Raw genomic sequence first — 40522 nt, 5'->3', positions numbered from 1 at the left:
CCGGAAGAAGCCCTCGACTGCGCAGGCGGCCTCTACCTCAGCGGACTGGCTATCTGATCAACACCCCTCCACGAACTTCCGCAGAGCAGCACTAGGGAGCTTCCGAGTCCGTTGCCGTGGCGGCCGAAGCCTGGGCCTACGCCTGAGCCTGCGCCTGCGCCTGCGCCCGGGCCTCCTCGGCCGCCACCTGCGCGGCCCTGGCGGCCAGCGGGTTGATGTCGGCCCGGCGCGCCGACTGCATGGCCGTCAGCCGCTGGACCACCACGATCGCCGCGACGGCCGCGACCAGGCGCAGCACCGAGCCGGCGGCCTCCACCCGAATGGTCTCGCGCAAGTCCCCCAGGCTGGCGAGCACCGTCACGTCCACGTACTTCATCTTCGAGTTGGCGATCCGGTTGACCACCAGCGCGCCGATCCAGGTGGACCACCACAGGACCAGGACCTTCTCCGACACCGCGCGACGCCGTCCCTCCGCGTCCAGCGGAGCGCTCGCCCGCCAGCAGTCCACCATCAGCTGCCAGGGGAACCAGAGCAGGACGACCGGGGTGACCCAGGCCCCGATGGTCCAGCCGCGTCCGAGGCGGTGCCCGTTCGGCAGCAGCAGGTCGGCATTCTGGCGGATGCGGTAGAACCAGATGATGAACAGCACGGCGGTGACCATCATCAGCGGAATGACGGCTTTGTCCAGCCCGTTCGCCAGGGAGTCCAGGGCATCGAATTCGTCAAGGCCGATGTCGCCCGAGCCGTCCACCAACCGGCCCAACAGGACATCGCCCCAGACGTCGGCCACGACCGCCGCCGCCGCCAACACCGCGTTCAACCCCAGCAGGACGTAGACCGCCACGGCAAGGCCGTTCGCCGGTCGGAGCGCCGCCGCCCAGCCCGGGGCCGCCTCCGCGCAGCCGAAGCAGCGTCGGCTCTCGGTCCCCGCGGGACGCGCCCCACACGCCACACACACCATCAGATCGTCAACTCCTGGAATCGCCGCGTGCTCGGACTCGCACGCCGGTGCCGCCAGCGCCCCGACCGGGGCGGGCGCGCCGACTCTAGGGGATCACCGACGTCTGCTGCCAGCAGGATTTCGCAGCTCAGAGGCGGTATCGCCAGATAAACGACAGATCGCGCGGGAATCGAGCCCCGGGGAACCGACTCCGGCTCACCACCCCCACCCCGCGCGCCCGTCCCAATCGAGACGGGTGTGCGGTCGACGGGCCCCGGGCGCAGGACCGGTGAAGGGGTGCGAGCGTCCTGGGGAGGTCGAACGCGGCGTCAGGCCGAGGGGACGGGCAGCAACCGGTAGGCGTCCCCGTCCGTGAGCACGCGGCCGGCGGTGGGCGGCGCGAAGTGGGTGCCGAGCAGGAGGGTGTCGGTGTCGGCGAGGGAGCCGAGGAGCTTGCGGCGCGAGGCCTCGGACTGCCGCGGGTCGATGTCGACGCAGGCGCCGATGGCGGGGTGGGCGAGCTGGACCGGGTGGTGGATGCAGTCACCGGTGATCAGCGCCGCCTCGCCCCGGCTGGTCAGTTCGACGGCGACGTGGCCGGGGGTGTGACCGGGGGTGGGGATCAGGCGCAGGCCCGGGGCGATCTCGACACCCTCGGCCGGGACGTCGACGAGGTCCAGCAACCCGGCCCGCTCGACCGGGATCACGGAGTCGAGGAACATCTGCCGGCGCGCCTCCTCCAGGTCGTACCCGGCCCAGAACTCCCGCTCGGTGCGGGAGGTGAGGTAGCGGGCGTGGGGGAAGGTGGGGACCCAATCGCCGTTCACCTCCCGGGTGTTCCAGCCGACGTGGTCGGCGTGCAGGTGGGTGAGGATCACCAGGTCGACGGAGTCCGGGGGGAAGCCGGCGGCGGTGAGGCGCTCCAGGTAGTCGGTCCGCAGGTGGCGCCAGGCCGGGTTGGCCCGCTCCTTGCCGTTGCCTATGCCGGTGTCGACGAGGACGCGCAGCCCGCCCACGGTGAACGCGAAGCTGTGGCTGTCGAGGTGCAGGACGCCTTCGTGGTCGGCGAAGTGGGGGTGCAGCCAGTCGTGGCCGGTCACCACCTCGGGGGTGGCCTCGGGCAGCAGCCAGGGCCCGGTCGCGGGTGGCAGGAGGGTCTCGTCGATGCGGTGGACGGTGACGCCGCCCACCGTCCAGGCGGGGGCGGGGGCGTCGGACGTGGCGCTGGACATGGGGGCTCCTCCCGTAAACGCAATCTGTTTGCGTTAAGCCATCGTAGGACCTACAGTCCGACTAACGCAAACGGTTAGCTTTTGCTGCGGGCGCCATCTCGCGCCAGCCCCGATCAGGAGAGAACGCCCATGTCCTCCGCCGAACGCCCCTCAGGCGAACCACCCACCACCGACCTCACGCCGCCCGAGGCCGCCCGCTGGGCCGCCCGGGCCGGGCTCCCCCTGCCCGCCGACCGCCACGACGCGGTCGCGGCCACCGCCAACCAGCTGCTCTCCGTCGTCGCTGTCCTGCGGGAGCTGGACTTCGGGGACACCCCGCCCGCGAGCGCCTACCGCGCGGAAAGCGCCCACGACACGGAAGAGGAGGAGCACGATGCGGCCGTATGAGCTCTCCCTCACCGCCGCCGCGGAGGAGATCCGGGCCCGGCGACTGTCCCCCGTCGAACTGGTGGACTCGGTCCTCGACCGCATCGAGCAGGTGGAACCGCACCTCGGCGCCTACGTCGCGGTCACCGCGGAGCGGGCGCGCCGGGCGGCCCGCGAGGCCGAGCAGGAAGCGGCGCGCGGCCTGCACCGGGGGCCGCTGCACGGCGCGCCGATGGGGCTCAAGGACCTGATCGACGTCGCCGGGCTCGCCACCACGGCCAGTTCCCGGGTCCGCGCCGACCACCGCGCGCAGACCGACAGCACGGTCGCCGCCCGCCTGGCCGCGGCCGGCGCGATCCTGGTCGGCAAGACGCACACCCACGAGTTCGCGTACGGCCTGACCACCCCGCAGACCGGCAACGCCTGGGACCGCGAGCGGGTCGCCGGCGGCTCCAGCGGCGGATCCGCCGTCGCCGTCGCCGCGGGCGCCGCGACCTTCGCGCTGGGCACCGACACCGGCGGCTCGATCCGGGTGCCCGCCGCGCTCAACGGGGTCGTCGGCCTCAAGCCGACCTACGGCCTCGTCCCCCGCCACGGCGTCACGTCCCTGTCCTGGTCGCTGGACCACGTCGGCCCGATCGCCCGGACCGTCGAGGACACGGCCCTCGTCCTGGACGCCCTCGCCGGACACGACCCGCGCGACCCCGCCTCGCTGGCCGCCCCCGCCGTGGACCACCGGCCGGGCGCGGGCACGGACCTGGCGGGGCTGCGCGTCGGCGTGCCGCGCAGCTACTACTTCGACCACGTCGACGCGGAGGTGGAGGCCGCCGTCCGGCGCGCCATCGGGCACCTGGAGGCACTCGGCGCACGACTCGTCGACGTCGACATCCCGATGACCCGCTACCTCCAGGCGACCTTGTGGGGGCTGGTGGCACCGGAGGCCGCCGCCTACCACGAGCACTCCCTGCGGGCGGTGCCCGAGCTGTACCAGGCGGACGTCCGCGTCCTGCTGGAGGCCGGCGAGCTGATGACCGCCGGGGACTACCTGCGCGCCCAGCGCTCCCGGACGCTCATGCGGCGGGAGTGGGCCCGGATGCTGGAGGAGGTCGACGTGATCGCCGCCCCGACCGTCCCGGTCACCGCGGTACGGGCCGACCAGGAGACCGTCACCTGGCCCGACGGCACGGTCGAGGGCGTCCCCGACGCCTATGTGCGCCTGTCCGCCCCCGCCAACATCACCGGGGTGCCCGCCCTGTCCGTCCCGGTCGGCCGGGACGCGGCGGGCCTGCCGATCGGCATGCAGCTGCTCGGCCGGCCGCTCGGGGAGCGCACGCTGCTGCGGGTCGGCCACGCCTACGAGCGGACGCAGCCCGCGCGGGCGCTCGCGCCGGCGGTCTGAGAACAGCAGGCGGGCCGGGCCGGACGGCGCCGGCCCGGCCCGGCTCCGAGGCGAGCGCCCCGGCACCCCGGCACCCGTAAACGCAAGGATTGTGCTTTAAGGTGTTTATCATGAGTCGCAAACAGATGGTGCGCCCCGGCGGGCGCAGCGCCCGGGTCCAGGCATCGGTGCACACCGCTGTGCGTGAACTCCTCGCCGAGGTGGGCCGCGACGCGCTGACGGTGCCGCTGGTCGCGCAGCGCGCGGGCGTCACCCCGTCGACGGTCTACCGCCGCTGGGGCGACCTCCAGGAGCTGCTGTCCGACGTCGCCGTGGAGCGCCTGCGGCCCGACGCGGCACCGGAGGACCTCGGCGACCTGCGGTCCGACCTGACGGCCTGGGCCGAGCAGTTCCTCGACGAGATGGCCTCCCCCTCGGGCCGCGCCTACATCCGCGACGCCCTGCTCGGCGACCCGGACGGCGGCAACGCCGGCCAGTGCTCGGACTACGCGGCCGAACAGGTCGACGCCGTGCTGAGCCGGGCGGGCGGCCGCGGGGAGGACACCCCCGCCGTCGAGACGGTCATGGACGGCGTCGTCGCCCCCCTGATGTACCGCATCCTCTTCCGCCCGGCCGGCCTCGATCCCGCGTACGCACGCCGGCTCGTGGCCGAACTCCTCGACCCGTACGGGGCCGGTCCGTCGAGCGGATGATCGTTCGCCGGGCGGATGATCGTTCGCCGGGCGAGGACGGGCAGCTCAAGTCATGAACGGGCAGCTCAAGTTATAAGCTGCTGCGGGACGTTCACGAGCCCGGCCGGTGGTCGGGACCTCGCCTGGGAGGAAGCGTCGTGGGGAAGAAGATCCCGGTCCGGACCGGATGCCAGAACTGCTCGCGGTGCACCGGCTCGATCGGCGGCAACGCGGCCCGCAAGACGGTGCGGGGTACCGGGGTGGCACTCGGTGCGGTGGTCACCGTCGGCCTGAGCCTCCTCTTCATCCGGAGGTGCCGCGCCTGCGACCACCCCATGGGCAGCCACCACCACCACTGATCGCGCCGCCGGACCTCCGCCGCCCGGCTCCGACCCGGCACCCGGGCCGGAGCCGGGCGGGCGTCAGGCGTCCAGGTGCTTGAGGAAGTCGAGCAGCGCCTCGTTGACCTCCGCCGGGCGCTCCTGCTGCGTCCAGTGCCCGGTGTCCGGCAGCCGGACGTGGCGGTGCAGCTTGGGCACCCGGCTCAGCAGGTGGGCCAGCACCGCCGGCGGGACGAGCGCGTTCACCATGTCCTGTTCGCCGGCCACGTACAGCGCCGGCACGTCGATCGTCACGCCGTCGAAGGCGGCCATCAGTTCGGCGTTGCGGTCGATGTTCCGGTACCAGTTGAGCCCGCCGGTGAAGGCGTGCTCGCCGTGCAGGGCGTAGTCGGCCGCGAGGGCGTCGATGTCCGCCTCGGTGAGCCAGGCCGGCAGCTGCGCCGGCTCCGGGATGGTGTCCAGCAGGGCCTTGCCCTCGGGGACGACCCACGGCTGCGGCTTCCCCTCGCGGAGCAGGCCACCGCCCAGGATGCGGCGGAAGCTGGACTTCACGTCGGCCGCCAGTTCGGCGTCGGCGCGGCCCGGCTCCTGGAAGTAGATCTGGTAGAAGCCCTCGCCGAAGTTCTCCCGGGACTCCCGCAGCGGCCGCGGCCCGCTGGGCAGCGGCGGCACGCTCAGCCCGGCGACCCCGCGTACCAGGTCCGGCCGCAGCGCGGCGGTGGCCCAGGCGACCGGCGCGCCCCAGTCGTGCCCGACCACGACGGCCCGCTCCTCGCCGAGCGCGCCGATCAGCGCCGTGACGTCGCCGACCAGGTGCAGCAGGGAGTACGCGTCCACCCGCTCGGGCTGCTCGCTGCGGGCGTAGCCGCGCTGGTCGGGGGCGACGACCCGGTAGCCGGCCGCGGCGAGCGGGGCGAACTGGTGGCGCCAGGAGTGCCAGCTCTCGGGGAAGCCGTGCAGCAGCAGGACCAGCGGGCCCTCGCCCTGTTCCGCGACGTGCAGACGGACGCCGTTCACCTCGACGTGGCTGTGCTTGATCGCGTCGTTCAAGTCCCGCTCCCGGTCCGGTGGAAGGGCCGGCACATCCGCTTCGCCCCGGTCCTGCCCGGCACAACACCGCCGGGAGCGCGGGGTATTCCCGCCGGCCCCGGGGAAACGACCGAGGCCGCCCCGGAACTCCGGTGCGGCCTCGGCGCGGTGATGGAAGGTCAGTTCACCGTGTAGCTGTACGGGATCGCCGCGAGCACCGAACCGGTGGTGCCCAGGGTGTTGTTGGCGGTCGCCACCGAGCTGGGGGCGGACACCAGGTACAGCACGCCGTGGACGGTGCTGCCCTTCGGACCGGTCGGAGTGACGGTCACCTGGAGCGAGCCCTTGCCGCCCGACGGGACGGTCACCGGGTTGGCGGCCGGGGCCGAGGCGTTGACCGCCAGGGCGTACGGGTCACCGGTGCTGGAGGTCAGCGCCGGGTCGAACGCCTGGGTGTGCGCGGTCGCGGTGATGGTGGCGGTGCCGGCCGGGGCGCCGGCGGTGCCGAACGGGCCGACCTGCTGCAGGAAGGTGCCCCACACGCCGGGGAGGACCGGCTGCGACGCGCTGCCGTTGTCGGTCACGACCGAGATGGTCGAACCGTCCTGGGCCTTCTTCAGGTCGCCGAAGAGGTCCGGCGAGCCGGTGGTGCCGGACAGCTCCAGGTGGGCCGGCGTCGAGGAGGCCGCCACCGCCTTCAGCTGGTCGGTGCCCGGCGGGACGAGGAAGGACGGCACCGCGGAGGTGAGGCTCAGCGGCAGGGTGACCGTCGCGGAGGCGCCCTGCGGCACCAGCGGGAGGTCGGTGCGGCGGTCCAGGCGGCCGTCGGCCGAGATCTTCTGGGTGGCGACGGTGTTGTTGGTGTAGTTCACCTGGACGGTCACCGGCTTGCCGGCCGCCAGCTTGGCGTGCGGGTCGTTCGGCAGGCCGGCGGCGGTGGCGACGTTCTGGTTGAACGCGACGGTGCCGGTGAAGTCCTGGGCGAGCTCCTGGCCGCTGACCGGGCCGAGCACGTTCAGGACGAACCGCCAGCGGCCGGCGGCCGGGTTGACGGTGGTGGCCGAGACGCCGGCGGTGGTGCCGGTCAGGTTGCCCTGCGCGTCGAGCAGGCCGTTGCCCTCGATGTCGATCGGGGTGCCGTTCGGGCTGATCAGCGCGCCCTGCATGAGCAGCTTCGGGTCCTTGGCGACGGTGACGCCGACCCGCAGGTCCTTCTGGCCCTTCGGGACGTCGAAGGCGTACGCGAAGCTCTGCGTCGGCGAGGCGTTGCGGCCGTTGCCACCGGTGATGGTGCCGGTGAAGGTGCCCTTGCCCTGGTTGACCGGGACGAGGCTGCGCAGCACGACCGGAACGCTGGTGGCGGTGCCGTTGGAGCTGGCGACGGTGATCGCCTGGCTGGAGTCGCCACTGGTGCCCGGGGTGGTGAGCTGGACCTTGAGGGTCTTGGTCTCACCCGGCTTCAGGTCCGCGACGCTCGGGCTGACGGCGCCGGCCGGCACCGCGCGCTGGGTGGCGGTGCCCAGCTGGACCGCGCCGTTGTAGCCGGCCTTGCCCGCCGGGGTGTACAGGACGGCGGTCCACTCGCCGGCCACCGGGTGCGGGACGTCCACCAGGCCGAAGTCGGCCGGGGTGGCGCCGCCCTGCGGACGGGTGTTGGTCTCGAAGCGGCCCGACGGGTCGAGCAGCGTCATGCGGACCACGGAGCCGTTGGTGACCGGGCTGGCCGCACCCTGCCAGGCGATCGACGCCGCGAGGCGGTCGGCGCCGGCCGGGACGGTGAACTTGACCTGCTTCTGCACCCAGGTGGCGCCGTTGGTGGCGTACTTGAAGGTGTCGGTGGAGGCCGTGTCCAGCTGGACGGTCTGCTGGTTGCTCGACTGCGGCACGAAGGTGCGGGTCGCGCCGCTGACCGTCTGCGGGGCGGAGCTGGTGTTGGTGACGGTCACGTCGGCGGTGTGGGTCGAGCCGGGGTTGCCGGCGATGTCGACCTGACCGGTGGTGACGACGACGGTCTTGCTGTCCGACGCGCCGGAGCCGGCGTGGTAGCCGCGGGCGGCCTCGACGGCGGCGCGGACGTTCAGCAGGCCGGCGCCCTGCTCCTCGGCCGGGACGCCGAGGTCCTGGGCGGTGCCGGTGATGAACTTCTTCACCAGCGCCGGGGCGGGCGACTGGCCGTTGTGGGTGTCGCGGTAGGCCTGGATGACCAGGGCCGCGGCGCCGGTGACGAACGGCGCGGCCTGGCTGGTGCCGCCGAACGACTGGATCGGCGAACCCTGGCCGCTGAAGCCGGTGCAGTCGGTGTACTTGCTGGTGTCGGGCGAGCAGAGCGCCCAGTCCGACTCGCCCGGCGCGACCAGGTCGACCGTGCGGCCGGCCTGGGTGAAGCCGCCCGAGGAGAGCGCGGAGATGCGGTTGTTGCTCCAGGTCTTGTTGGAGAACTGGGCGGCCGCGTAGCCGGTCTGCTGGTAGTTCTGGTTGTCCGTGGAGGCGCCGACCGCGATCACGTTCGGGTCGGTGGCCGGGGTGCCGATGGTGCCGCTGATGCCCGCGTCGCCGGTGGAGACGGAGACGGTGACACCGGCCTTGACGGCCTGGTCGTTGAAGAGCGAGATGGTGTCGTGCGCGCCGCTGTCCGGGGTGACGTTGCCGCCGAAGGACTCGTTCAGCACGTCGACCTTGGCGACCGAGACCGCGTAGTCGATGGACTGCAGGATCGACGAGTTCGACATGATCTCGCCGCCGGCCCGCAGGGCGACCAGCGAGGCGTCCGGGGCGAGGCCGCGGATGCGGATGTTGCAGCCGGCCGGCAGACCGCGCGAGGCGTTCACGAACTTCGAGACGTCGTAGACCTGGCGGCCCTGGGCGATGACCGCCGAGGCGTCGCCGAAGGCCTCCGCGCCACCGGTCGGCGCGTTCACGCCGTCGCCCGCGAAGTCCTGGTAGTCGACGACCGCGTGCGAGCCGTCGGCCCGGATGAAGTCCGGGTTGTTCGGGTCGAGGCCGTCCGCGATGTAGGCGACCTTGACGCCCTTGCCGGTGGCCAGGTCGGCCGCGCCGGGCTTGCCGTCGGCGCCGACGGCGTGCGTCGAGTAGAGGCCCTCCGGCTCCAGCAGCGGCTGGGACGGGTCGGACGGGCAGATCGTGTTGGTCGCGTTCTGCTCGGTGCCCTGGCCGTTGCTGCCCGAAACGGCCTGCGGGGCGGCGGCCTTGGCCGACTTGGCGCCGGCCTTGGTGTCCGCGGCGTCCTTCGCGGCCGCGGCCTTGCCGGCGGCCGGCGGCGTGACGGTGACCTGCTCGTCCGCGACGACCGAGGCGACGGCCGGGTCGGCCAGCAGCGCGGCACGCAGCGCCGGGCTCACCGTGGCCGAGAACGCGTTCCCGACCACGAAGCTCTTGATGTCGGTGCCGCCGTTGGCCTTGACCTTGTCCAGCAGCGGCGCCTGGGCGTTCGCGGCCTTCTGCTGACGGGCGCCGAGGTGGCCGCTGTCGGCCGGGGCGTCCGCTATCTGGTCCTTGAGAATCACGATCACCGGCACCGGGGTCCCGTCCGCGGACGCCACGGGGGCGCTCTGCGGGTCCGGGAGCGGAGCTGCGTTGGCACTGGACCCGAAGGTCAGGACCATGGACGCGGCGGTGACCGTGACGGCAGCCGCTAGCTGGGATTTCCGCCAGCCGATCAATGGACATCCTTTCGTCTGATGAGACGTCAGGTTGCGCGGCCCGGCGTACGCGGATCCAGGTCGGACGCGTGGTTGCTCCGGACCGCGCGTCCCGACAGCGGTCGCATTCCAGCGCATCCGACACGACCACGACAAGGGGGGAAATCCCCATTAGAAAGTAAAAAAGACCATCAGAAAGTAAAATTCACGGCAGAAATCGGGCCATGTCCGCCCCTTTTCGCTGACCAGACCCGGTCGGAACTGTCCGATCCCGGTCGGAAAAAATCGGTGGCGAACTCTGGACAGTGGCGGACCACCGCCACCTGGGACACACCGTCAGCACCGCCACACACCCTTCCCCTGGGACCCACTCTGAAACCGGACATGACAGAACGGGCGCACGGGTGCACCGGCGCTCCGGTGGCCGGAATCCCCCGGCCACCGGAGCGATCAGCACCCGATCAGCCAGCGGCCAACCGCTCCTGGGCGTCCGCCAGATCCTCGGCGGTGGGCGCGTCGTCCTGGGTCAGCCGGTGGCGCCAGTACCCGGTGAAGTCGATCGACGGCTTCGGCACGCCGCGCTCCGCCACCAGGTGGCGGCGCAGCGCCCGCACCGCGCCCGCCTCCCCCGCGAGCCAGGCGAACGGCGTGCCGGCCGGCAGCTCGGCGGACCGCACGGCCCCGGCCAGCACGACCCCGGGGGCCGCCCCGCCCCGGGCCAGCCAGTGCACGGCCAGCTCGGCGCGGCTCTCCAGTGGCTGCCGCTCGGCCTCGTCCGCGACCTCGACGAACGCGAGGGCCCGCACCCCGGCGGGCAGCGCCTCGACCAGCGTCGCGATCGCCGGCAGTGCCGACTCGTCCCCCGCCAGCAGCACCCAGTCGGCAGCGGCGGCGGCCTCGGCGAGCGGGACCGGCGGGGCGTACAGCGCCGAGGGGCCGACCATCCCGAGCCGCTGCCCGGGCTCCGCGCGCTCCGCCCAGGCGGCGGCCGGGCCGGTGTCGCCGTGCAGCACGAAGTCGATCTCGACCAGGCGGGTGCCGGGCCGGCGGCGCCGGAGGGTGAAGCTGCGCAGCAGCGGGCGCCGGGCCTCGGGGATCGCCAGGTACGCCTGGTACCAGCTCATCGGGTCGTCGCTCTGCGCGGGCAGTTCGGGCACCGCCTGGCCGGGGAGGGGGAAGCACAGCTTCACCTGCTGGTCGGGCGCCGCGCCCACGGAGTCCGCCAGGGCCTCGGCCTCGAAGGTGACCCGGGCGGTGCGCGGCGTGATCCGGCGGACCTCGACGACCTCGACGAAGGTGACGGGCAGTGTCATCGAAAAACCCCTTCGGTTGATAGCCTTACGGCATAAAGAGTTGTCGCGGCCGAGGATACTTTACGCCATAAGGAGTTGCTGCATGGTCGTCTACGCCGGACAGGGCGACGCCCACCGGTCCCTGTCCCTGCTCTGGGGCACACCACCGCAACCGCACACCGGGCGCAGCGGCCCCAAACCGGGCCTCAGCGTCGACGCGATCGTCTCCGCCGGCATCGCGGTCGCCGACGCGGACGGCATGGCGGCGCTATCGATGCGCGCCGTCGGCGAACGACTCGGCCGCACCGCCATGGCCCTCTACACCTACGTCCCGGGCAAGGCCGAACTCCTCGACCTGATGCACGACCGGGCACTCGGCGAACTACGGCTGGACGTCGCAGACTTGGACGGCTGGCGACCCGCCGTCACCGCCTGGGCCGAGGAACTGTACGCCTGCTACCTGCGCCACCCCTGGATCCTCCAGGTCTCGCAGGCCCGCCCGGTGCTCGGACCGGCCGAACTCGCCGCCATGGAAGGCCTGTTGCGCTCCCTGCAACCGGCCGCCCTCGCACCCGCGCGGCTGCACGGCGTCGTCGCGGCGCTCTGGCAGTTCGTCCGCGGCACGGCCGCCGTGGCCGCCGAATCGCGCGGCGCCGCCGCCGCGACCGGCATCGCCGACGAGGACTGGTGGACCACCCGATCCGCCCGACTCGCCGAACTGGCACCGGACTTCACCGACCGCTTCCCCCTGCTGACCGCCCTCCAGGGCGCCGGCGACGGCACGCCGCAGGACCGCGACCGGGCGGCCTTCCGCACCGGGCTCGCCGTCCTGCTCGACGGCGTGGCGGCCTCGGGGGCGGGGGCTGATCAGGGCTCCGAACAGGGCTCCGATCGGGACGCGGATCAGGCCTTGGGCTGAACCGCTGATCAGCCTCGGCGGGCCGCCGGGATCGCCAGCAGGATGCCGAGCACCAGCAGAGTGGCGTACCCGGCGGTCTCATGGCCGTCCGGAACCAGGAAACGGACGAAGCCGAACAGCCGGAAGCCCCCCAGCCAGCCCGCCGCCAGGCCGGACCCGCCGCCGAGGATCAGCACGAAACCGAGATAGCCGAGCAGCGTCTTCATACCCCGAGCCTAGGCAGCTCCCGGCGCCCGGGAATCCGACTTTCGGCGCGACCCGGGGATGACCAAAGTCGTCCCGTCGCCTTCCCCCGGCCGTCCCGGCGCCGTGCCGCCCGGGGTCCGGACCGCCGTACCGCCCGGGATCCGTGCCACCCGGGATCCGGACGGAGCAGCAGGCGCGGCGGCCCGGCGGCGCCCCGGGTACGTTCGCCGTGTGCAGCAGATGCCACAGCATGTCAGCAGAGTGGCGGCGGCCGCCGCGGTGTCCACCCTGATGCTCGCCGCCGGCGCCCCGACCGCCCCCGGGCAGGACGCCGCCGGTGCGATCGGCGGCGAACGGCTCGGCCAGTCCACCGTCCAGGTCGCTCCGCTGGCCGGGGCGCCCGCGCTGCCGCCCACGTTGACCGGGCGGTCCTGGCTCATCGCCGACGCCGGCACCGGCGAGGTCCTCGCGGCCCACAACGCCCACCTCCAGCTCCCCCCGGCCAGCACCCTGAAGATGCTCTTCGCGGACACCGTGCTGCCCAAGTTCGACCGCACGACGGAGCACAAGGTCACCACGGCCGAACTGGCCAACGTCGGCGCCGGCAGCAGCCTCGTCGGCGTCAAGGAGGACCTGCCCTACCGCGTCGAGGACCTCTGGCGGGGCGTCTTCCTCAGCTCCGGCAACGACGCCGTCCACGTCCTCGCGCACATGAACGGCGGCCTCCAGCAGACCGTCGCCGAGATGCAGGCCCGCGCCCAGGCCCTGCAAGCCCGCGACACCAAGGTGGTCTCCCCCGACGGCTACGACATGGACGGCCAGGTCTCCTCCGCCTACGACCTCACCCTGTTCGCCCGCGCCGGGCTGCGCAACGCCGACTTCCGCTCCTACTGCTCCACCCGCACCGCGCACTTCCCCGGCGGACTCGACAAGCTCACCGGGCAGCGCACCAGCTTCGACATCGCCAACACCGACCGGCTGCTCGGCAAGTACCAGGGCTTGATCGGCGTCAAGAACGGCTACACCACCAACGCGGGCGCCACCTTCACCGGCGCCGCCCAGCGCGGCGGCCGCACCCTGCTGGTGACGGTGATGCACCCCGACACCCAGACCCGGGTCTACGACGAGGCGGCCGAGCTGCTCGACTGGGGCTTCGCGGCGGCCGACAAGGTCCAGCCGGTCGGGCAACTGGTGGAGGACACCGCCGCCGCCCACCCGGCCACCATCACCGGCCGGGCCGGCGCCGCCTCGTCCGCCGCCCCCGCCGCCACCGCCGGCCAGGCGCACCCGCAGGCCGTCCGGGGCAACGACCCCGGCCTCGCCCCGGCCGCCTGGACGGCCATCGCACTCGGCGCCGTCCTCGCCCTGTGGGCCGCCGCGCGCACCGCCGCCCGCCGCCGCGCCGCACTCGCCGCCGACCCGGCCGCGCTCCCCGACCCGGGCGCCACCGCCCTCGGCGGGCACCGCCACCACGGGCTGGCCCGCCGGGCCCGGGCCCTGGTCAGGCACGCCCTGCCGCGCGCCCCGCGGGAATGATCAGGCACGCCCTAGACTTCCGGCCATGACCACGCCCGACCCCGTTCCCTCCGACCGGCTCGCCCGGATCGTCAGCCTCTCCTCCGGGAGCTACCTGCTCGTCACCACCTACAAGAAGGACGGCACCACCGTGCCGACCCCCGTGTGGGTGGTGCGCGACGGCGAGGCGCTCGGCGTCTGGACCGTCGCCGACTCCTGGAAGGTCAAGCGGATCCGCAACCGCGCGGACGTCCTGGTGGGCCCCTGCGACGTCAAGGGCCGGCCGACCGGCGAGCAGTACCCCGCCACCGCCGAGATCCTCGGCCCCGAACGCACCGCCGCCTACCGCACCCTGCTGCGCCAGAAGTACGGCCTGCTCGGTGTGCTCACCCTGCTCGGCAGCCGCCTGCGCCGCGGCGAGCGCGGCACCGTCGGCATCCGGATCACCCTCACCTGACGCACCACCCGGCTGACGGGGCCCCGGTGGGTTCGCCCGGCGGCCCCGCCGGCCCGGTCACTCGCCGGGCCGGCCCTGGGAAAGGCGTGACGAGGAAGGGCGTGGGAGAGGCCATGGAGGACAGGGACGCGAACGGGACCCGGGGCGGGCTGCCGCTGCTGGTGGTGGACGGGGCCAACGTGGTCGGGTCGGTGCCCGACGGGTGGTGGCGGGATCGGCGGGGCGCCGCCGAGCGGCTGCGGGACGCGCTGGTCGCCGTCGCCGGGCAGGGCCTGCCGGAGCGGCCCGGGCCGCTGGAGGTGGTGCTGGTCGTGGAGGGCGCGGCCCGGGGCGTGGACGGACTGCCCGAGGTGCGGGTGGTCGCGGCGGCCGGCAACGGTGACGACCGGATCGTCGAGCTGGTCCGGGCGGCCAGGGCCGAACAGCCGGACCGGGACTGCCTGGTCGTCACCGCCGACCGCGAACTGCGGGCCCGGGTCGGCGCGCTGGGCGCGGCGGTCACCGGGCCGCGCAGCGTGCGGCGTTAGAGCCGGTCCCATTCAGTCCCGTTCAGTCCCGTCGCGCGCGCGGCAGGACCGAACGGGACCCGCTCCGGGGCGCGGCGGGGTCAGTCCGCCTGGGTGGCGTACATGCCCCAGTGGATCGCCTGGTCGGAGGCGGTCACCGTGAACAGGAGGTCCCGGCCGGGCCGGGCGGGGATCTCCACCGAGCCGGTGCCGGTCGCGCCGACCGGGCACTGGACCGTGAAGTCGGCCGGCGCCAGGCCGGCGACGTGGACCTGGACCGAGCCGCCGCCCTGGCAGCCCACCGTCACGGTGAAGGGCTGCGAGGGGTTGACGGAGGCCGTCACCGCGCCGCCGTCGCCGATCCAGTCCGGGATCCAGATCAGGCCCGTCTCCCCCGGGTACGGCAGGATCTCCCCCGTCCCCATACCGCTCTGGACCGCAGCCGGGCCCGGCTGCGCCGAGGCCGTCCCGGCGACCGCCAGTACCCCCGCCAGCGCGGCCGCGCTTGCGGCCAGCGTCCGCTTCCCCGTACGTGTCATCGCTACTCCCCGCTGCGTTGACCATCCGTCCGGCCACACGAGCTCGCGCGGCCGGGCCGGGTGCCGGTCTTCGGCACACGAAGGGATCTTATGACGATCAGATTCGATCAGGGGGCGGATTCGCCCGGACCCCGGGCCATGACCCGGATCACGGGCTGGAACGGCCCCGGGGCCGAACGCGTAGGCGCCTCCCGGAACCGACCACGGGCACCGGCACCTAGTTGACGGGTAGTAGCCGGGACCCAGCGCATCGGGAGGCGCCGTCCCGGACGCTACCTGGTCACATCGGGTGCGTCATCCGAATTAATCCGGGCCCGGAGCCTGCCGTACGGGTCTCGCCGGGCCCGCGGTGCCAGGGCGCGCCCCACCGGTTCGGACCGTACGGGAACCAACCGCCCCCGCCGTCCGACTGCTGGGGGGTGAGTGCGAAGTCGCCGGGTGTCCGGCCCTTGAGTGTGCTGGCGGGGTTCGCCCTGCTGCTGGTGGTGGTGTTCGTGGTGGCGTATGCGGTGGGACGGCAGGCGGGCCCGGTGTCTCCCGGGCTGACGCCCGGGGGCGGCGCGTCGCCCGGGGCGCCCGGGATGGGCGGGCACGACATGGGCGGGATGCGATGAGCCCCGTCGCGGGGGCCGACGCCGGGGCCCTGGTGAGCACCGATCTGGCGGTCGGCGGGATGACCTGCGCGGCCTGCGTGGGCCGGGTGGAGAAGCGGCTGGCCCGGATCGACGGAGTGACGGCCGGGGTGAACCTGGCGACCGGTCGGGCCCGGGTGCTGCACCCGGCCGGGGTGCCGGTCGCAGAGCTGGTGGCGGCCGTCGAACGGGCGGGCTACACCGCCGAGTTGGCGCCCGCAGGGGCGGGCGTCGGACTGCCGGACGAGGAGCCGGCGGAGCGCCGGCGACTGCTGGTGACGACCCTGCTGGCCGTCCCGGTGGTGGTGCTGTCGATGGTGCCGTCACTGCAGTTCCCCGCCTGGCAGTGGGTCTGCTTCGCGCTGGCCGTCCCGGTGGTCACCTGGGGGTCGGCCGGGTTCCACCGCCGGGCCTGGCAGGGGCTGCGGCACGCGGCGGCCACCATGGACACCCTGGTCAGCCTGGGGGTGGTGGCGTCCTTCGGCTGGTCCGCGTACGCGCTGGTGTTCGGCGGCGCCGGGGAGGTCGGCATGCGGATGCCGTTCTCGCTGACCGCGGACGGCGGCGGCGCGGCGCACGTCTACCTGGAGGCGGCGGTCGGGGTGCCGCTGTTCGTGCTGGCCGGGCGGCTGCTGGAGGGCCGGGTGCGGCGGCGCAGCGGTTCCGCGCTGCGGGCGCTGGCCGAACTCGGCGCGAAGCAGGTGTGCGTCCGGGACGGCGGGACCGGCGAGGAGCGCCTGGTACCGATCGAACTACTGCTGCCCGGACAGGAGTTCGTGGTGCGGCCGGGCGAACGGGTGGCCACCGACGGGGTGGTGGTCGAGGGAGGTTCGGCGCTCGACCTGAGCCTGCTGACCGGGGAGAGCGTGCCGGTGGAGGTCGGCCCCGGGGACGCGGTGGCCGGCGCGACCGTCAACGTCGGCGGCGCGCTGGTGGTACGGGCGACGGCCGTCGGCGCCGACACCCAACTCGCCCGGATCACCGCACTGGTGGCGGACGCCCAGGCCGGCAAGGCCCGGGCGCAGCGCCTCGCCGACGCGGTGGCCGGGGTGTTCGTGCCGTGCGTGCTGGCGGGCGCGGTGTGCGTGCTGGGCTTCTGGCTCGGTGCGGGCGCAGCCCCCCAGGCGGCGGTGACGGCGGCGGTCGCGGTCCTGGTGGTCGCCTGCCCGTGCGCCCTGGGCCTGGCCACCCCGACGGCACTGCTGGCGGCGACCGGGCGGGGCGCGGAGCTGGGCGTGCTGGTGCGCGGCCCGGAGGTGCTGGAGAGCCTGCGCCGGGTCGACACCGTGGTGCTGGACAAGACCGGGACGCTGACCACCGGGCGGATGGAACTGGCGACGGTGACGGTCGCCCAGGGCCTCGACGCGGGGCTCGACTCGGAGCTCGACGAAGGGCCCGACTCGGGGCTCGACTCGGGACTCGACGAGAGTGCGGTGCTGCGGCTGGCCGGCGCGGTGGAACACCGCTCGGAGCACCCGATCGGGCGGGCCGTGGCGGCGGCCGCGCGGGAGCGCTGCGGTCCGCTGCCTGCGGTGGACGGCTTCGCGGCCGCCACCGGGGTCGGGGTGGTCGGGGTGGTCGAGGGCCGGAGCATACGGGTGGTCCGCCCGGACGGCACGGCGCAGCCGCTGCCCGCCGACCTCGCGGACGCGGTCACCGCCGCCTCGGACACCGGCCGCACGGCCGTGGTGGTCGAGCTGGACGGGCGGGCCGCGGCCGTGCTCACCGTCGGCGACACGCTGCGCTCGGGCAGCTGGCGGGCGCTCCACCGGCTGCGCGGGATGGGGCTGGAGACCGTCCTGCTGACCGGCGACGGCCCGGGCGCGGCCCGGGCGGTGGCGCGCGAGCTGGGCATCGAACGGGTGCACGCCGCGGCCTCGCCGGAGGGCAAGGCCGCGGTGGTGGCCGAGCTGCGGGGCGCCGGGCGGACGGTCGCGGTGGTCGGCGACGGCGTCAACGACGCGGTGGCACTGGCCTCGGCGGACCTCGGGGTGGCGCTGGCCTCGGGCAGCGACGCCGCGATCGGCGCGGCCGGACTGACCCTGGTGCGCGGCGACATCGAGGCGGTGGTGGACGCCGTCCGGCTGGCCCGACGGACCCTCGGCACGATCCGGGCCAACCTGCTGTGGGCCTTCGGCTACAACGTGGTGCTGATCCCGCTGGCGGCCGTCGGCCTGCTCAACCCGATGCTGGCGGCGGTGGCGATGTCGCTCAGCTCGCTGCTGGTGGTCGGCAACAGCCTGCGGCTGCGCACCTGGCAGCCCGGACGGGGCGCCTCGGCGGCCCGGAAGGGGGCGCGGCGATGAGCGGGGCGATGAGCGCGCTCGGACGGCTGCGGGTGGTCGGCCCGCCGGTGGGCGCGGCGGCACTGACGCTGGTGCTGCTGACCGGGTGGACGGCGGTCGGCGGGGCCGGGCGGCCCCGGCCGGTGGAGGCCGGCCCGGGCTGGCTGCTGCTGCCGACGGCAGGCGCGGCCCCGGCCACGGCGGCGTTCTTCACGATCCGCAACCCGGGCGACGTACCGGACGAACTGACGTCCGCCAGCTGGGAGTTCGGCAGCAGGATCACAATCAAGCGACACCTCCACCAGGGCGCCGCAGGCCGCTGGGAGCCGGTGACCGCCCTCCCGATCCCGGGCCGCGGCGAGCTGGCAATGGCCCCGGAGGACGCCGACCTGATGATCGCCGACCCCCCACCCCTACGAGCCGGCCAGTGGGTGGACTTCACCCTCGGCTTCCGCCACAGCCCGGACCTCCACCTCAAGGCCCAAGTCCTCCCCCCGGGCACCCGCCCCCGCCCAACCGAACCGCCGACACCCTGACACTCCCCGGCCCCCGTCGGGACGTGATCCGGTCCCAACGGATGGCCCGGACCGCTGTGCGGTCCGGGCCATCTGTCTGCGGAGGGTGCGAGGTTCGGACTCGTGGGGGGTTGCCTTGGCCCGCTTTCCGGGCGGGCGCTGCCGGGGCGTTGGTCAGGGGTGGGGGATGACGGCGACTGGGGACTGGGCGTGGTGAAGGGCGGCGTGGGCGACGCGGCCGAGGCGGGGGCCGAAGTCGAGGGAGCGGTGGCGGCGGCCGACGACCAGGAGGGCGGCGCCGGCGGAGGCTTCGACCAGGCCGCGGGCGGCGCCGAGCCGGACGTCCTCGATCACCGCGGTGTCCGGGTGCCGCTCGCGCTGGCCGGCCAGGGCGAGGGAGAGCAGTTTGGCCTCCAGCACCTCCAGTTGGGCGATCTCGGTGGGCGGCACGGCCCCGCCGGCGTAGCCGAAGACCGGCGGGAGGTCCCAGCCGTGCACGGCCCGCACCCGGGCGCCGCGCAGGGCGGCCTCCTGGAAGGCGAAGGCGAGCACCTCCTCCTCCGGGGCGTGCGCGTCGACGCCGACCAGCACCTCGGGCACGCCGTCGCCGGCGCCGTCGGGCGCGCCCGGCTCGCGCACCACGACCACCGGTACCGCGCTGCGGGCGGCCGCGGCCATGCCGACCGAGCCGAGCAGCAGCCCGGTGAAGCCGCCGAGGCCGCGCGAGCCGAGCACCAGGAGGGCGGCGTCCGCGGCCGCGGCGACCAGGCCGTCCACCGGCGCGTCCAGGACGGCGTCGGTGTGCACCGCCAGGTCGGGGTGGCGCTCGCGGATCGCGTCGGCGGCCGAGGCCAGGACCCGCTGCGCGGCGGCCGGCAGGTCGTCGGGCTCGGCGAAGGTGGCCACGCCGTCGGTCAGCCACGGCCAGACGTGCACCAGGCGCAGCGGGGTGCCCCGGAGCACCGCCTCGTCGGCGGCCCAGAGGGCGGCGGTGGTGCTCTCCGGCGAGCCGTCGACCCCGGCGAGGACGGATGGCGTCATGAGGGTTCCTCCACTGTGTCGGCGCTTGGCGGGGCGGCGCGGGGACGGTGTGCGCACTGACGGCCCGTCCGCTCCTCCCCCACCCTGGCGGTCCGCCAGGGCCTCGCGACAGAGGCCGCAGGCCCCTCCGCGACGGGACGAAAGGCCCGCCCGTGGGAGCGTACGGCGCACCCCGGCGTGCGGGGTGCCGACACCCGGGCACTACCGTGAATCCGGCAATCGCCCTGATCGGGCGGCACCTGGCGCCCTCCGGCGGCGGGTGGAGGACGGGCCAGGGCGAGTACGAGGAGGACAGCGGTGGGCGGAGCGGACGGCAGCGCGGCGGGTGGCGGCGCGCGGATGCCCCGGCTGCGCCTGGACGAGCTGCTGGAGGAGCTCCAGTGGCGGATCGACGCGGCGCGCGGCACCCAGAACCGGGTGCACAGCCTGTTGGAGGCGGTGCTCGCGGTCGGCCGGGAGCTGGACCTCGCCCAGGCGCTGCACCGGATCGTCGAGGCCGCCGCCGACCTGGTGGACGCCCGTTACGCCGCGCTCGGGGTGATCGGCCCGGACGGGCACTCGCTGTCGCAGTTCCTGACGGTGGGGATGTCCGAGGAGGAGATCGCCGAGATCGGCCCGCCGCCGTCCGGCCGGGGCATCCTCGGCGAGTTGATCCGCGACCCGCAGCCGCTGCGCTGCCCGGTGCTGTCCGAACACCCGGCCTCGGCGGGCTTCCCGCCGAACCATCCGCCGATGCACACCTTCCTCGGGGTGCCGGTGCGGGTGCACGGCGAGGTGTTCGGGAACCTGTACCTCACCGACAAGCGCGGCGGGCTGGACTTCGACACCGACGACGAGGCGGTGATCTCCACCCTGGCGGTCGCGGCCGGGGTGGCGATCGACAACGCCCGGTTGTACGAGGAGGCGCAGCTGCGCCAGCGCTGGCTGCGGGCCAGCGCGGAGATCAGCCGCAGCCTGCTGTCGGGCGCGCCCCGGCTGGAGGTGGTGGAGCTGATCGCCCGCCGGGCCGGGGAGATCGCCGGCGCCGAGCTGGCCGACGTCTCGGTGGCGCTGGACGGTCCGCGGGAGCGGGCGGAGGAGCTGACGGTGGAGGTCGCGCTGGGTGGGGCGCCGGCCGCGCGGCTGGGGGTGACGGTGCCGGTGGACGGCACGCTGTCGGGCGCCGCGTACGCCTCCGGTTCGCCGGTGACCAGCGACGACCTGGCCTGCGACGCCCGCTACCCGGCGGGCCCGGCGGGGCGCTTCGACGGGCTGGGCCCGGCGGTCGCGGTGCCGCTGGGCACCGGGGCGGGGTACGGGCGGGGCGTGCTGCTGCTGGCCCGCGCGGCCGGGCAGCCGGCCTTCGGGCCGGACGAGACCGGGCCGCTACTGGGCTTCGCGGACCAGGCGGCGCTGGCCCTGGAGCTGGCCGAGCGGCGGCGCGACGCCGAGCACCTGACGCTGCTGGAGGACCGTGACCGGATCGCCCGGGACCTGCACGACCTGGCGATCCAGCGGCTGTTCGCGACCGGGATGACGTTGCAGAGCGCGGGCCGGCTGATCGACAGCCCGGCCGCCGCCGACCGGGTCGCCCGCGCGGTGGCGGACCTGGACGAGACCATCAAGATCATCCGGTCGACGATCTTCGGGCTGCGCGCCCACAGCGAGCCCGACCGGGGCCTGCGCGCCCGCGCCACCCGCGTCGTCGCCGAGGCGCAGGGGACGCTCGGCTTCGCGCCCCGGCTGAGCATGGAGGGCCTGCTGGACACCGACGTGCCGCAGGAACTGGCCGACCACGCGGTGGCCGTCCTCGGCGAGGCGCTCAGCAACGCCGCCCGGCACGCGCGGGCGGGCCGGGTGGAGGTGACGCTGCGGGCGCTCGCCGGGCGGGTGGCCCTGGTGGTGACCGACGACGGGGTGGGCGTGCCCGAGGGCGGCCGGCGCAGCGGGCTGCGCAACCTCGCCGAGCGGGCCGAGCGGGTGGGCGGCACCTTCACGGTCGAGCCCGCCGAGGGCGGCGGCACCCGGCTCTCCTGGGAGGCCCCGCTCGGCTCCTGACGCGCCGTCACCAGGCTGTCGCCGGGCCTTCGCCCACGCCGCTCCGCGCCCTTGCGCGCGCCGTCCCTACTCGAACGACCGAACGCCCTCGGGCGGGTTCACACGTCGAGCACGCCCCCCTCGAAGAACGCTCTCAACATCCATTGTCGCCACGCATGTTCGACGGTAGAGTCGCCGTTCGCCGAGCACGGATGAGCATTCGACAGCATCATTTGGGGCGGCCATGTCAATTAATCAGGACACCCTCCAGGTCGCTCCCGACCTGATCCACGCGTTCACAAAAATGGCACGCCGCAATCCCCGACACCCCGCGATCGTCCAGCGGGGGCGCACCCTCGACTACGGCCGGCTCGCAGAGCTGGCGAACACCCTGGCCAGGCGCCTGGGACCGGACCCCGGCACGGTCTGCGTGCCGGCCGTCCACACGGCCGAAACGGTGGTCGCACTTCTCGGCGTGCTGACCGCCGGAGGTACGTACTGCCCGATCGATCCGGCATTCCCGGAGGCCCGTCGACACGCCATGGCGACGGCCGCGAACTGCCGCACGGCGATACTCGGCGAAGCCGTCGCGGACCACCAACTCGGCACTCGATTAGTGGAGTTACCCGCCCTCTCGGAATTCCCCGGAGAACCGCCCGGAACCCTTCCGGCGGACCGCGCCGCAAGCGGCCCGGAACATCCGGCCTACATTCTCTTCACGTCGGGTTCGACCGGGCAGCCGAAACCCGTCGCCACTCCCCGCCGGGCCGTCGCGGCCACGGCCCACGCACTGCGCGACCTCTTCCACCTCACCCCCCAGGACCGGGTGCTCCAGTTCGCCTCGCTCAACTGGGACACCTGCTTCGAGGAGATCCTCCCGGCACTCACCGCGGGCGCCACCCTCGTCCTCGACCCCGACGCGCACTGCGGATCGTTCCCGCGCTTCCTGCGGATGGTCGAGCGCGAGCGGATCACCGTCCTGGACCTGCCGACCGCCTTCTGGCACGAACTCGTCCACCACCTCGTCGACGACCGGGCCGAACTGCCGCCCTGCGTCCGGCTCCTGGTGATCGGCGGGGAGGCCGTCCAGCCGGCCCGGCTGGACGACTGGGCCCGGCTGGACACCGGGCGGATCCGGCTGCTGAACACCTACGGCTGCACCGAGACCACCCAGATCACCCACGCCGTCGACCTGTCCGGACCGCTCGCCCGCGAACCGGTCGGGCCCGGCGCCCACCGCGCACCGGCCGCCCGCGCACCGATCAGCCACGCACCGATCCGCCCCGCACCGATCGGTCACGCCCTGCCGCACGTCATCGAACGCCTCGGCGAGCACGGCGAGTTGCTGATCGGCGGGCCCGGCCTCGCGCTCGGCTACCCCGGCCTGCCCGAGGCGACGGCGGCCCGGTTCACCACCGTCGACGGCGAGCGGTACTTCCGCACCGGCGACCGGGTGAGCCGCGGCCCGGACGGCCTGCTCACCCACCAGGGCCGCCTGGACGGCGAATTGAAAGTGCGCGGCGTCCGGGTGGACCCGGCGGAGGTCGAGGCGCACCTCACCGGCCACCCCGAGGTGACCGCGGCCGCCGTCACCGGTGCCACCCTGGCCGGCCGCACCACGCTGCTCGCATACGTCGTGGCACGCCGGCACACCTCCCCGCCGGACCTGGCCGGCGAGTTGCTGTCCTACCTGCGGGCCCGGGTGCCCGGCCACCTCGTGCCCGGGCGGATCACCGTCGTCCCCCGGCTCGTGCACACCCCCAGCGGCAAGGTCGACCGGGCCGGCTGCCACCTGCGCTACGGCGCCCACGACAGGTCGAAGGAGACCTCCGTTGAGCACTGACCTCACCACCCCCGCCACCCCGCAGGACCTGGTGGCCGTCTTCCGGCGCGTGCTGGAACGCGACGACGTGGCGCCCGACTCCGACTTCTTCGACCTCGGCGGCGACTCGCTGATCGCCACCCGGGTGCTGAGCGCCGTCGCGCGCGGCTACGCCGTCGAGCTCACCTTCGACGAGTTCCTGCTCGCGCCCACCCCCACCGCGCTCGCGCGCAGAATCACGGCCGCGAGATGAACGACCACCCGTCCGACGACGACCCGTTCAACGACCACCCGTTCAACGGCCAGCAGCCCGCAGGCACCGCCGTCGTGGTCGGCGCCGGACTGGCCGGGCTCACCGCCGCCACCGGGCTGGCGGCGCACGGCTTCGACGTGACCGTCCTGGAGGCCCGGGACCGGGTCGGCGGGCGCACCCACGGCATCGAGGCCGCCCCCGGCGTCCTGGTCGACGCCGGCGCCGCCTACCTGGGTGACCGGCACACCGAACTCCTCGCCATGATGGACGAGTTGGGGCTCAAGAGCACCCCCACCGCGATGTCCGGCGCCAGCCGGTTCGCGCTCGGCGGCGGCACCGGCACCGGCAGCGACGCCGAACCCGGCCCCGGCCCCGACGCCGCGACCCGCGACGGCCGGTTCCCGCCGCTCGACGGCGTCGCGCTCGGCGACCTGTTCGACCGGCTGTCCGAACTCACCGCCGCCGTACGGCCGGAGGCGCCCTGGCTCACCCCGGACGCCGAACGCCTGGACGCCCTGACCGCCGCCGAGTGGGCCGAGCAGCACCTCACCCACCCCGACGCCCGGCTGTTCTTCCCGCTGTTCCTGGGCGAGATGACGGCCGCCGACCCGGCCGACATCTCCGTCCTCCACCTCGCCTTCTACCTGCGCTCCGGCGGCGGCCTGCGCTACCTCAACGCCTTCGCCGGCGGCGCCCAGCAGGACCGGATCGCCGGCGGCGCCCACCAGGTGTGCGAGCGGCTGGCCGAGCGCCTGGGCCGCCGGGTACGGCTGGGCGAGCCGGTCCGGGCCGTCCACCAGGACGCCGACGCCGTCACCGTGCACACCGACCGCGGCGAACACCGCGCGGACGTCGCCGTCATGGCACTGCCGCCGCTGCTCGCCGACGCGATCGACTACCGGCCCGGCCTGCCGGTGCGCCGGGCCGGCGAGCGCACCGCACGCGGCTGCGCGGTCAAGGTCCACCTGGTCTACCCGGCGCCGCTGTGGCGCGACCACGGCCTGTCCGGCTGGTCGGTCAACGCCCGGGGGCCGCTGCTCTCCACCGTGGACGACTCCCCCGCCGAGGCCGGCATCGGCGTCCTGACCGGCTTCGTCACCGGCGCCGAGGCGCACCGCTTCGCCGCCCTCACCCCGCGGCAGCAACGCGCGGCGGCCGTCGGGCAGGCCGCGCAGCTCTTCCCGATGCTCCCCGAGCCGACCGCCTGCCACGTCACCGATTGGCTCAACGACCCGTACAGCCAGGGCTGTTACGCCGCCCTGCTGGGGCCCGGCGACTGGCCGCGGCTCGGCCCGGCGCTGACCGCGCCGCACCACCGGGTGCACTGGGCCGGCACCGAGACCAGCACCGCGTACTTCGGGCTGATGGAGGGCGCGATCCGCTCCGGCCACCGGGTCGTCGCCGACATCCTCGCCCGCACCTGACGCCCGCGCCCGCCCTTCCCCCCGTTCCGCCCCGCGCCCTTCCCCGGCCTTTCCCCCTCCCCGGCGCCGGTTCCACGAGAACCCGCGCCCGGCACCCCCCTCGGGAGACCCCCCATGAGCGACCGCAGTTCCATCGCGCCCCTCGCCGCCAGACAGCGGCTGATGACCGAACCCGCCCTGGGCGCAGGCAACTTCCTCGACCACGCCCTCGCGGCCAACCCGCACCGCGCCGTCCCGTCCGTCTTCACCCACCGCACCGACCACCGCGGCGAGGTCGTGCTGCGCGGCCACAGCCTGCTCGACCTGGCCGCGCTGCGCGACCGTTACGCCGCCTGGTACCACGCCAACGGGGTGCGCCCCGGCGAGCCGGTGGGCGTCGTGGTCGGCGAGGGCCTGGAGCCGCTGCTGCACTTCCTCGCGCTGACCTCGCTGGGCGCCGTCCCCGCGCTGGTCAACGACGCGATGCGGCACGACGTGCTGGTCCGCTACCTGGACCACGTCGGCGTGGTCGGCGTGGTCGCCGACGACCCCACCCGGCTGGCCGCCGCCTACCGCGAGGACCCGGGCCGCCGCCCGCGCTTCCTCGCCCTGGCCGCCGAGGTGCAGGCCTTCGGCGCCGACGCCGTCGAGCTGCCCGCCGGCCACCCGTACCGGCACGCCCCGGACGACGTGGTGGCGCTGATCCACTCCTCCGGCACCACCGGCACCCCCAAGTCCACGATGCTGGCGCACCGCCAGTTCTGGGACGGCAAGCAGCCGCGCATGGAGCGCTTCCCCGCCGAGCCGTACGACCGGCTGATGTCGCTGATGCCGCACACCCACGCCGGCGGGCTCAGCTACTTCCTCACCGCGACCCTGCTCGGCCTGCCCACCGTGGTGATGTCCGACTGGCGGCGCGCCGTCGTCGAGCCGGTGATGGAGGCCTTCCAGCCGACCATGGTCGCCTCCTTCCCCCGGACCTTCGTCGAGCTGGCCACCGGCGAACTCCCGGTCCGCGGCGCGGCCCGGGTGCACTCCTGGTTCAACACCGGCGACAGCGCGCACCACGGGCACATCCGCCGCCTGGTGACGCTCGGCGAGCGGCCGGCCGGGCTGATCCGCCCCTGGCTGCTGCCGCAGGACCTCGCCGACCAACCCGCGCTGCCCGGTTCGCAGTTCGTCGACGGCCTGGGCTCCTCCGAGATGGGCATGGCGCTCTTCGGCCAGGTGACCACCCCGGAGAGCGCCCGCGACGACCGCTGCGTCGGCAGGCCGCTGGAGGTGGTCCTGAAGGCCGCCGTGCTCGACCAGGATGGCGCCGAACTCCCGGACGGCACGGTCGGGTTGCTCGGCGTGGTCAGCCCCTCCCGGACCCCGGGCTACTGGCACGACCGGCGGCTGACCGAGAGCTTCGAGCTGGCCGGCTACTGGCTCACCGGCGACGTCGCCCGCCGCTCGCCCGACGGCCGGTTCTACCACCTCGACCGCACGGTGGACGTCATCGACACCGCCGACGGCCCGGTCTACAGCCTGCCGATCGAGGAGGTGCTGCTCGCCGACTGCGCCGACCTGGTGCAGGACTGCTCGGTGGTCGGCGTGCCCGGGGCGCCCGGCGAGGGCCAACGCCCGGTCGCCGTCGTCCGGTTGCAGGCCGGGGCCGGAGGGGACGCCGGGGCCGCCGGGGCCGGGGCCGAGGAGGTGCAGGACGCGGCGAACAAGGCGCTGGCCGCGGCCGGGCTGGCCGCGCTCGCCGCCGTCCGGATCGCCCGCACACCGCAGGACTTCCCGCTCGGGCCGACCGGCAAGGTGCTCAAGCGCGAGCTGCGCACCCGCTTCGCCGGCCTCTTCACCGACCCCCAAGCCGACCCGCGAACCGAGCCCCAAACCGGCACCCAAGCCGACCCGCGAACCGAGCCCCGAACCGGCACCCAGGCCGGCCCCTCCACCGCCCCCTCCGCCGGCCAGTAGCCGGCCATGGACCACCCCGTGATCCGCCAGCCGTACACGTACGCGCGGACGGCGCTGGTCGAGCCGGACTGGCGGCGGCTGCCGGGCTGGCGCCACGTCACCGAGGCGCAGTGGCGCGACGCCCAGTGGCAGCGGGCCCACTCGGTGAAGACCGCCCGGCAGCTGCGGGCCGTCGTCGGCGACCGGCTCTCCGACCACTTCTATAGCGAACTCGCCGCCGACCAGGCCGGGTTCGCCACCATGCCGATGCTGCTTCCGCCGCAGCTGCTGAACACCATGGCCCCGGACGCCCCGGCCGACCCGCGGGCCTTCACCGAGGCGTTCCTGGCCAACCCGGTGCGCCGCTACATGCTGCCGGTGCGCACCGACCGGCACCCGCACTGGCCCAGCCACCCCCGGGCCGAACGGGACTCGCTGCACGAGGCGGACATGTGGGCCGTCGAAGGTCTGACGCACCGTTACCCCACCAAGGTGTTGGCCGAGTTGACCGCCACCTGCCCGCAGTACTGCGGCCAGTGCACCCGGATGGACCTGGTCGGCACCTCGACACCCCAGGTGGCCAAGACCCGGCTGCTGCTGCGCCCGGCCGACCGGCAGGAGCAGATGCTCGACTACCTCAAGCGCACCCCCGCCGTGCGCGACGTGGTGCTGTCCGGCGGCGACCTCGCCAACGTCCCCTGGCCCCGGCTGGAGTCCTTCCTGCTGCGGCTGCTGGACCTCGGCACCGTCCGGGACATCCGGCTGGCCAGCAAGGCCGTGGTCGGCCTGCCCCAGCACTGGCTGCAGCCGCAGTTGCTGGACGGCCTGGCCCGGGTCGCCGAACTGGCCGCCCGCCGCGCGGTCAACCTGGCCGTGCACACCCACGCCAACCACGTGCGCTCGGTCACCCCGCTGGTCGCCGAGGCGGCCCGGGCCCTGCTGGACGCGGGTGTGCGGGACGTCCGCAACCAGGGCGTGCTGATGCGGGGCGTCAACGACACCCCCGAGGACCTGCTCGACCTCTGCTTCGCCCTCCAGGGCGAGGCGAACATCCTGCCGTACTACTTCTACCTCTGCGACGTGATCCCGGGCGCCGAGCACTGGCGGACGCCGCTGCACCAGGCGCAGCGCCTCCAGGAGGCGATCATGGGCTACCTGCCCGGCTACGCGACCCCGCGCCTGGTCTGCGACGTCCCGCACGTCGGCAAGCGCTGGGTGCACCAGGCGGTGGCCTACGACCGCGAGCTCGGCATCTCGTACTGGACCAAGAACTACCGCACCGGCCTGGAGAGCGGCGACGGCGGCCAGGACGCCCCGCTCGACCGGCGCCACCCCTACTACGACCCGGTGGACACCCTCCCGGAGACCGGCCGCCGCTGGTGGTCCGGGCCGTCCACCGCACGAGGAGCGCGATGAGCACCCCCGACCCGAGCCCCGACCCGAGCCCCGACCCGAGCCCCGACCCGAGCCCCGACCCAAGCCCCGCACCGAGCCCCGCCCCTCCCCGGGACGGCGAACTGCGCCGCCTGTGCTGGATCTTCCCCGACCGGGAGTCCTCCCGGATGGCCGCGATGTGGCACGGCTTCTTCTGGGACCTCTACGCCGAGAGTGCCGCCGACCTCGGCCTGCGCTGGACCAGGCATGCCCCGGAGGCCGTCACGGTGGACGCCACCGGGCCCGACCGCCCCCGGGTCTACGTGGACGACGAGCCGGTCACCCCCGAGGACACCCTGTTCATCACCGCGCTCTACTCGCTGCCGTACCAGTCGATGGACGTCTTCAACCAGTACGCGCTGTACGCGGTGCTCGAACAGGCCGGGTTCTACCTGCCGTTCCCCCCGCAGGTCTCGCTGATCGGCAACGACAAGCTGGCCACCCTGCTGTTCCTGGACGGCTCCCCGGTACCGACCATCCCGACGGTGCGGATCGGCACCGGCCGGGACATCAGCAAGCACGGCTACGAGGTGGGCCTGCGGAACATGACCTACCCCGCGATCGTCAAACCCTCCGGCTGGTGCGGCGGCGGCGGGATCAACCTGGCCCGCGGCCCCGAGGACGTCCGGGGCCTGGCCAGCCTCGCCCAGGGCGGTGACACCACGCTGGTGGTCCAGCCCTACCTGGGCGACGGCACGATCGACTACCGGGTGTACGTCGTCGACGGCGAGCCGTACGCGGTGATGAAGCGGACCCCGGAACCCGGCTCCCCGGTCGCCAACGCCAGCCGGGGCGGCGCCATGGAGTTCCCCCCGGTGCCACCCGAACTCGTCGCCGCCACCGCCTGGTTCGCCGAGCGGCTGCCGATCCCGTTCTTCTGCGTCGACTTCCTGTACGACGGCGAGCGGTACTGGTTCTCCGAACTGGAACCGGACGGCGTGATCGCCCCCGACCTCACCGACCCGGACCGCACCCTCCAACGGGACGTCACCCGCGCCCGCTTCGCCGCCTACCGCGACGGCCATGCCAAGTGGCTCGCGGACGGCGCCCGCCCGCTCACCCTCGACCCCGCCCGAAGCCCCGCCCACAGCCCCTCCCACACCCAAGCCCTCGACCCCCGGACGGACTCCCGATGACCGCCTCCTTCTCCCTGCCCCCCGAAACCGCCGAGCCCCGCCTGCACGTGGCCCGGCGCACCCTGGAGCGGCTGCGCAGCGTCCCCGCCCTGGCCCCGCGCTACGCCAGCCACGTCAACATCCACACCCTCGACCGGCTCGCCACGCTCCCGCCCCTGGCCAAGGACGACCTCAACACCGCCCTCGCCCACCTGGAGCCCGCCGCCGACCAGGCCGCCACCTGGCTGTTCCAGAGCGGCGGCAGCACCGGCGCCCCCCAGGTCGGCTACGCCCCCACCGGCTTCTACATGGCCGGCGTGCACGCCCACTGGCAGCCGCTCGACCGGACGGACGTCTTCGTCAACGCCTGGGGCGCCGGCCGGATGTGGGGCGCGCACTTCCTCGCCGCCGCGCTCGCCGACCTCTCCGGCTGCCGGATCATCGCGCTCGGCTCGGTCGCCGCCGAGGAGTACGGCGACTGGCTGGCCTTCCTGGCCGCGCGCCGGGTGACGGCCATCGGCGGGACGCCCAGCGTACTGCGGCTCTGGTTCGCGCACGCCCGCGCCGCCGGCATCCGACTCCCCTCCCTGCGCAAGGTGTTGTGGCTCGGCGAGGCCTGGCAGCCCCAACTCGCCGAGGACCTCGCCGTGGTGGCGCCCGAGGCGCGGCGCTGGGGCATGTTCGGCAGCACCGAGACCTGGGTGGTGGCCACCAACACCCCCGACTGCCCGGCCGACACCTTCCACCCGCTGCCCGACCAGCTGGTCCACGCCGACGCCGACGGCCTGCTCGACTTCACCACCCTCAACCCCGAGATGCTCAACCCCGTGCTGCGCTACCGCACCGGCGACGCGGGCGAGTTGACCGACTGCCCGTGCGGGAGGCCGGGCCCGGCGATGCGGGTGCTGGGCCGGCGCGACAGCGTCGTCCAGGTCCGCGGCCTCGGGCTGGACGTGGCCGAGCTGATCGCCCGGGCCGAGCGCGAACCGGGCGTGGCCCGGGCCCAGGTGGTGCTGACCGAACAGCGCGGCCGGGCCACCGGGGTGGAGGTGCTGCTGCTCACCGGCGGGACGGGCGCCGCGCCCGACACCGAGCGGCTGCGCAAGGAGCTGTTCACCGCCACCTTCACGCTCAGCACCGCTTTCCAGCACGACCCGGAGTCCTTCCGGGTGCGGCCGGTCGAGGAGCTGATCAGCAACGGCCGCACCGGCAAGACCGCCGGGCTGGTCCTGCGGGAGGGCGCGTGAAGTCCGACCCGGCGGGAGGCGGGGTGACGTCCGACCCGGCGGGAGGCGGGGCGGCGCCCGTCCGGCCGGCACCGCTGGGCCGGGGCTTCGACCTGTTCTGGGCCGGGCAGACCGTCAGCCTGGTCGGCGACAAGGTCACCGTGTTCGTCGTCCCGACCCTGATGATCTTCGTCCTGCACGCCTCCGCCCTCCAGGTCGGCGTGGTGGCGATGGCCCAGTACCTCGGCATCCCACTGCTCGGGCCGGTCGCCGGAGTGCTGGTCGACCGCTGGGACAAGCGCCGCACCATGCTCGGCTGCGACCTCGTCCGGCTGGCGGCGGTGGCGGCGATCCCGCTCGCATACTGGCTCGATGTGCTGTCCACCCCGCTGCTGTTCGGCTGCGTGGCGGTGATCAGCGGCGCGACGATCTTCTTCAACGTCGGCTACCTGGTCGCCGTCCCCGCCGTGGTGCCCGAGGACGGCATGGTCCGCGCGTACTCCCGGCTGGAGGGCAGCGGCTCGGTCGCCGAGGTCGCCGGCCCCTCCATCGCCGCCGCCCTGTACAGCGCGCTCGGGGTGGCCGCCCTGCTGGTCGACGCGGCCAGCTACCTGGTCTCGGCCGTCTGCTTCCGGTACATGAGCCCGTGGGGCGAACGGACGGTCGAGGACGGCTCGATCCGGGAGCGGCTGACCCTCGGCTTCCGGCTCAACTGGGCGGACCCGGTGCTGCGCCGGGTGGTGCTGGCGGCCGTCACGCTCAACTGCGGCGGGCCGGTCTTCGTCACCGTCCTGCCCGTCCTCGCCTACCGGGGCCTGGGCGTGACGGTCGGTGCCTTCGGCGCGGCCATGTCGGTGGCCGCGCTCGGCGCGCTGATCGGCGCCCTCGTCGCCCCACGGCTCAGCCGGCGGTTCGGCCTGGGGCGGACGATGGCCTGGTCGCTGCTGCTGCACTGCCTGGCCGGCCTCGGCCTGCTCGCCGCGCCCGCGCTGCCACCCGGGCCGGTGATCGCGGTGACCATGGGCTGCTACGGGTTCTTCATGTCCTGCATCAACGTGTGCAGCGCGCCCACCCGGCAGGCCCGGATGACCGCCCGCAACCAGGGCGTCATGCACGCCGCCTTCCGGACCGTCACCTGGGGCGTGATCCCGCTCGCCGCGCTGGTCGGCGGCCTGGCCGTCACCCTGCTCACCGGCCCGCTGGGCATCCTGGACGCGGCCCGGGCGGTGATGGCGGGCGGCACCCTGCTGGCCGCCTGCTCCTTCCTCCCCGCCCTCGGCCTCCAGCCGCTGCTGGACGCCGCCGGACGCGAGGCCGCCGCCCCCGGGGAACTCGCGGAGAGCGCGTCGTGAGCGACGCGAACGCCGGGAACGCCGGGAACGCCGTGAGCAATGTGAACGCCGACGGCAAGGTCCTGCTGATCACCGGGACGTCCTCCGGCATCGGCCTGGCCACCGCCGTCGCAGCGGCCCGGGCCGGGTACCGCACGGTGGCCACCCTGCGCGAACCCGGCCGCGCCGGGGAGCTCCGGCGGGCCGCCGAGGCCGCCGGCGTCACCGTGGACGTCCGCCGCCTCGACGTCACCGACCCCGGCTCGATCGCCGCCTGCCTGGACGGCGTGGCCCGGACGTACGGGCGGCTGGACGCCGTGGTCAACAACGCGGGCGTCTCCAACTCCGACCCGACCCTGGAGATGTCCACCGACGCGGCGCTGCGGGCCAACCTGGAGGTCAACTTCTTCGGGGTGGCCGCCGTCAGCCGGGCCGCGCTGCCGCTGCTGCGGGCCGCCGCAGGCCGCCTGGTCGCCGTCGGCAGCGTGCACGGCGTGGTCGGCCAGCCGTTCAACGAGGCCTACTGCGCCGCCAAGTTCGCCGTCGAGGGGTTCCTGGAGGCGCTCGCCCCGGTCGCGGCGGCGCACGGCGTCCAGGTCTCGGTGGTCGTGCCCGGCTACGTCCCGGACACCCGGTTCGGGGTCTTCCCGGACATCGACCGCGGCACCATCCAGGCCGCCTCCGGCCCGTACGCGCCCACCTTCGCCGGCTACCTGGACTGGGTCGGCAGCCAGGGCTGGGAGTCGGCCGGCCAGCCCGCCAGGGAGATCGCCGAGGTCGTCGTACGGACCCTGCTCGCCGACCGGCCGCCCTTCCGGGTGCCCGCCAACCAGTGGGCCGCCGACTACCTGGCCGCCAAACTCGCCGACCCGGACGGCTCCACCGTCCAGTCCCTCGCCCGGACCTGGCTCGGGCAGCCCGACGCACGCCTCGAAACACGAGCCGAAGCACGAGTCGAAGCACCCGCCGAAGCACCCTCCTCCTGAGCAAGGGACCCGACCACCATGCCCGCCAAGCCCCTGGCCGAGCTGATCGCCTTCGCCCGCGCCAACTCGCCGTTCTACGCCGAGCTGTACCGCGACCTGCCCCCCGCCGCCGAGCGCCTCGACCAGCTCCCCGTCATCGACCAGGCCGCCTTCTGGGCCGCCAACACCTGGCCCGACAACCGCGTCCTGACCGGCCCGCTCAGCGACGCCGGCATCTACAAGACCGGCGGCACCACCGGCGTCCCCAAGTTCTCGCCCTGGACCCGCACCGAGCACGCCGACTCGGTCACCGCCTTCGGCGCCGGACTCGTCCGGGCCGGCCTGCGGCCCGGACACCGGGTCGCCAACCTGTTCACGGCCGGCGAACTCTACGGCGGCTTCCTCTACATCGAGGGCGCCCTGCACCACGCACCCGTGGACAACGTCCGCCTGGGCGTCGGCGGCGCCGCCCCCGACCCGTACATCGCCGACCTCATCACCGGTTTCGGCGTCCACGTGCTGGCCGGCGAGCCGATGAAGCTCAGCGCCGTCGCCGAGTGCCTGGTCCAGCGCGGGGAGACGGCCGACGGGGTCGAACTGCTGCTGTTCGGCGGCGATCTGCTCTTCGCCGACCTGCGGCCGATCCTCGCCCGGGCCTTCCCCCACGCCGCCGTCGCCTCCGTCGGCTACGCCTCCAACGACGCCGGGCTGGTCGGCTCGCCCGTCCCCGGCGACGACGTCCGGGTGCACGAGGCCTTCGCGCACCGCACGGTGGTGGAGCTCGTCGACGACGTCACCGGCAAGACGATCACCACCCCCAGCACTCCCGGCCGGGTCGTCGTCACCAACCTGTTCCGCACCCTGATGCCGATCCTGCGCTACCCGACCGGCGACCGCGCCGAGTGGACCGACGCCCGCTGCCGCCGCTTCCGCCTGCTCGGCCGCTCCACCGAGGGCGCCCGGGTCGGCACCGTCGCCATGCCCACCGAGGAGATCCGGGCCGTCCTGCTCGCCGCCGACCCGGAGCGCCACATCACCGGCATGCAGCTCGTGCAGCGCCGCTGGGCCGGGCGCGACGGCCTGATCCTGCGCCTCGGCTACACCGGGCAGCGGCCGGGCCCCGAGCTCGCCGACCGGCTCGTCGAGGCCGTGTACACGGCCCGGCCGCTCTACCCCGACGAGGTCGCGCTGGGCAGCATCCACGACCTCGCGGTCGAGTGGGTGCCGCGCTCCGAACTGGTCACCAACCCGCGCACCGGCAAGCTCCAGCAGGTACTGGACGAGCGTCCGCAGTCCTGACCGGACGGTGATGGCAGGGGCCGGGCAGCGGGGGTGAGGGCCGGGCGGTCAGTCGGTCTGCGGCCGGCCCCCGATCACCACGCTCTGCCCGCGGAACTCGGCGATGACCTTCCCGTCCGCCCGCCGGACCGTCACGTCGTAGACCCCGCTGCGCCCGGCCCGCGACCGCTCCACCGCCTCCGCCACCAGTTCGTCCCCGACCGCCGCCGGAGCCAGGAAGACGACCTGCGCCGCCTGCGCGACCGTCACCGGGCCGTGGCTGTTGCACGCGAACGCGAACGCGGCGTCGGCGAGCAGGAACAGGAAGCCGCCGTGCGCCGTCCCGTGGCCGTTCACCATCGTCGCGGCCACCGTCATCCGCGTCACCGCGCGACCGGCGGACACCTCGTCCAGCGCGATGCCCAGCAGCCGACAGGTCTCGTCCCGCGCGTAGAGGGCGGCGGTCCCGGGGTCGAGCATGGCGTCCTGTTCCCTCCGTCGACGGCGTCCGGGGCCAGCGTAGGCCCTGTCCGGTGCACGGCGCCCGGCCGCCGTCCGGGGGAACTCGGCCGCGCCGACCCGCCGTTCAGCCCACCCTGCCGCGCGCCGACCCTAGCCTGCTCAGGTTCCCCGAGCGCAAGGACGGCTGATGGCCCAGAAGTCACCCGCGACCGCCACCCCACCGGGCCCCGGCGGGATCCCGTCGGCGCAGCCGCCCAGCGGATCCGTGACGGCCCTGCGGATCGGGGCCGCCGTGGCCGGCGCGCTGCCCTCCGTGGTGCTGCGGCTGGCCGGGGTGCACCTGGCGCCCGTGCCGGGCATGGTGGTCTTCGGCCTCGGCGTGCTGGCGGCGGCGCTCCTGCTGATGTGGGCCGCGGAGACCGCCCGGGCCGACATCTCCGGCCCGCTCGCCCTGGCCCTGCTGGCGTTCATCGCCGTCCTGCCCGAGTACGCCGTCGACCTCTACTTCGCGTACGCGGCCGGCACCCGGCCCGAGTACGCCGCCTACGCGGCCGCCAACATGACCGGCGCCAACCGGCTGCTGGTCGGCGTCGGCTGGCCGCTGGTCGCCCTCGCCTCCTACTTCGCCGCCCGGCGCCGCGGCGCCGCCCCCGGGATCACCCTGCGGGAGCACCGGCGGATCGACACCGGCTTCCTCGGCGCCGCCGCCCTGGTGGCCTTCGTGATGCCGCTGACCCGGCAGATCTCCTGGGTGCTCGCGATCGTCCTGATCGCCTGGTACGGCTACTACCTCTTCCGGGTCAGCCGCTGCGGCGAGGACGACGAGGAGGAACTCATCGGCGTCCCGGCCCGGTTGGCCGCCCTTCCGCGGCAGCGCCGCCGGGCGACCACCGTCCTGGTCTTCGCGGTCGCGGCCGGGGTGATCTTCGCCTGCGCCGAGCCCTTCGCCACCTCGCTGGTCGACGCCGGCGCCTCGCTCGGCATCGACCGCTTCCTGCTGGTGCAGTGGCTGGCCCCGCTCGCCTCGGAGGCGCCCGAGCTGATCGTCGCGGTCGTCTTCGCCTGGCGGCTGCGCGGGGACGACGGCCTCGGCGCGCTGCTCTCCAGCAAGGTCAACCAGTGGACCCTGCTGATCGGCTGTCTCCCGTTCGCCTACCTGGCCGGCGGCGGCGCAGCCTCCCTCCCGCTGGTCGAGCGCCAGGTGGACGAGGTGCTGCTGACCGCCGCGCAGACCGTCCTGGCCGTGGTGCTCCTGCTCGACCTGCGGTTCCTGCCCTGGAAGGCCGGGCTGCTGTTCGCCTTGTTCGCCGTCCAGTTCGCCCTCCCCGGCGAGTCCGCCCGGGTCGCGCTGAGCTGGGTCTACCTCGCCCTGGCCGTCCCGCTCCTCGCCGTGCGCCTGCGCCAACTCCCGCCCACCGTCCGCGCCTTGGCGGGCCGCATCGAGGGCGATCCACACTAGGGCGTTTCTTTTGGATCAGCGGGCGGACCAGATGAAGATGCCCGCGATGTGGAGTCCGGCCTTGAAGACGGTGGCGGTCTTCTCGTAGCGGGTGGCCAGGCCACGCCAGTTCTTCAGGCGGTTGATGCAGCGCTCGACGGTGTTGCGCTGCTTGTAGGCCTCGCGGTCGAAAGCCGGCGGTCGGCCTCCGAGTCGGCCCTTGCGCTTGCGGTTGGCGATCTGGTCCGAGGGCTGCGGCACGACCGGACCAACGATCCGATGATCGGAAACAAACGCCCTAGGGGACCTGGGGTCGAACACCACCGTCTGCCGACAGCTCCACAACCAGGGCGCGGTCCTCACCGTGCTGCTCATCGGCCCGCACCTCCGACGCCACCCCGGGAGGATTGGCGCGCTGTCCGGCGGACGAAGAACCCGCCGGAATGTGGCGTTAGCACCCGAACGCATGCGATTTTGACGAGAGTGAAAGTGATCGAAATGTTTCACTGGGTGAATATCCCATTGCGAGCGCACTCGAACCATGGAGCCGCGATGCCATGGTCGATAGCTTGATCTTGTTCGCCCGAGAATCGGGTGACATATCACAGAGAATGGAGAGAGCCTCATGTCCGTGGCAACCGTTGATATTGCGCAGCAAGTTGTCGGCTCCGTAGCCGGGAGAGCGAGCCGTGGACGTTGCCCCGCACGCACTGGAACGACTGAGCCGGCTGCGGCTGGAATTCTGGGGAACGACGGTCGACGCACTGCTGCAGAGTTCTGCGGACCTGGCTCATTTCAGTTACTACTTCCAGGACCATCGGCGCACGGAAACGTCTAGTCGCGCAGATTTTGAGATCGCTTTCACGGCAGAGTCGGAGACCTTTACGGACGGTTCCGCGGATACCCTGCGAAGCATATTTATACGCACTCCAGAATTCGACTGGTCCTGTTACGAGGAATACCGCGGGGCGGCGAGAAAGCCGAGCCCGCTCCCACCGTTCTCGTTCCCGCCGCTGAGCAGCATGGTCCGCACCGTGCACGCCAGTGCGGCAAGTGCACCGTGGGCTCCGGACCAGGCGGTGCTGCTGCACGGGCCGTCCCTGGCGGGCAAGTCGGTACTGCTGCTGGAACTGCTCCGGGCCGGCTGGGGCTTCGTCAGCGACGACACCGTGCCGATCGAGCGGGAACGGCGACTGCTCTCCTACCGCCGGCCCATCGGAGTGCGGGAGCGCACCCTGGACGTCCACCCGTGGTTGCGTCCCTTCCTGGCCGCGGCGCCCTCCTTTCGGACACCGACCGGAACCACCTGGGCGGTGCACCCCGCCGCTCTGCCGGTTCGACGGGCTCCGGAGCGGACCGAATGGTCCTGGACCGTCGTGCTCAGCCACGCGGCCGAGTTCGAACTCCACCGCATCGGCGATCACAGCTGGCGGCTCGCCTTCGACCCGGCCCGCCACGCCCGACAGGCGGTGGCGGAGCTCTCCACCACCCTGACCGCAAGCACCGGGACCTGAGACATGGATCTTCCCTTGACGGACCTCTACTTCGACTTCTACGACGTGATCACCCGGCTGCGCTGCCACCCTGCCGATACCACCGAGGCGCTGTTCTACGTCGGTGGACAGCGAGTCGAACCCGCTGCGCCGGAGCGGACCGAGGTCGTGGTGACATTGAGCTGCCCGGAATGGCCCGAGCGCGGATTCTTCACCAGCCTGCTGCGGAAGGACGGCCTGACCAAGCGGATCGAGGTGGACCGAAGGACCGAGGACGGCTGGCGCCGTGAAGTCGACCACACGTTCACCGACTGGTCCGAACTCCCCTCCCCGCTTCCGCCGTTCCGGTACTCGCGCCTCTGGGAGCGCCTGGCCGTCGGCCCGGGCACCTGTCTGGAACTGGCTGACGGCACCGGGGTGCTGCTGACCGGGGACAACTACATCGGCAAGACCTCGGCCGCACTCGTGCTCTGTTCGCGGGGTGCCCGACTGGTCAGCGACAGCCTCGCCGTGCTCGACGTGGACAGCGGCAGTTTCCTGCGCCACGACAGCCCGCTGGGCTTCCGCCGCGAGGGGCGGCGCCACCATCTGGCCCGGATCCTGGACGGCGAGCACCGCGAGACGGTCTCCCCGGACACCGGTCTGGTGCTGCTGGCCCGCGCTGCACAGTTCCTCGGGCGGCCCAACCTCGGCCAGACCAACGTGAGGCACCTGGTACGGCTGGTCCCTTCGGAACAGGCCTCGACGGGGCCGACCGATCGGCGGACCGACCCCGCTGTCTGGTTCTCCGGAGCGAGCCGCCGCCGGATCTCCGAGCAATTGCCCGAGCGCACGCTCGTGGTGGGCATACCTGACGGAGCCGGGCCGGAACAGGTCGCCGACCTGATCGAGGCACGGCTCGCGGCCGCCGAGGCACTGGACCCGGCATGCTGAGCGTGGACCGGGTCTCCAAGCAGTACCCGGGCAATCCCACGCCGGCCCTGGAGAAGGCCTCACTGGACCTCGAAGCCGGCGAGCTGGTCGCACTCATCGGCCACAACGGAGCGGGGAAGTCAACGCTCTTCGACATCGTCGCCGGTCTGCGCCGGCCCGACTCGGGAACCGTGCGCCGGGCCGTCCCGGTCGCCGAGTTCGGCTGGTGCCCGCAACGCGAAGTGATCGACTGGTCCTTGACGGTCAGCCAGAACATCGAGCTCGGTGTGGCACTTCGCCGCGGCACCTTGCGCGGCGTGCGACGAGCGGCAACCGAGATCGCCGAGGTCCTGAACCTGGGGCCGGTACTGCACCGCCAGGCGCAGACCCTGTCCGGCGGCGAGCTCAGGCGCTGCCAGATCGCCCGGGCCATCGCCGGACGCCCGCGCCTCATGCTGCTCGACGAGCCCACCACCGGTCTCGACCCCGACGCCGTGCGACAGGTCTTCGACTACCTCCAGGACAGTGCCCGGGCCGGCGGAGCCGTGCTCGTGAGCACCCACGAGACCTCGCGGTTCTCCGGCTACTGCACCCGGGTGATCGCCATTCACCGCGGCCGGGTCCTCGCAGACCGGCCCACCGCCGCCTTCCTGCGCGCCGCACCGGGATCCGAGGACCTGTGGACCGCCTACCAGGCACTGACCGAGACGGAGACCTCATGACCCGCGCCCGCCCACTGATCGCGGTGCGGTTCCATCTCGCCTCACTGTGGAACTGGCGCCAGGTCTACTACGGCCGCATCATCGAACCGGTCGCCTACCTACTCTTCCTGGCCGCAGGCGTCAGCGGCGCGGTAGGCGCTTCGGGCAGCGGCACGGCCCACCACTACCTGGCATTCGTCCTGCCGGGCATGCTGGCCATGCTGGCCTTCCGATCGGGCACCGCCGCCGTCTCGGACGTGTCGAACGACCGCAAATGGGGAGTCTTCGCCTTCTACCGGATGTACGGCGGCGGCACCACGGGCTACCTGCTGAGCGTGCTGATCGTGCTCGGCGGCGTCTTCCTGCTCCAACTGTTGGTGGTGATCGGCCTTGCCGCACCGCTCGGTGCGCTGTCGGGCCTGTCCGGCCGAGGACTCCTGCTCACCGTGGCAGGCTCGCTGCTGGTGGACGCCGGCTGGGTGCTGGCCGGAGCCGCCGTGGCTGCCTGGATCCAATCGTACGCAACGCGGGACTTCGTGGTGACCCTGACCGCCCTTCCGGTGGTACTGGCCGCGCCGCTGTTCTACCCGCTCGACACGGCGCCCGGCTATCTGCGTTTCGTGGCCCGGCTGGACCCGCTCACGTACCAGGTCGACTGGCTGCGCTCGACCTGGGCGGGCTCCGCCGCGGACCTGCTCTGGGCCGCGCTCTGGACACTGGGTACCGGGGCACTGGCCGTGCTCGCCCTTCGCACAGCCGACCACCTGACGACCGAGCGCTGAAACCCCCTGCCCCACGACACCGAAACGGTCCGTCGATGAAAATCTCCATACTCGACCTGTGCCCGGTCTTCGAGCGCCAGGGCCCGGCCGCTGCCCTCCGGGGCTCCATCGAGCTGGCCGGGAAGGCCGAGGAGTTCGGTGCGGCCAGGTACCTGGTGGCCGAGCACCACGCCAACCCGGCCTCTGCAGCCACCGCCCCCGAAGTGCTGATCTCGGCGATCGCCAACGACCTGTCCGCCGCCGAGGCCCCGATCCCGGTCCACATCCTGGGATCGAGCCAGCCCGTGGCGCAGCTGGCAGCCGAACTAAGGCGTGTCTTCAAACTCCCGTCGTCCGCCCGGAGGGCGGGCGTGGCGGCGTTGGGGTGCGTGCATCGCAAGGCGGAGGAGGGAGTCCATGCGGTGGGGGCACCTCCCGGCC

Annotated in this window: 35 protein-coding genes and 2 pseudogenes; 27 read left to right on the top strand and 10 right to left on the bottom strand. The window is 73.9% G+C overall.

Translation table 11 applies throughout. The features are described 5' to 3' along the window. Positions 1-136 precede the first annotated feature (136 nt). Positions 137-844 (bottom strand): DUF4328 domain-containing protein, encoded by a 708-nt coding sequence (locus ACFVHI_RS30470; protein WP_380344867.1) that lies wholly within the window; start codon positions 842-844, stop codon positions 137-139. Between the two features lie 425 nt (positions 845-1269). After that, on the bottom strand, positions 1270-2172 hold the full coding sequence (locus tag ACFVHI_RS30465) for an MBL fold metallo-hydrolase (RefSeq protein WP_380344866.1): 903 nt from the start codon (positions 2170-2172) through the stop codon (positions 1270-1272). A gap of 129 nt (positions 2173-2301) precedes the next feature. On the opposite strand from ACFVHI_RS30465, the gene ACFVHI_RS30460 reads away from it, so the two are divergent. From ACFVHI_RS30460 to ACFVHI_RS30445, 4 genes are all read left to right on the top strand, one after another. Beyond that, complete coding sequence (locus tag ACFVHI_RS30460) at positions 2302-2559, top strand: hypothetical protein (RefSeq protein ID WP_380344863.1); 258 nt, start codon at positions 2302-2304, stop codon at positions 2557-2559. Further along, the gene (locus ACFVHI_RS30455) at positions 2546-3937 is read left to right on the top strand and encodes an amidase (protein ID WP_380344860.1); all 1392 of its coding nucleotides are present in this window, start codon (positions 2546-2548) and stop codon (positions 3935-3937) included. The genes ACFVHI_RS30460 and ACFVHI_RS30455 overlap by 14 nt, the downstream gene beginning before the upstream one ends. A gap of 110 nt (positions 3938-4047) precedes the next feature. Further along, positions 4048-4629 carry a TetR/AcrR family transcriptional regulator gene (locus tag ACFVHI_RS30450; protein ID WP_380344857.1) on the top strand — a complete coding sequence of 194 codons (582 nt, stop codon included), beginning with the start codon at positions 4048-4050 and terminating at the stop codon, positions 4627-4629. Positions 4630-4766: 137 nt separating this feature from the next. Beyond that, entirely contained in the window at positions 4767-4967 is a 201-nt protein-coding gene (locus ACFVHI_RS30445; protein WP_063346158.1) for a hypothetical protein, read from the top strand. 63 nt (positions 4968-5030) lie between these two features. Here the strand turns inward: ACFVHI_RS30445 and ACFVHI_RS30440 are convergent, their stop codons facing one another. The 3 genes from ACFVHI_RS30440 to ACFVHI_RS30430 all read right to left on the bottom strand — a co-directional run bounded on the left by ACFVHI_RS30440 (position 5031) and on the right by ACFVHI_RS30430 (position 10950). Beyond that, entirely contained in the window at positions 5031-5999 is a 969-nt protein-coding gene (locus ACFVHI_RS30440; protein WP_380344853.1) for an alpha/beta fold hydrolase, read from the bottom strand. Positions 6000-6157: 158 nt separating this feature from the next. Continuing rightward, complete coding sequence (locus ACFVHI_RS30435) at positions 6158-9508, bottom strand: S8 family serine peptidase (RefSeq protein WP_380344850.1); 3351 nt, start codon at positions 9506-9508, stop codon at positions 6158-6160. 590 nt (positions 9509-10098) lie between these two features. Next, on the bottom strand, positions 10099-10950 hold the full coding sequence (locus ACFVHI_RS30430) for a siderophore-interacting protein (protein ID WP_380344847.1): 852 nt from the start codon (positions 10948-10950) through the stop codon (positions 10099-10101). 82 nt (positions 10951-11032) lie between these two features. On the opposite strand from ACFVHI_RS30430, the gene ACFVHI_RS30425 reads away from it, so the two are divergent. Continuing rightward, the gene (locus ACFVHI_RS30425) at positions 11033-11848 is read left to right on the top strand and encodes a TetR/AcrR family transcriptional regulator (protein ID WP_380344844.1); all 816 of its coding nucleotides are present in this window, start codon (positions 11033-11035) and stop codon (positions 11846-11848) included. 8 nt (positions 11849-11856) lie between these two features. Here the strand turns inward: ACFVHI_RS30425 and ACFVHI_RS30420 are convergent, their stop codons facing one another. Next, positions 11857-12054 (bottom strand): hypothetical protein, encoded by a 198-nt coding sequence (locus tag ACFVHI_RS30420; RefSeq protein WP_063346163.1) that lies wholly within the window; start codon positions 12052-12054, stop codon positions 11857-11859. Positions 12055-12274: 220 nt separating this feature from the next. On the opposite strand from ACFVHI_RS30420, the gene ACFVHI_RS30415 reads away from it, so the two are divergent. The 3 genes from ACFVHI_RS30415 (at position 12275) to ACFVHI_RS30405 (ending at position 14533) form a co-directional block, all read left to right on the top strand. Next, positions 12275-13570 carry a D-alanyl-D-alanine carboxypeptidase family protein gene (locus ACFVHI_RS30415; RefSeq protein WP_380344871.1) on the top strand — a complete coding sequence of 432 codons (1296 nt, stop codon included), beginning with the start codon at positions 12275-12277 and terminating at the stop codon, positions 13568-13570. A 25-nt stretch (positions 13571-13595) separates the two neighbouring features. Continuing rightward, positions 13596-14006, top strand: a complete 411-nt coding sequence (locus ACFVHI_RS30410; RefSeq protein WP_380344840.1) for a PPOX class F420-dependent oxidoreductase — start codon at positions 13596-13598, stop codon at positions 14004-14006. Positions 14007-14119: 113 nt separating this feature from the next. After that, entirely contained in the window at positions 14120-14533 is a 414-nt protein-coding gene (locus ACFVHI_RS30405; RefSeq protein WP_380344838.1) for an NTP pyrophosphohydrolase, read from the top strand. 80 nt (positions 14534-14613) lie between these two features. Here the strand turns inward: ACFVHI_RS30405 and ACFVHI_RS30400 are convergent, their stop codons facing one another. Then, a complete protein-coding gene (locus ACFVHI_RS30400; protein ID WP_380344835.1) occupies positions 14614-15051 on the bottom strand; it encodes a hypothetical protein in 438 nt (145 codons plus the stop codon). Positions 15052-15661: 610 nt separating this feature from the next. Here ACFVHI_RS30400 and ACFVHI_RS30395 point away from each other — a divergent pair. Beyond that, the gene (locus tag ACFVHI_RS30395) at positions 15662-17989 is read left to right on the top strand and encodes a heavy metal translocating P-type ATPase (protein WP_380344832.1); all 2328 of its coding nucleotides are present in this window, start codon (positions 15662-15664) and stop codon (positions 17987-17989) included. Positions 17990-17997: 8 nt separating this feature from the next. Beyond that, entirely contained in the window at positions 17998-18504 is a 507-nt protein-coding gene (locus ACFVHI_RS30390) for a copper chaperone PCu(A)C (RefSeq protein ID WP_380344829.1), read from the top strand. Positions 18505-18657: 153 nt separating this feature from the next. On the opposite strand, the gene ACFVHI_RS30385 is transcribed toward ACFVHI_RS30390, so the two are convergent. Further along, positions 18658-19524, bottom strand: coding sequence for a universal stress protein (locus ACFVHI_RS30385; protein ID WP_380344827.1), 867 nt, complete (start codon positions 19522-19524; stop codon positions 18658-18660). Between the two features lie 339 nt (positions 19525-19863). On the opposite strand from ACFVHI_RS30385, the gene ACFVHI_RS30380 reads away from it, so the two are divergent. The 11 genes from ACFVHI_RS30380 (at position 19864) to ACFVHI_RS30330 (ending at position 34335) form a co-directional block, all read left to right on the top strand. Beyond that, a complete protein-coding gene (locus ACFVHI_RS30380) occupies positions 19864-21561 on the top strand; it encodes a GAF domain-containing protein (protein WP_380344869.1) in 1698 nt (565 codons plus the stop codon). Between the two features lie 223 nt (positions 21562-21784). Further along, positions 21785-23383, top strand: a complete 1599-nt coding sequence (locus ACFVHI_RS30375; protein WP_380344824.1) for an amino acid adenylation domain-containing protein — start codon at positions 21785-21787, stop codon at positions 23381-23383. Next, positions 23373-23615, top strand: coding sequence for a phosphopantetheine-binding protein (locus tag ACFVHI_RS30370; protein ID WP_063346173.1), 243 nt, complete (start codon positions 23373-23375; stop codon positions 23613-23615). Before ACFVHI_RS30375 ends, ACFVHI_RS30370 begins: the two co-directional genes overlap by 11 nt. After that, positions 23612-25039 carry a flavin monoamine oxidase family protein gene (locus ACFVHI_RS30365; protein ID WP_380344821.1) on the top strand — a complete coding sequence of 476 codons (1428 nt, stop codon included), beginning with the start codon at positions 23612-23614 and terminating at the stop codon, positions 25037-25039. Before ACFVHI_RS30370 ends, ACFVHI_RS30365 begins: the two co-directional genes overlap by 4 nt. Before the next feature lie 114 nt (positions 25040-25153). Beyond that, positions 25154-26986 carry a class I adenylate-forming enzyme family protein gene (locus ACFVHI_RS30360; RefSeq protein ID WP_380344818.1) on the top strand — a complete coding sequence of 611 codons (1833 nt, stop codon included), beginning with the start codon at positions 25154-25156 and terminating at the stop codon, positions 26984-26986. Positions 26987-26992: 6 nt separating this feature from the next. Then, positions 26993-28381: a KamA family radical SAM protein gene (locus ACFVHI_RS30355; protein ID WP_063346175.1), complete on the top strand. Its 1389-nt coding sequence runs from the start codon at positions 26993-26995 to the stop codon at positions 28379-28381. Then, complete coding sequence (locus ACFVHI_RS30350) at positions 28378-29535, top strand: RimK family alpha-L-glutamate ligase (RefSeq protein WP_380344815.1); 1158 nt, start codon at positions 28378-28380, stop codon at positions 29533-29535. The genes ACFVHI_RS30355 and ACFVHI_RS30350 overlap by 4 nt, the downstream gene beginning before the upstream one ends. After that, the gene (locus tag ACFVHI_RS30345; RefSeq protein ID WP_380344812.1) at positions 29532-30761 is read left to right on the top strand and encodes a phenylacetate--CoA ligase family protein; all 1230 of its coding nucleotides are present in this window, start codon (positions 29532-29534) and stop codon (positions 30759-30761) included. The genes ACFVHI_RS30350 and ACFVHI_RS30345 overlap by 4 nt, the downstream gene beginning before the upstream one ends. Further along, a complete protein-coding gene (locus ACFVHI_RS30340) occupies positions 30758-32092 on the top strand; it encodes an MFS transporter (RefSeq protein WP_063346178.1) in 1335 nt (444 codons plus the stop codon). Before ACFVHI_RS30345 ends, ACFVHI_RS30340 begins: the two co-directional genes overlap by 4 nt. Continuing rightward, entirely contained in the window at positions 32089-33057 is a 969-nt protein-coding gene (locus ACFVHI_RS30335; protein WP_380344809.1) for an SDR family NAD(P)-dependent oxidoreductase, read from the top strand. Before ACFVHI_RS30340 ends, ACFVHI_RS30335 begins: the two co-directional genes overlap by 4 nt. Positions 33058-33075: 18 nt before the next feature. After that, positions 33076-34335: a phenylacetate--CoA ligase family protein gene (locus ACFVHI_RS30330; protein WP_363373367.1), complete on the top strand. Its 1260-nt coding sequence runs from the start codon at positions 33076-33078 to the stop codon at positions 34333-34335. Between the two features lie 48 nt (positions 34336-34383). Here ACFVHI_RS30330 and paaI read toward each other — a convergent pair whose 3' ends face one another. Beyond that, positions 34384-34794 carry a hydroxyphenylacetyl-CoA thioesterase PaaI gene (paaI, locus tag ACFVHI_RS30325; protein WP_371515760.1) on the bottom strand — a complete coding sequence of 137 codons (411 nt, stop codon included), beginning with the start codon at positions 34792-34794 and terminating at the stop codon, positions 34384-34386. A 169-nt stretch (positions 34795-34963) separates the two neighbouring features. Between paaI and ACFVHI_RS30320 the strand changes: the two genes are divergently transcribed. Then, complete coding sequence (locus ACFVHI_RS30320) at positions 34964-36235, top strand: hypothetical protein (RefSeq protein WP_380344804.1); 1272 nt, start codon at positions 34964-34966, stop codon at positions 36233-36235. 15 nt (positions 36236-36250) lie between these two features. Here ACFVHI_RS30320 and ACFVHI_RS30315 read toward each other — a convergent pair. Then, a pseudogene (locus tag ACFVHI_RS30315) lies at positions 36251-36493 on the bottom strand (transposase); the annotation flags it as partial. 743 nt (positions 36494-37236) lie between these two features. On the opposite strand from ACFVHI_RS30315, the gene ACFVHI_RS30310 reads away from it, so the two are divergent. From ACFVHI_RS30310 to ACFVHI_RS30290, 5 genes and pseudogenes are all read left to right on the top strand, one after another. Then, positions 37237-37728: a hypothetical protein gene (locus ACFVHI_RS30310; RefSeq protein WP_380344801.1), complete on the top strand. Its 492-nt coding sequence runs from the start codon at positions 37237-37239 to the stop codon at positions 37726-37728. Positions 37729-37731: 3 nt separating this feature from the next. Continuing rightward, positions 37732-38640 carry a hypothetical protein gene (locus tag ACFVHI_RS30305; RefSeq protein WP_380344798.1) on the top strand — a complete coding sequence of 303 codons (909 nt, stop codon included), beginning with the start codon at positions 37732-37734 and terminating at the stop codon, positions 38638-38640. After that, on the top strand, positions 38634-39341 hold the full coding sequence (locus ACFVHI_RS30300; protein WP_363373382.1) for an ABC transporter ATP-binding protein: 708 nt from the start codon (positions 38634-38636) through the stop codon (positions 39339-39341). Before ACFVHI_RS30305 ends, ACFVHI_RS30300 begins: the two co-directional genes overlap by 7 nt. Continuing rightward, complete coding sequence (locus ACFVHI_RS30295; RefSeq protein WP_380344795.1) at positions 39338-40102, top strand: ABC transporter permease; 765 nt, start codon at positions 39338-39340, stop codon at positions 40100-40102. Before ACFVHI_RS30300 ends, ACFVHI_RS30295 begins: the two co-directional genes overlap by 4 nt. A gap of 35 nt (positions 40103-40137) precedes the next feature. Further along, positions 40138-40522 (top strand): annotated as a pseudogene (locus tag ACFVHI_RS30290) (hypothetical protein); the annotation flags it as partial.

The organism is Kitasatospora sp. NPDC127121 (genome assembly GCF_042677305.1).
Taxonomy (GTDB): Bacteria; Actinomycetota; Actinomycetes; order Streptomycetales; family Streptomycetaceae; genus Kitasatospora.
The sequence above is the reverse complement of the archived record's forward strand: the minus strand, read 5'-3'. Positions and strand labels throughout refer to the sequence as shown.

What these genes read in the sequence shown, in the direction of transcription:
- ACFVHI_RS30355 (WP_063346175.1), top strand. Translation starts at nt 26,993, where the DNA reads ATGGACCACCCCGTGATCCGCCAGCCGTACACGTACGCGCGGACGGCG.
- ACFVHI_RS30380 (WP_380344869.1), top strand. Translation starts at nt 19,864, where the DNA reads ATGCCCCGGCTGCGCCTGGACGAGCTGCTGGAGGAGCTCCAGTGGCGG.
- ACFVHI_RS30415 (WP_380344871.1), top strand. Translation starts at nt 12,275, where the DNA reads ATGCCACAGCATGTCAGCAGAGTGGCGGCGGCCGCCGCGGTGTCCACC.
- paaI (WP_371515760.1), bottom strand. Translation starts at nt 34,794, where the DNA reads ATGCTCGACCCCGGGACCGCCGCCCTCTACGCGCGGGACGAGACCTGT.
- ACFVHI_RS30420 (WP_063346163.1), bottom strand. Translation starts at nt 12,054, where the DNA reads ATGAAGACGCTGCTCGGCTATCTCGGTTTCGTGCTGATCCTCGGCGGC.
- ACFVHI_RS30345 (WP_380344812.1), top strand. Translation starts at nt 29,532, where the DNA reads ATGACCGCCTCCTTCTCCCTGCCCCCCGAAACCGCCGAGCCCCGCCTG.
- ACFVHI_RS30375 (WP_380344824.1), top strand. Translation starts at nt 21,785, where the DNA reads ATGTCAATTAATCAGGACACCCTCCAGGTCGCTCCCGACCTGATCCAC.
- ACFVHI_RS30410 (WP_380344840.1), top strand. Translation starts at nt 13,596, where the DNA reads ATGACCACGCCCGACCCCGTTCCCTCCGACCGGCTCGCCCGGATCGTC.
- ACFVHI_RS30360 (WP_380344818.1), top strand. Translation starts at nt 25,154, where the DNA reads ATGAGCGACCGCAGTTCCATCGCGCCCCTCGCCGCCAGACAGCGGCTG.
- ACFVHI_RS30425 (WP_380344844.1), top strand. Translation starts at nt 11,033, where the DNA reads ATGGTCGTCTACGCCGGACAGGGCGACGCCCACCGGTCCCTGTCCCTG.
- ACFVHI_RS30385 (WP_380344827.1), bottom strand. Translation starts at nt 19,524, where the DNA reads ATGACGCCATCCGTCCTCGCCGGGGTCGACGGCTCGCCGGAGAGCACC.
- ACFVHI_RS30390 (WP_380344829.1), top strand. Translation starts at nt 17,998, where the DNA reads ATGAGCGCGCTCGGACGGCTGCGGGTGGTCGGCCCGCCGGTGGGCGCG.
- ACFVHI_RS30400 (WP_380344835.1), bottom strand. Translation starts at nt 15,051, where the DNA reads ATGACACGTACGGGGAAGCGGACGCTGGCCGCAAGCGCGGCCGCGCTG.
- ACFVHI_RS30305 (WP_380344798.1), top strand. Translation starts at nt 37,732, where the DNA reads ATGGATCTTCCCTTGACGGACCTCTACTTCGACTTCTACGACGTGATC.
- ACFVHI_RS30430 (WP_380344847.1), bottom strand. Translation starts at nt 10,950, where the DNA reads ATGACACTGCCCGTCACCTTCGTCGAGGTCGTCGAGGTCCGCCGGATC.
- ACFVHI_RS30450 (WP_380344857.1), top strand. Translation starts at nt 4,048, where the DNA reads ATGAGTCGCAAACAGATGGTGCGCCCCGGCGGGCGCAGCGCCCGGGTC.
- ACFVHI_RS30330 (WP_363373367.1), top strand. Translation starts at nt 33,076, where the DNA reads ATGCCCGCCAAGCCCCTGGCCGAGCTGATCGCCTTCGCCCGCGCCAAC.
- ACFVHI_RS30300 (WP_363373382.1), top strand. Translation starts at nt 38,634, where the DNA reads ATGCTGAGCGTGGACCGGGTCTCCAAGCAGTACCCGGGCAATCCCACG.
- ACFVHI_RS30310 (WP_380344801.1), top strand. Translation starts at nt 37,237, where the DNA reads ATGGTCCGCACCGTGCACGCCAGTGCGGCAAGTGCACCGTGGGCTCCG.
- ACFVHI_RS30405 (WP_380344838.1), top strand. Translation starts at nt 14,120, where the DNA reads ATGGAGGACAGGGACGCGAACGGGACCCGGGGCGGGCTGCCGCTGCTG.
- ACFVHI_RS30365 (WP_380344821.1), top strand. Translation starts at nt 23,612, where the DNA reads ATGAACGACCACCCGTCCGACGACGACCCGTTCAACGACCACCCGTTC.
- ACFVHI_RS30395 (WP_380344832.1), top strand. Translation starts at nt 15,662, where the DNA reads ATGAGCCCCGTCGCGGGGGCCGACGCCGGGGCCCTGGTGAGCACCGAT.
- ACFVHI_RS30460 (WP_380344863.1), top strand. Translation starts at nt 2,302, where the DNA reads ATGTCCTCCGCCGAACGCCCCTCAGGCGAACCACCCACCACCGACCTC.
- ACFVHI_RS30320 (WP_380344804.1), top strand. Translation starts at nt 34,964, where the DNA reads ATGGCCCAGAAGTCACCCGCGACCGCCACCCCACCGGGCCCCGGCGGG.
- ACFVHI_RS30465 (WP_380344866.1), bottom strand. Translation starts at nt 2,172, where the DNA reads ATGTCCAGCGCCACGTCCGACGCCCCCGCCCCCGCCTGGACGGTGGGC.
- ACFVHI_RS30350 (WP_380344815.1), top strand. Translation starts at nt 28,378, where the DNA reads ATGAGCACCCCCGACCCGAGCCCCGACCCGAGCCCCGACCCGAGCCCC.
- ACFVHI_RS30295 (WP_380344795.1), top strand. Translation starts at nt 39,338, where the DNA reads ATGACCCGCGCCCGCCCACTGATCGCGGTGCGGTTCCATCTCGCCTCA.
- ACFVHI_RS30455 (WP_380344860.1), top strand. Translation starts at nt 2,546, where the DNA reads ATGCGGCCGTATGAGCTCTCCCTCACCGCCGCCGCGGAGGAGATCCGG.